Source organism: Paenibacillus sp. FSL R7-0128, from assembly GCF_038002245.1.
In the GTDB taxonomy this organism is placed as follows: Bacteria; Bacillota; Bacilli; order Paenibacillales; family Paenibacillaceae; genus Paenibacillus_AQ; species Paenibacillus_AQ silagei.
Map to the genome: position 1 here is coordinate 6,281,378 of NZ_JBBOCD010000001.1, position 57,671 is coordinate 6,339,048.

Sequence of the window (57,671 nt, forward strand, 5' to 3'; positions counted from 1 at the left end):
TTCTGTTGCGGCAATGCCGGATTCCATTTATTCAGCACAGCCTGCGGATCGCTCAGCGCCTGAATCGGCCAGACAATATGGTACCAGTCCGGTTCCGGCCCGCCGTTATCGGCTACGAAGCCGCTGTATAATCCAGCCGCCTTAGCCGTATCGAACCCGTAGCTGGTCAGATATTCTGCTGTAGGCAGCCAGTGAATGCCATAGACATACACCGGATTCCCGTTGAAAAAGGTGCCGAAGAAATTCGAGCTTCCGTAAATCTGCCCCACAGTTTTATGCGTATAGCCCGGCAGCCAGTTATCCTGGTCGTAGTTGAACCAGTATTGCTGTACCGCTCTAAGCTCCGTCGTGAAGCCCATAATGGAAGCATCGCGGAAGGCGGTGTTGCCAGTCAGTGTGCTCCACATATATTGGCCGACCCAGCCGAACAGCGATTCCCCTGCTGCTTCCTGGTTATTGCCGCTGTCATTGTCAGCATAACCCCCGGCCCATGAATGGCCTTCATACGGGTCGAAGTTGCGGAAGTACGGATACTTCGGGTCCGTCTTCGACGGATTGGCATAATCCCGGATCAGCTCATCGACCATCCCGCTGAATTTATTTCTGAAGTCGGTATCGTAGGTGGCAAGCACGGCAGATGCAAAGACATAATAGCCATACGTGAAATGATGGTCCGTGATGCCAGAGTTCGCACCGAACTCACTGTTTTTATAGATCAATGTACCCCAGTCGGAGTTGTAGTCGAAATAATAATCGGTTTCCCCCGAGGTGTACGTATACCAGTCTGTAAGCACCGTCTTCATGCGGGACAGGAACAGATTCTTGTAGCTCTCATTGCCGATCTGATCGGCGATCAGCACACCCATGGCCAGCGGGTGCAGCTTCTTGCCCTGCCAGTAAGCATCGGCCTGCATCAGATTAGTGGCGGTGTCCGTATCCAGCAACGCCAGATAATTCAGCAGATCCTGACGGGAATAGGTGGAATCGCCCGGCTCGGTGAACTGCGGCACAATGCCGTAGAATTTATCAGTAGTGGCGAACGAATTGCCCTCTGATACCTTCATCTTTCCGCGGATGGACGGGAAGGAGACAGCAGTCAACGGTGTTGTAGTAACCTTCCACTGGTGGGGAAGCTGTGCCATCAGCGTTGTATTCGGGAAGCCCGAACGCTTGAGTTCTGTCACCGCATTGAAGGTGGTCGTGACATCGGAGGTGGTCTCGTTGAAGGTATAGGCCACCTTCGTGTCCGTCACGAAGGCATAGCCGTGCTGGTAGAAATAATTCAGATTGGACGGTGCCGGAAGAGCCGACAGGGACAGGTAATTCTGGCCTCCTCCCAGCTGAATTTTGAGCTTGGCGCCCACCCGCTTGAAGGTTGTACCGGCCGGCGCATACAGCCCATAGTGTCTGGTCACCATTTCAGGCGTTGGCGCCCCGTTGGAATTGGTGACCGCAATGCCGATATGGTCTGCTGTAACGGTGGCGCCGTCTGCAGCGAGAATCGTATTATTGCTGCCGTCGAAGAAGCGGGCCCCGGCCGGCAGATACACTTCAGGACTGGACGGATCACTGAATTGCGAGTAGAGATAAGGCGAGCCTTTGACGAACGTTGTCTTCAGCTTCTCCGCAGCGCCATCGCTTAACACGGCCGTCGCCGACCAGTCGCCGTAACCGGTAATCCGGTTCGACATCCCCGAGGTATTAATATTGCCGGCCATCAGGTACAGGTCCGGGCTTCCCGCGGCTTCCTGCGCCTTGCCGTCGGCGCTTAAGTAGCCTGCACCCGGATTCAGAATGCTGAGGCCCTGCTTGGTATATTTCGATTTGAGCGGAAGCGTAATAATGCCGTTGCCGAGCTGATTAATCATGATCGACTGCCACCAGTCATTGGAAGGTAGCGGTGCAGTCAGTGCATCCGATTTATACTGCGGATATTTGGGCTGGGGCACCGAGAGGTCATTCGCAGCATGACTGCCTTGACCCACGGCCACTGTAGTCAGCTCCGGCAGGGCCGGAATGTTATAGACCGGCTTAGGATCGCCTGCCACATAATCATAGGCCTGGAATTCAAAGATCGAGTACCCGAAGGAGGTTGCTCTGCTGATCCCTTTCATCCGCAGATAGCGGCCGCTGGCATAGACGGGAAGATTAAGGGTGCCTCCGTCGCCGTGAAGCTCCCGGTAGATCGTAGTCCATGAGGTTCCGTTATTCGAGACCTGAATATCATAAATCCGGCCGGCGGCTGCCTCCCAGTTAAGGATCACCCGGCCCAGCGTACGTACGCTGCCAAAATCAACGCTCAGCCATTCATTATCGGTAGCGTTGGAGGACCAGCGTGTGTTCAGGTTGCCGTCCACCGCCAGTTCCGGCAGGGTAGAGCCGGGAGGGAGATAGTCGGCCACCTGATAGGATGAAGCCGTCGCAGGCTTGTTCAAGGCCACATTCGGCCCCAGAACCACCGGAGGAGGATTAACGCCGCCGGTGCCATATACCTCGAACTCATAGAGAGAGATACCGTATTGCGTCAGGTGCCGCTCCGTGGCAAATACCCGGACATAACGGCCGGTGCCGCTGAGCGTAAGCTCATCCACACCGCCATCTCCTGTAGTTGTGGAATAGATATCGCTCCAGTTCAATTCGTCAGCGGATACCTGGATTTTGTAGGCCTTGGCGTAAGCTCCTTCCCAGCGGAGCACCACGCGGTCTACGGCGGCAGTTGCCCCGAGGTCAACATAGATCCAGTTCGGGTCCGTCCCCCATGAGCTACTCCACCTTGAACCCGTATTGCCGTCCACCGCCAGATCCGGGGTATTATTGCCCTCTGTGCCAGAGGCATACGCCGGCCGGTCTTTGGAGAGCAGATAAGAGTCCGCAGCATGCGCCGGTCCTGGCGGAAGCGCCAGCACGAGACTCAGCAGCATGATGATGCTCAGACAAAGAGCGGTCCCATTGATCCCCTTTTTGCGTCTTACTGTTTTTGAATATCCCATTTCTTTAATCCTCCTCTTATAAGCGTTTTCATAGATTCAAGATAAGCGTACCCTTTACCGAAACCGGTTGCAATTATACAAATCAACGATTTTATGCAGAAAGTAAAGATTAACCTAATTATGCAGCAGCTCATAGTGTTCAGTCTACTATGTACATTTGGCCCGCACAGCGCCACCCAACGCAATGTAGTCGGTTTTTCGACTACATTTGATCCATGCGCCTCCACCATGCCCACTGTGGTCGGTTTTTCGACTACATTTGATCCATGCGCCTCCGTCACGCCCATTGTGATCGGTTTTTCGACTACATTTGATCCACGTGCCTCCTCCCTGCAAATGTAGTCGGTTTTTCGACTACATTTGATCCACACGCCTCCACCATGCCCACTGTGGTCGGTTTTTCGACTACATTTGATCCACACGCCTCATCCCTGCAAAATGTAGTCGGTTTTTCGATCACATTTGATCCACGTGCCCCCGTCACGCCCATCGTGTTCGGTTTTTCGACTACATTTCGCCCTCGCGCCCACGCAGCGCCCAATATGTTCGGTTTTCCGACTACATTTCGCCCACACACTCGCGCCCGCCCAATGTGTTCGGTTTTTCGACTACATTTAGCCCTCGTTGGCCTGCCATCCAGACGACTAGCGGGATGTCTGAAGATACCCTCCATTCCTAACCAGACCCAAAGAAGCCGGCCCACATGGGGCCGGCTTCTGTTCCGTTACCGTTCAAATCCATTTTAGATTGGCGGCTCCTCATCCTTCAGCGCCTCCAGAATCTGACCGGCCAGCTTCTCGCCGATGGACAGCACCTTGAAATCCTCTATGGAGGCTTCCTTGATCTTCTTAAGTGAGCCGAAATGCTTCAGCAGCAGCTTCCGGCGTTTGTCCCCGATGCCCGGAATCGAATCCAGCTTCGAGGTGACCATCGACTTGCCGCGCTGCTCCCGGTGGAACGTAATGGCGAAGCGGTGAACCTCATCCTGGATACGCTGCAGCAGGTAGAACTCCTGGCTGTCCCTGGCGAGCGAGACCGGCTCGGCGGAGTCGCCGACCAGCAGCTGGGCGGTTCTGTGCTTGTCATCCTTGACCAGACCGCAGACGGGAATGAATAACCCCAGCTCATTCTGCAGAATATCGATCGCCGAAGAGATCTGGCCCTTCCCTCCATCGACTACGATCAGATCCGGCTGCGGCAGATTCTCCTTCAGCACCCGTTCATAACGCCGCCGGATCACCTCGCGCATCGTCTCATAATCATCCGGCCCCTGTACGGTGCGGACCTTATACTTACGGTACTCCTTGCGGGCAGGCTTGCCGTCGATGAAGACCACCATGGCCGAGACCGGATTGGCCCCCTGGATATTCGAGTTATCGAACGCTTCGATCCGGTTCAGCGAGTCCAGCCCCAGGCTCTGCCCCAGACTGCTGGCCGCCCCGGAGGTGCGCTCCTCGTCCCGCTCGATCAGGCGGAACTTCTCATTCAGCGCGACCCGGCTGTTCTGGCAGGCCATGCCGATCATCTGCTTCTTCAGCCCGCGCTGCGGCACCAGCACTTTGATGCCCAGCCATTCCTGCAGGGCGGCGGCGCCTCCGGCCGCATCCACGGTTCCTTCGGCGGCTGCATCCTGCTCCGCCTGCTCCCGCGCCGCTTCCGCCGCTGCGCCCGGCCCTGCTGCCCTGGACGGATCAGCCGCAAGCACCTCACCAGCGTCCGCTCCGTGAGACACCTCTCCGGCCTCCGACTCATCCTCTGCGCCCAAGGCCGCCATCAGCGCCTGGCCGCTCGGCATTCCACCGGCTACCAGCCCGCTGCTTCCCTGGCCGGCAGCGCTGCCTGCTTCCGGCGGAACCATGCCGGCACTTGCCATATCCGGCAGCAGAATCTCCTGCGGCAGCGCGGGATTGTCGCTGTAATACTGCGTCACATAAGACATGAAGTCACTGTACGCCTCTCCGTAGAACGGGAAAGCCGACGAATGGCGCTGGATCATTTTCCCCTGCCGCATATACAGAATCTGCACACACATCCAGCCCTTGTCCACCGCATAGCCGAAGACGTCGCGGTCCTTGGTGTCGGCCGTATTGATCTTCTGCTTCTCCATCACGGCATCGATATGCTGAATCTGGTCGCGCAGCTCCTTGGCCCGCTCGAAATACAGCTCCTCCGCCGCCTCCTGCATCTTCTTCTGCAGATCCTTCTTCACCGCGTCATGCCCGCCTCCGAGGAACGAGGAGATGTTCTGGATAATCTCTTCGTAAGCGGACTTCGGCACTTCCTTCTCGCACGGCGCGAGGCACTGGCCCATGTGATAGTACAGGCAGACCTCCTTCGGCATCACCCCGCACTTGCGCAGCGGATACATCCGGTCGAGCAGCTTCTTGGTCTGCTGGGCGGCGTAGCTGTTCGGATACGGGCCGAAATATTTAGCTTTATCTTTCAACACCCGGCGGGTAACCTCCAGGCGCGGATGGGCTTCGTTCGTGATTTTTAGATAAGGAAAGGTCTTGTCATCCTTCAGCAGCACGTTGTAGCGCGGCATATGCTTCTTGATCAGATTGCACTCCAGAATGAGTGCTTCCATATTGCTCGATGTCACGATATATTCGAAATCAACAATATTGGCGACCAGCCGCTGCGTCTTCCCGTTGTGGCTGCCTGTAAAATAAGAGCGCACGCGGTTCTTCAGTACCTTGGCCTTGCCGACATAAATGATCGTACCCTCTTGATTCTTCATCAGATAGCAGCCGGGCAGATCAGGCAGCAGCGCAAGCTTGTTGCGGATATTATCCATATAATCCATAAGTTCTCCCCCACCTGTTACTACACGGTTATAAGGTAAGTTTAGAATAGAATGTACTACACATTCAAGCCTTAATATAGAACATCCGTTTCTATAGGACAGACAAAGCGCCTTCGGTAATCCGAAGGCGCTTTGTCTGAAGGGCCGCAAGGCCCAGGTTACAGCAGATTGTAACCCATTATTGATGCTTGGCTACGATATTCTTAAGGGAGTCCTTGGAGTTCAGTCCTACGACTTTGTCAACAGGCTGGCCGTCTTTGAAGAAGATCAGAGTAGGAATACTCATTACTCCAAAACGGGAAGCTGTCTCAGGATTCTCATCGACATTCAATTTAGCGATCTTCACATCGTCACCCAGCTCGGTGGACAATTCCTCGAGAATTGGGGCAAGCATTTTGCAAGGGCCGCACCAAGGTGCCCAGAAATCTACTACTACAGTACCTTGACCTTCCACTTCATTCACGAAGGATTGGTCAGACACGTTCACGATAGCCATGATATTGTTCCTCCTCAAAAAGTTTTGTTGAGCTTAAGCTGTACGAAATAACTTCCGCTTCTATAGCCTGAGCCAAGTCCGCAGAATTTACTCCGAGATCATAGCGGGATAAAATGCTTCATGTAATATGATAACCAGATTATCAATTACCGACACATCCACAGTATAACATAAATACAATGCATTTGTTATATATTTCGAGAAATTATATTGCATAAAATTAATTTGTCTTTTAACGGTTTAAACTTTGTCCCTGAGATTCAGCTTCATAGTCCACGAGGTACCGGCTGTCCCGGCATACTCGAAGCCGAGCTTGTTATATAACCGGACGGCCGCCTGATTCTCCGGATCAACACTGAGCGAAAGTGACGGGTATCCATCGGATACGGCTTGCTGTATGATGCCCTCCATTAGCCTGATTCCCAATCCCTGCTGCCTGTAGTCAGACCGAATAGCAACGCCTAATTCCGGGGTTGTGGTATCCACAAATCCGTAGCCCTGGTTCGTCTCGTCAAACAGCCTGTACCAGGCAGCACCTGCGGGCTGATTGTCCACCAGTGCGATTATCGCCCTGTCGCCTTGTCTCCCCCAATGTTCGTTGTACTTCGCAATCCCCGGGGAATTCAGCAACTCACTTCTGGGCGGCTTACCTTGTTCAATATGAATGGACTCATAATGCATATCCAGTAGAAAATCATACTCCTGCGGTTCCATAGGTCTTATATGTATCATAAAATCACCCTTCTATCTTTACATCTTCCCTGCATCTTCGTATACTTGAAGAAAGCGCATTAATTGTCAATGACTTCTCTCACATGTATAACTGTAACCCACTTCATGCAGTCATGCAACAGCAAGGAGGAAGAAGCGAATGGACGTCAATGTCAACGCACAGGTCCGTGACCCGCGGGAGCATATCAATGAGGAGCCCCGCAACGATCTCGGTGATCTGCTGGCCGGTTTCTTCGGAATGACCGGCTTCATGACCGTGGTCTTCTTTGGAATGGTAATCATCAAGTATTTGTCCGAATAGCTGCTTAGCTGCAGTGTCCGGTATTCTTTGCCCAGGTCAGGGCGGGATGCCGGATTTTTTTTGCGTTCATTTTGTGCTCCATCGAGATTCAGTAACAATAACATAAATTTACAATTTAATAAAAAGAAAACACATTTTTGTTTCACAGGAGCCATGTTACTCTGTATGCGAAAGCGCTCTTATACCCTATTTTGAGGAGGAAGGAAGAATGAAAAAGCTTGTCAGCCTTGCTGTCGCAGGCTTGTTGGCATCGGCGCTATATTCCCCGGTATCGTTCGCTGACAACCCTGTTGTACAGACCATCTACACGGCAGACCCGGCCCCGCTTGTATACAATGATACGGTCTACCTGTACACCGGACATGACGAAGACAACTCGACCTACTATACGATGAATGATTGGAGGGTCTATTCTTCCAAGGACATGGCGAACTGGACGGATCACGGGTCACCGCTATCTTATAAGGCGTTTAGCTGGTCGAGCGGAGAAGCTTGGGCCAGCCAGGTCATTGAGCGCAACGGCAAATTCTACTTTTATGTCACGGCAAAAAGCACTTCGCTCGGACGGCCCGCCATCGGCGTCGCCGTCTCCAGCAGCCCGACCGGCCCGTTCGTGGACGCTATCGGAGGGCCGCTCGTCTCCAGCAGCTGGGGCGACATCGATCCTACGGTATATGTAGACAGTGACGGCCAGGCCTATCTCTACTGGGGGAATCCGACACTGAAATATGTGAAGCTGAACCCGGATATGATCTCCTACAACCAGAGTACGGGTATTGTCCAGGTGCCTATGACCACAGACAGCTTCGGTGTGCGAAACGGCAATGCCGACAGACCGACCCTCTACGAAGAAGGACCCTGGTTCTACAAGCGCGGCAGCTTATACTACATGGTCTACGCCGCAAGCGGCATTCCAGAGAATATCGCCTATTCCACCAGCTCTTCGCCTACCGGCCCGTGGAAGTACAGAGGGGTCATTATGCCCACCCAGGGCGGGAGTTTCACGAATCACCCGGGCATCATCGACTTCAAAGGCCGCTCCTATTTCTTTTACCATAATGGTGCCTTGCCTGGAGGGGGTGGCTTCACCCGGTCAGTGGGGGTAGAGCAATTCACCTACAACGCGGACGGAAGCTTCCCGGTCATCAACATGACAACCGCCGGGCCGCAGCCCATCGCCACCCTTAACCCCTATGTCAGAACACAAGCCGAGACCAGTGCATGGGCGGCCGGGGTAGAGACCGAGACCACCTCAGATACGGACGGGGGAATGAATGTCGGCTTCATAGATCACGGCGATTATCTCAAAATCAAAAATGTGAACTTCGGCGCCGGAGCCGCAGCCTTCGAGGCCCGGGTAGCGTCAGCAGGCAGCGGCGGTAATATTGAGCTGCGGCTGGACAGTCCGGCAGGAACACTGGTCGGCACCTGTGCAGTGCAGAATACAGGGGGCTGGCAGAGCTGGGTGACCAAGACCTGCACGGTCAGTGGAGCAAGCGGGACTCATGACCTTTACCTGAAATTCACAGGCGGCAGCGGATACTTGTTCAATATCAACTGGTGGAAATTCAGCGCCAGCTAAATCTAAGCGCAGGCAAACAGGGGACCCCGGCCAGATGCTGGCGTGGTCCCCTGTTTTAAAATATAGAATTTATATGTTTCACCCGATAACTTATCCGAAGCCGTTTCCGCTTGTATTAATAAAAATTCAGTCTCTGGCCCTGCCACGCTGGTTCTCCCCATGCAGCGGAATCACCTCTACGAACGGGGCAATCCGGTCCATCAGCCGCTGACCCTTGTAGAGCTCTTCCCCGTCCTTGCTGGTGATGCTGAGATGCTTCTCCAGCCCGTCCAGCGGATAATTCGAGGTATAGAAGGTCGGCTTGCGGTTCATCCGGTAGTTCAGGATCGCTCCGAGCACATGGTCACGCGCCCAGGGATTGAGATTCTCGGCGCCGATGTCATCGAAGATGAGCAGATCACAATTCTTCATCGTATCGACCATTTCCTTCAGCTTCTGGTTGTCCATCATGATCAGCTTCAGTTCCTCGATGAAATCCGGCATATAGACAATCACGCCGCTGTAGCCCGAGATAGCCAGCTCATGGAGCAGATAGCACATCAGGAAGGTTTTGCCGGTCCCGAAGCTGCCCTGCAAATAGATCCCCCGCGAAGTCAGGCCCTCTGCCCGCACAGTTGCTATATAGTCAAATATCTTGTTCACGGCTGAGGCCCGCCGGGGGTCCTTGCCCATAATATCCATCTCATCATATCCGCCGTTCAGCACCCGCTCATCCACATAGAAGCTGCGAATCCGCTTGCGGACATTATCCTGATTATCCTGTGCAATCTTCAGCTTGCACGGTGTCTTGCGTTCGTACAGATCCGTTACACCATTAACCGTCTCTACCGTAAGCTTGCTGTAATGCCCCTGGAAATCATTCGGGCAAGCCGCCAGGCCGGGGCAGTTCTTGCAATGCCGGTCCTCTTCGACATACTGGTATAGCCGGCTCAAGTGCAGCCGCAGCCGGGACTCGTCCAGCTCGGGATGCTCCGCCTGAAGCTCCTTGACCAGGGGATGGTTCAGCAGGGTCTGCTCCAGGTCACGGGAGCGCTGGCGCAGAGCGGGGTTGTTCATCGAACGCAGCACTTCGCCCATGGACTCCATCGCTGCACCTCACTTTCTTCAGGGCGTTCTCAGAACGCCTTTTTTCTTGCTGGCCTTGATCTCGGCCGCTTTCTTCATCATCGCCGCGAATTCCTCTTCCGATACGGTTCCGGCGCTGCCGTCATCAAGCACAATCGGAATCTCCTGCTTGCCGGACCGCCCGCCGCTCTTCGTATACGAACGCTGGCGGGCTCCCGCGGTGCCTGTGCCGGAGGAGGCGGAAGCCGCCCCCTTGCCCTTCACCTTCGACTGGTCACGGATATAGCGCACGGCCTTCTCGTAAGTATTCACCTGCTTCACCAGCATATTGGAGGCAATCGCCTCCACGAAGTTGCGGTTCATCCGCTGATCGCCGCCGGAGGCCACCATCGTCATCAGATAATGGATCAGGACATTGATCACTTCGCCGCTGAGCTTATAGTTCAGATCAATCTTCTCGAAGATATCCATCAGCTGGCCCGGAACCGCCCCCGGGAAGAACGTCTGTAACAGCCGTGTATAAGGCTCGTTGCGCAGCATCATATTATATTGGTGAATGTCGCATTTGGACAGAAATTGCGGAGGCACTTCTACATAGAACTCCATTTCGACAGCCTGCTCCACCGGCACTGCGGAGGGATCACTCTCTTCCTCAGCGGCAGAGCGCAGCGACACTACCTTGGCGGCAGCAATCTCTCTTTTCTCCTGACGCTTCCTATCCTGACGGAAATGCTGGCTTGCCTTGTACTGCAGCGTATCCAGAATCACCTCTCCGTCCGGCGTGAAGACATCATCCTCATCCAGCAGACGGCATACATCCTGCGGGCCAAGCTCGTATTTGCGGGCCACATAATTAATGACACCCATCTGGTTATGGTCAAAACGCAGCTTCTCAACATGCGCACGGTTCACCGATTCACGCGGGAAGCGCAGGATAATATCGCTGTAGGCTATATTCGGCTCAACCGCCTGAGTGGTGCCGGGCTGACGCACGGAGGCTACCTCGGCCAGCGCCTGCTCCAGCTCATAGTCGATCACATGGGTATTCAGCTCAAAAATATCATAAAAGGGCAGTGAAATATTCTCTTTCCCGAGCGACCGCCCGCTCCATTCCTCCGGTTCCCGGTGCCAGAACTGCTCACGCAGCGACAGCACAGCGAACTTGCCGATCTTATCCCGGAGCAGCAGCGTCAGATGCTGGGTTGCAAAGAAATCAGCCGGCGACAGCGGCGGCATTAACTCGTATTCGTACATATAATCATCATTCTCCGCGGCATACAGCCGGCAGGTCTGCAGCAGTCCCACCGCCTCCAGCCGGGAAGCCTGGTCTACCATATATTTACGGCCCTTCTCGTTGGGTTCAACGCCCAGGGTCATAAAGAGCCTGCGCTGCTGCTCCACACCGGAGTAACCGATAGATTCAGCCGGAATATGCTCGAACAGCAATCTGTACAGGCTGATGGCGAACGCGCCTACCATTGGCTGATAGACTGAGCCCAGCATACGTCCATCCAGCTGGCTTAGACCGAATTCGCGGGACACGCAGTACCGGTGATGTTCAGTGAAATGATGCAGGTTGCTCATACGCATCTGCGGATACCTCCCCCTCTTCTATACGAATTCATATAGATTTCTATTCTATCACAAAACACCCGGCCGAAAATGTAAAATAAAGATGAATCCTTGGCTCTTCTGGAGGAAAAAGAAAAAAACGGCTCCCCCCATTACAGGAGATTAGCCGTTTCTTGTTGTACCGCACTTCAGGCAGCGCTTAGAACATCTTGTATCCGCCCAGCCGCAGCTTCTGAATGGTCCAGCCGCTCAGCACCGCTCCGGCAAGACCGGCTACCCCGGTAAGATAATCCACAATGTGGAAGGTAGAGAGGTGCTCCCATAAGGACATCGCGCTCCGGTCCCAGATGGAGTAGACCACCACCGGAAGAATGACAATGACGAACAGATAGGCAGGGAACCAGGTAGTCTTCATCAGCATGTTAAGAATGAAGCCAATGCCGAACATCATCACAAAGAATAAAACGGCCAGAACAAACACCGGAATAAAGCCCATCGTACCGCCATCCCCTCTCTCTATAAAGAACCGCACACCTAAGCTTATATAATAGTAAGTTTACTAGAAAAAATGTAGCGAAGCAATGAACATTATCGCGCTCAATACCGGAATTCGCGTGAATGGGGGCCTTGGCGTTTGCTCTCTGCCGCCCGCTGCGCTACAATGCAAATAGCACCCGACCTATGTTCATACATATTTAAGGTATGCGGACCAAGAAGATTTTACGCGAGGATATTCCACCGATAACCTATAAGGAGTGAACAACTTGAACGAAGCCGCTTTGACACTGGAAGGCTGGTATGCGCTGCATGACTTCCGCTCACTGAACTGGACAGCCTGGACGGCAGCCGATGACGAGGAACGGGCAGTGGCCCTGGAGGAGCTGCATGCCTTCATGCAGGAGTGGGGACCTGTCGAGGAAGCGAAGGAGGGCAGCACTGCTGTCTATTCCATCGTGGGCCAGAAGGCAGATTTCGTGATGATGTTTCTGAGAGAGAGTCTGGAGGCGCTGAATGCGCTGGAGACCGCTTTTAACAAAATCGCCTTTGCCCAATACACTACGAAGGCTTATTCCTATGTAAGCATCGTTGAGCTCAGCAACTACGCCGCAGGAGGAAGTGCCGGTGACGGCAGCGATCCGATGCTGAACCCGCATGTCGCTGCCCGGCTGAAGCCTGTACTGCCGCAAATGAAGCATATCTGCTTCTACCCGATGAACAAAAAGCGTGAGCTTGCCGACAACTGGTACATGCTGGATATGGAGAAACGCCGGGAGCTGATGTATTCGCACGGCCTGATCGGACGCAGCTATGCCGGCAAGGTGAAGCAGATCATCACCGGCTCTGTCGGCTTCGATGACTGGGAGTGGGGCGTGACTCTGTTCGCCGAGGATGCCCTGCAGTTCAAGAAGCTCGTCTACGAGATGCGCTTCGATGAAGTCAGCGCCCGCTACGGAGAGTTCGGCCCCTTCTATGTCGGCAACCTGCTGAACGAAGAATCGTTTGAGGAGATGCTGAAGCTGTAACAGCATAAACGCAAATAGACCGCCCTGGTCAATGGTCAAGCCCCTGTTTTATAGACACTGAAAAAAGCCCCTAGGCTATAAGCTGCTTCCGGTACTCTACCGGAGGTAGCTTATTTAGTTTTCGCTGCGGTCGATGCTCGTTGTAAAATTGAATATAGGCTTCAATTCGCCTTTGTGCCTCGTCCACATTTCGGATATCATAAGGGTAGAGCCCTTCCGTTTTGAGATGCGAGAAGAAGCTTTCCATGGAGGCATTGTCATAACAATTTCCTCGGCGAGACATGCTGATTCGGGCGCCAACCTTTGGCAGCATGTCATGGTATGCATGAGACGTGTACTGGAATCCCTGGTCGCTGTGAACGATCAGTCCGGTCACGTCTTTTGTCTGGTTAAAGGCCTTCTCAAAGGTTTGTAGAACCAGTGGATTGTCATTTCTATGACTCATATGGTAGGCTACAATTTCATTGTTAAATAAGTCTTTCACCGCAGAAAGGTAGAGCCACGATTCCCCCACCCGGTATTGAGTTACATCGGTAACCCATTTTTGGTTAGGGGCATCCGCTTTGAAATCCCGTTTCAGTAGGTTTTTAGCGACACGTCCTTCGGTCGAAGAAGCGTAGTTACAGCGATGTTTTCGCCGAATTCGTGAGCGGATCCCTAGCACCTGCATAAGCCGAAGTACCTTCTTATGATTCATCCAGACTCCATGGTCCTGCAGTAAGAACAGTTGAAGCTGCCGGTAGCCGTATACTCCGTTGTAGTGCTCGTAGACCTTCTTTACAAGCGCTTTGTCTGCTTGATTCCGATCTTGATTTTTGCGTTTAAGGTAGGCGTAGTAGCCACTTCTGGAGACACCGAAAATCTTACAGAGTTCGCTAACGGGATACTCTTTTGCAGCTCTCTCAATGCTTATATACCTTTGCGTTTCATCTCCTGCATCCAGATTTCTAAACACTTTTTTAGCATTTCGTTTTCCCGTTTCAGCCGCTGCACTTGTCTATCTTGATCCACATATTCCTCTCGTCTTCCCCGATGATCGATGAGTCCAAACTCACCGGATTCTTTATACTTCTTCATCCAATCTTTGAGACGATGTCTGTCTGTAATTTCAAACTTCTCCATTATTCTACGGTAAGTCCAACCTTCTACTACATGAAGGCGTATAGCCTCCACCTTTGTCTCGTACGGATACTCTTTAAATTTCTGTCCCTTTACCGCTGGCATAAAAAATGCACCCCCTAGAATTTCATCGGTTAAACCAGGGGTTTAATCCAATGTCTATTCTAAGGGGTGCACTTCATCAAAGGAGACGGTCTATTTCTTGACTACTTTTCCGAAAGCCGCCGCCCTTAAAAGCGGCTATTGCACCCGAGAGCCGTGTTGCAAGCACGGCTCTCTTTGCATTGTACGTCTTTTCTACCTCCACTTAGACCGAAGGTTCCTTATCGTCCTCTTCGTCTTCATCCCCGTCACGCAGACTCTCCAGATATTCAGCCGTCGCCCGGTCACGCGCGCGGCCCTTATCCTTCAGGCGTTCGATGGCCGGGAGAATGAGAATGTCGATTTCCTTCTGGATATTGTAGGCCAGATCATACCGCGTCTGATCCTCCAGATAAGAGCCTACCTCAATCAGAGCATTATAGCGGTCGAGCTCCTCGCGCGTCAGCAGTCCGCGTACTTGCACGCTGCAGTGGCGCATCTTAGAGGAATCTTCCTTTTTTGAGCACGAGCGGAATGCCGCCGATGATGAGCAGGTAGCGCATATCGACAACCTTCTTCAGTTGCGCTGCCTTCCAGCCTTTGTACGTCTTCTCGCCGACTACGGCAATTCCCTGGCCCTTACCAAGTGAAGCTACGGTACCCTTGTTGCTGAAGGCGAATTTCTTCGGCTGCTGGCTGCGGATGGCCGCTACTAGATTATGCGCACAGCATTCTCCCTGCTGCATTGCAATCTGTGCCGTCGGCGGGTAAGGACGCCCTTCCGGATTAATCATGAGGGAGCCGTCACCTATGATGAAGATGTTCTCATGTCCCGGAGCCCGCAGATATTCGTCTACCTTCACCCGTCCGCGCATCGCTTCGAAGCCGGCAGCCTCGATCAGACGGTTCCCGCGGATACCGCCGGTCCATACAATGGTGGAAGCCTTGATCTCTTCACCCGTGGCCAGAATTACGCCGCCAGGCAGGCATTCCTTGATCGCTACGCCCATCTTGAAGGTTACCCCCTTCTTGGTGAGTACGGTCATGGCATGCTCAACCAGCTCAGGCGCGAATCCCGGCAGAGCCGTAGGCGCAGCTTCTATATTATAGATGTTGACCATGCTTGGATCGACATCAAATTCTTTGCATAGTGCAGGAATCCGGTCAGCCAGCTCCGCAACAAATTCAATCCCGCTGAAGCCCGCGCCGCCAATGACGAAGTTGATATGCTCCTGTGCATTATTCTCATTCTTGTATTTGGCGAACTGGTACTGGATATGCTCCCGGATCAGCCGCACAGAGTTGATGCTGCGGATGGTCAGCGCATATTTGTCGAGTCCCGGAATCCCGAACGTTTCAGGCTCACCGCCAAGGGCAATCACTAGGTAATCATACGAGAGCGTTCCGTCCTCCAGAATAACCTTCTTCTGCTGGGTGCGGATCTCCTGCACCGAGGATTTGACAAGATCAATCTTGAACTCATCGATTAATTTGGAGATAGATACGCGTGTATGCTCGATGCTGTCCGTGCCCGCTGCAGGCATATGCAGATGGGTCGTGAAATAGTGATATTCATGGCGGTTAACCAGGGTTACATCGGCTTCATTATAATTCAAAGCTTTCTGCAGCCGCTGGGCGGTCAAAATCCCTCCATACCCCGCGCCTAGAATAACGATTTTGGGAATACTGCTCATGTTCCGGCTCCTTCCAACAGGTGAATCTGTCTATGTGTTATTTTTTGTAAAAAAATCAGGTTTCTTTTGTGAATTTATACACTTAAATTCAGAAGAATTTCCAATAAAACTTAAAGGATTTCTAAAATAACCATATCCATTGTAAACCTTAGTATCGTTTTAATCAAATATAATCATACAACAAAATGTCACACTTTTTCTTTGAAATCAGGGCCTTTGCAGGCAGGTGAGACTATGTTTATAATGAGTAGGTACGCTTGTATGGCAAATTGAAACTATCAACTCGGAGGTGTAATATTACGTGACATTAGAGCAAACCGTTCCTATGAGCGATCTGCTGATTATAGGCGGAGGACCAGCCGGTATGTTTGCCGCATTTTACGGCGGTATGCGCCAGGCTTCAGTAACCCTTATTGAGAGTATGCCCCAACTCGGAGGGCAGCTTGCTGCTCTGTATCCTGAGAAATATATTTACGATGTCGCCGGCTTCCCCAAAATTACCGCACAGGAGCTGGTGGACAACCTGTCCCGGCAGATGGAGCTGTTCCAGTCCGATATCCGTCTGGAGGAGAAGGTCGTATCGGTTGTGAAGCAGGGTGAGCGCCATTTCACCGTCACCACCGACAAGGCTGAATATCACAGCAAAGCCGTTATCATCACGGGAGGCGTAGGCGCATTTGAGCCGCGGCGTCTGGAGGTACCGGATGCACAGCGCTTCGAGAAAGCCAACCTGCATTATTTCGTAAATGATCTGAATGCTTATAAGGATAAAAAGGTGCTGATCAGCGGCGGCGGCGATTCCGCTGTGGACTGGGCGCTGATGCTGGAGCCGATCGCTGAACAGGTAACCCTGATTCACCGCCGCGATAAATTCCGTGCGCATGAGCATAGTGTAGAGAATCTGATGGCCTCTAAGGTAAATGTGATTACGCCGTCCGAGATCACTGAGCTTCACGGTGAAGAATTCATTACCAAGGTCACCTTGTCCCATATCAAGACCAAGGAAACTCAAGAAATCGAAGTAGACAGCGTTATTGTCAATTTCGGCTTTGTCTCCTCTCTGGGCCCGATTGCCGAGTGGGGAATCGACATTGAGGGCAACTCTATTGTAGTTGACTCCCGCATGGAGACCAGCATTCCAGGAATCTTCGCCGCTGGCGATATCACGACTTATCCGGGCAAGCTGAAGCTGATTGCTGTAGGATTCGGAGAAGCGCCAACAGCAGTCAATAACGCCAAGGTGTATATTGATCCGGATGCGAAGCTGTCTCCGGGACACAGCAGTAACCTTAAGCTCTAGGTTGTCTATAACCTTATAGCCATAATAAAAGGGTATCCTTTCAGGTTGATTCCACCTCAACTTGAAAAGATACCCTATTCCTTGATGCTTGCGGTTTAAAGAAGTCCAATGCTGCAGGATGTGCTCTGATCTTTAATGCAGAACCGCATGGTCTGGAGAGTGTAAGTTCCGTTTGCGAATTTCAGCGAGAAGCAGGGCGATGAAATCATGCTCCAAATGCAGCTCTATCGCTCTGTGATAAGAGTCAAGCAGCATCTCATCCGACAATTCAACCATAACGTTCACCTACCTTTCCTTTATTTGGATCTGAATCTATCATAGCAAACTATCATTTTTCGAACAAGCGTTCTCATTATCCACAAGCTGCTGTGGAAATCCTGTGTATAATATGTGAGTAAGGGTTATAATGTCAGCAATTGCGCAGTGGACTATGGGGATAACAGTTATACACAGGGCTGAAACCTGACATTTCCACACAAAAACTTTTTTAGAATGTTCATAATTGGCTGGGATATTTCTTGTTGTATTACCTCTGAATCTAAACAACTAAACGCAATATTATCCTATTACTGTATTTATCGTCAAATATAAAAATTTTATTAATTATTTTGGTCTTGTATTTACTTCCAGAATCCAAATCTTCCCCCGATGATCTACAGCATAGTCGAAGCCCAGTTCACCGATCCCCGGAAAATGACGCTCCAGCAGCTCGGTACAGATTAGGGTCAGCCTGCGCATCTCCGCCTTTTTGGATGAGGTCCCCACTCTTGGTAATGATCTTCGCAGTCCCTGGCGGCAGCTGAGCATCGTACCTCCTTTGCAGAGATTCGTAACGAACAATCCCGGCCGGGCGACTCTCCCTACCATAGATCGGAACTCCCAGTGCTCGCCGTTCTTCACTACTTTGACCCGGTAATCAATCGGACGCCCGGAGATCCGTGCAAGGGAAATTCCCTGCTGGATCAAATATTTCCGTTTCACCTTGAATCTGTCCAGTGCCTGGCGCATGGAAGTAAAGTCTCCATAGATACGTGTGCTCTGCATATACGTGAAGCCATACCCCCTATGATCCCGGAACACCTTGATGACACCATATCCTCCTCCGCCTACAACCGGCTTGATGACAACATTGCCGTATCTTCCAAGCATCGCGGACAATCCGGCAGCACTATATTCCCGCGTTCTCGGAATGTAACCGGCAACCCGTGAATCGCTAAGCAGCGCCGCCGTCTTCAGCAGCTTGCTTGCCAGTTCTCTCCCCGCCATTATTTGCCCTCTCCTTTCGCATTCCCAGCCTACCCTATAGATTACTCACGAAAGGCCGTGCCCTCCTGTATGATTGTCCGTGGTATAGCAGGCCACAGCAAAAAAGGGCATATGGCTGCGGGGCCTTATGTCCCTGATTCATTTGACTGGAAAATCATTAAAATTCGTTGTATTATTGCCTGAAAGGGAGGGTTTCCTAATGGCTGAGTTTTTTGAAATCCTGTATTGGTTTGCGATGATCGGCATGTCTGTTGTACTGGCAGGAACGACAATACTCGTCTGTGCGCTTGGCTTCAAATTCATCAAGGACCGGCGCAGAGTGCTCGGTGCCGGCTGCATCGCCTTTTCCCTGGGGGCCTCCGCCCTGATCGTGTTCATGATTAACCTGAAATTCATTATCCCCGCCTGAAGCTTGTTCCCGGCAGCAGTGGCCCAGGATGCGGATTGCGCGTTCCCCTGCCGTCATTGCTGCCTTCGGGCGGAACTCTTAAGCGTCCATTCTTACATGAATCATAGATTCGCTCCGTTACCTTATTCTATGAAAACTGCTTCAGGCTGGCCTGTGCGGACAGACTGCTTCATTCGCTGAGCAGGTTCCGGCCTATTCCCCACTTTTCCGTTCCCTCCTCTCCTGCAAGACACTCCAATCTTTGAAATTTCCGTTCAGACAACAACTTTTTCACTTTATATCCGTAATATGTATGTGCAATAAATTGGAAGACCTACTATTTTGAAAAAGGAGATTCTATCGTGTCGAAACCTGTGTACGGAAAACAGGCGGCTTCTGTCAAAGCTACGGACAAGCTTTCAGGGGCAGCTTGGATGATTTGCGCTGCGTTCCTGCTGTTTTTTGGCTGGGCCGCTTTTCAGATCGGATTGTTCAACGGAATGAGGGCGGAGTTCGAGAAGCCTATCTATGTAGCTGCATTGGTGAGCGGGCTTCTGATGCTGGCCTCTGCGATCCTGTATCTCAGAACCTTCAAGCTGGAGAGTCAGCGTGACCTGCTCACTGCAGCGGCCATTCTGCTTCCCGTAACCTATGCCCTGTCGCTATTCGGCGCAGCTTCCCGGTACTCGGCGATGAACATGCTGTTCACCCAGTTCACCTATGCCGCAGTCTTCATCATCAGCATCCTTCTGCTCCGGCACAAGCGGCTCAATTCCGCCGTCCAGCATAGCGTGCTTACCCTCGCTTACCTGATCGTAGGCTTCGGACTGCTCAACTGGCTCGGAAGCTGGAAACTGGCTGGAAGCCTGGTGGGCTGGTTCTCAGAGACCGTAATTAACGGCAGGTATAACGATGCAGTTATGACTGATTCGAACGGCCTGCGCCTGACTTCCATTTTTCAGTATGCCAATACATATGCAGCCTTCCTGATGGCGTTTCTGTTCGTGGCCGTCTTCGCGCTGATCCGCTCCCGCAAATGGGCCGGACAGCTGTTGCACGGCTTCATGCTGGTGCCAATCATTGTCTCGCTGCTGCTTACCTTATCCCGTGGCGGACTCGTGCTGCTGCCGGTAGTATTCATCCTCCTGCTGCTCTTCCTGAAGCCTGTGCAGCAGATTCTGTGGATTGTACATCTCGTCATTGCCGGCCTATGCTCCCTTCTGATCACAAGCCCGGTCACACGGCTCGGCCTGGAGCTGAATGCGGAGTTCAACTCGTCTGCTGCCCTTAAGGGCTGGGGCTATCTGCTCGGAGCCTCGGCCATTGCGGGTGCGCTGAGCCTGGTGGTCCAGCGTTACCTGGCTCCTTGGCTGAGCCGCAAGCTCGGCAGACTCGAGTCCCGCCGCATGAGCGGATTGTGGATTCCAGCCGTCTCTGTGGCTGGCGTCGCGATCATCGCCTTCCTGTTCATCGGCACCAGCGCGCGTAATATTCTCCCGGCGAATATCGGAACACGGCTGGAGAATATCAACTTCAGGCAGCACAGTGTCCTGGAGCGTTTTACCTTTTACGAGGATGCCATGAAGGTCGTCAAGGATTACCCGGTACTGGGCGCGGGCGGCGGCGGCTGGGCTACACTCTATGAGCATTATCAGAACAACCCTTATCTGAGCCGCCAGGCGCATAACTTTTTCCTGCAATATCTGATTGAAGTCGGCATTGTCGGCTTTCTGGTGTTCATGGGCTTCATCCTGTTTATCTTCTACAAATTCAGCAGACAGTACCTGAGACGGGAGACCGATGACTATAACAACGGATTCTTCTATCTCATTATCGCCTTGTCCATTCTCGTTCACAGCCTGCTGGATTTCAACCTCAGTTATGCGTTCATGGGTATGCTCGTCTTCCTCTCTCTGGGGGGAATGGCTGTGGCCATGGAGAGCAAGCCGCTCCGCTTTACGTGGAACAAGCTGTGGATCAGAGCTGGCTATTTCACAGTACTCGGAGTCGGCACAGGCTACCTGCTCTTCCTGTCTCTGGGGTACATCCGGTCAAGCTCTGAGGCTTATGCCGCCAAGAAGCTGATCCAAGTGAGCCAGTCCTATGAGGAGATCAAGGCTCCTTTGGTAAAAGCACTCAACATCCGCCCCTACCACCCCGAATCCGCTATGTACTTGTCCTTGCTGGATCAGAAGGTGTATGAGCAGACCAAGAACGAGCAGTTCCTGGACGAGGCCTATGCGGTATTGACCCGTGCGCTGAAGGATGAGCCGTCCAACAAAGAGCTGCTGACCCAGCTCGCCAGCTACTATGACCTGAAGGGCGAGAGCGATGCCGCCTATCATGTCTACCTGGACAACGCGGACAAGTTCATGTGGGATATCAACTGGTATGCCCAGTTCATCAGCCGGGCTTCACTCCTTGGACAGCAAGCTTATTCCAAGCAGGATGAAGCCGGGCAACAGACGTATTTCGCTTCCGCGCTCTCCGCGTACAGACATGTAACGGACGGCATTGCGCATTTGAAAAGCCTCCCTCCTGAGCAGCTTCAGGGCCGTGAATTCTTCGTCACACCTACAATTGGCCTAAGCGCAGGGAGAGTACAATTCCTGTCCGGGGACAAGGACGCGGCTGCCGCGGCTGTGAAGCAGGGCTTCACGGGCGGATACGAGGATCTGACCGACAGCGAAAGCCTGTGGACAACCGCCTGGTACAGCGGAGTGATTGCCCGGTCCCAGGAGCTGGGAGCCGCAGCCCTGAAGCGGTCGCAGGAAGCTGCGGCCGAGGGCAAGCTGGAGATCAAGGACCAGGAGACGCTTAACAAGCAGCGGTATTTCAAAACCGGACTGGATGCCTATACCTACGCCGCCGCAGATCGGGATGCACAACAGCAGGGCGTTACCGTCACGCCGGATATGCTGCTGAATACCGGTAAAATCCAGTATCTGTCGCAGGACATGCAGGCCGCAGAAGCCACACTGAAGCAAGGCCTCAGTGAGGACTACAGCGACCCTGTCAACCGTGAGCTTGCCCGGTGGCTGCTGGCCGTTCAACAGAGACTGCAAAGCGCCCAGGATCAGGCGGTCTATCAGAAGCTGATCGCTGCTGACCCGGAAGAAGCGGCGAGGATTAATGAAGTGGCGGGAATGCCGCTGTAACCGCCAATCAAATAACAGTAAAGAGCGCCTGCCTGAACGGCTGGGCGCTCTTTACTGTCTGCGGGGGCAGTGCCTCCATTTCATGGCTATTGCCCCCGTTTTTTTTGCTGGATTTTTTCTGTTTTTGGTTCTGTTGTATTTCCTACAATAGATACCTCTGAAATTCACCCAAAAAGACAATCTATTGGTCGAGTAGGCGGGGCCTTTCCTTCGTGGATTGTGCCCCTACCCCTCACAGATCCGTACGTGCGCAATTTACGCATACGGCTCTTCACCCCATCGTTCACAATTGGCCTTAATCGTAGATATTGACGTAGATCCGCGGCTTAGGTAGCCTGAATTCGTTTAGCACTTCGTAGAACCTCTCCCAGGTGAAACTCCTGCGCTGACTTCTGCGGTTTAGCCATGTATAGATCAAGTCGAGCGTTTGCATGTAATAGGTTTTTATTTTCTCCGAGTTATCCGTGATTCCATAGTATCGGTAGTGTCCCGACAGTTTGGACCGGATGACGCCTAGGAAATCCTCCTGCTTCATGTGGCGATTCCACCTGACCCAGCTCTTCATGGCTCTGACCTTCTGTCTGAATTTCTTCCCACTCGTTTTACGCTTTACCCGGAAGGTTCCTTTTCGGCTCTTGGCGCAGTAGTGCGTGAAGCCTAGGAAATCGAATGTTTTCGGTTTCCCTTCGCCCTTCCTCCGTGATTCTGCTTCCGCAAAACGACCGAACGCGATGATTTTCGTCTTCTCTTCCGCAATGCTTAACCCGAATTTCTCCAGCCGGAGCACAAGTGCGGTATAGAAGCGTTCTGCATCTTCTTTGTACTGGAAGCAGCATACAAAATCATCGGCGAAGCGCACCATTTCGGCTTGCCCCCCGCACTGCTTCCTCACCGTCACGGTAAACCATAGGTCAAGGACATAGTGCAGGTAGACGTTGGCTAGCAGGGGCGACACCACCGAACCTTGGGGAGTTCCTTCCTCCGTCGGTTCAAAGTGTCCATCCTCCTGAATACCTGCTTTCAGCATCCGTCTCACCAGCCGGTGGATGTTTGGATCTCCGATTCGCAGTTCGAGGAATTTCATCAGCCATTCGTGATTTACATGGTTGAAGAAGCCGGAGATGTCTGCATCGACGACATAGCTGGTTTTTCCCTGCTCGATGACCCGGTTTAGATGTTTCAGCGCACTGTGCATGTTTCGGTTCGGGCGAAATCCATACGAGAAATCCATGAAGTCTTGTTCATAAATGGCTTCCAGTACTCTTTTCAGCGCATGTTGCACCAGTTTGTCTTCATACGCAGGAATTCCTAGGGGCCGCATGTTTTTCCCGTCCTTTGGGATGTACACTCTTCTCGCGGGCTGAGGTCTGTAGCTTCTTCGCTTTAACCGGTCCACCAGGTGTGTTACATTCGCTTCCACGTTGGCTTCGTACGTCTCTTTGGTCGATCCATCGACTCCGGTTGCCTTTCCCGGTTTCATCTCTTTGTGACTTCTCTTTAATGCTTCTGTGTCAATGAGATGTCCGATGGAGTTGAACCGTAACTTCGGATCTGCTTTGGCCATTTCTGCTATTCTTGTTAATTTCGTTTCCATTTTTTTCCCACCTCTGTGTGGCCAATGTGTCCTTACCAAGATTGATGGGGTGTCGCCTGCCTTTCCTCCGCCCCCATTACAGGGGTTTCACAGGTCTTATGCGGCAATCCGACTCCCTGAACGCCGTTTGACATTCTTACGTGTTACGGCTTGTTTGCCATACTCCTGCAAAGGTTCCTAAATAGTACTTCTCTCGCAGAAGAGCGTCAGGGTCTCCCGAGTTGCTGAGTAACCATGGGTATACATGCCTGGCTCTTCGACCCCGGGGAAGCTCCTCCATCCTCGCCTTTTTTTTTTTTTTTTTTTTTTCGGCTGGAGTCATGTTGTCTTCCGGGAAAGTGAGCCCGTCGACCTTCCCGTTTGCTGCATTTCGAGGCTCCATCACTTTCAGGCCTGCATCCTAACTGTCTACGCTTAAACGGCAGGGTTACCCTTGCCGCTCCAAGACTCGCTATTGGTGGCGTGGCTTTCGCCTTTCCAAGCAGGGGTTCCACCTGCTAAGTTACTCAACCTAGGCTCGGTCGCTCCACTTTGTACAGTAGAATTTCAATAATTAGGCATTCCCAAGCAAAAATCCAGAAATCAAATGTATCAAATACAGCAGATTGCATTTTAGTGTGAACTAAAGTGAAATCTATTGTATAAAATGCAATTAGAGTTGAAGATTTCCGGTCGCATTAGTCGCCATTAGCGAAAAACAATGAATGCAGTATACTGCGCCGCTGTCAACGGTGCAGCCCCTTATAATCATCCTCCAGAATCGAATATTGGTAGGAGTCCATCCACTTCTCTTTATGATACATATGTCCTCTAAGATGCCCTTCGTATGTCATGCCAAGCTTCTGCATCACACGCGCGGAACCGATATTCCCGGGACGGCAGGTGGCATAGATCCGGTGAAGCTCCAGCTTATGAAAGCCCAAGTCCAGCAGTGCAGCGGCAGCCTCAGTAGCATAGCCCTGTCCCCAGTACAGCCTGTTGTAGCAATAGCCAATCTCTCCCTGGCCTGTTCCGGTAATATGCAGGCCGCAGCCGCCGATCAGCAGCCCGTTCTCCTTCAGAACTACCGCATACTCGAAGCCCTGGCGCGGCTCCTCCTGCTGCAATGTCAGCGTATGGCGGATATATTCGCCGGTATCCTCCAGAGAATTGGGCCCCCAGATCGAATGCGTTACTACTGCCGGATCAGATGCATACTCATGTACCTGCCCTATATCCTCTAGAGTGAACTCTCTGATGATCAGACGTCTGGTCTCAAATTCCATATCTCTGTGGCCTCCTTACGCTTCTATTTGTCGAACAACCCTCTGCCAATCAAATTAGCTGTCACCGGCGGCTTGCCGATCTCCCGCGCCCATACCGAGAGCTGGCCGATATGATGGATCTCATGGGCGATCACATGCCGCATCACTTCCCCGTAGGGATGGGGCTCGCGTTCCCCTTCATCCGTAATATCAACCATAATCCGGTCTTCCAGCTCATCCGACCAGCCATAGACAAACGGAGCCAGCTCCGCATGGCAGCGGGCGGAGAAATCCTGCACAAGCTCCAGGCTGGCGATTTCCCCGAATGCTGGAATTTCAATGACTCTCTCCTGAATGCCGCCGCAGATCCAACCGTATTCAACCGCTACAATGTGATACAACGTGGGCAGGATATAGCCTAAGCCCCCGGTGCGCGGCCTCATCAATTCGTCCCTGTCCACCCCGCTGCACCAGTTGAACCAATCCTGGCGCACTTGCCAGTTATACTCAAATAGCTTCTGCATCCGCTGCCTCCATTCTCCATATATTCCCTTACTCCATTCTTGTGTCACACTTTAACATAAAACAGGACAGGCCCGCTACCGCTAATTGCGGCAACAGCCTGTCCCCTAAGCTTGTCCTGCATTTATTCAAACACGTACTCGCCTTCGCCAACAGCCAGCGTCTGTCCCTTCAGCTGAGGGGAGTCCGTGCGGAACACGATCCGGCTGAGCCGGTTCTCCTCCCCTGGCGTGAATTCAAACGTCTGGTCTCCGGCCTTAAGGCTGTAGCTGCCATCCGAACCATCCGCAGGTGCGCTCACCGGAAGACCAAACAGTTCACTCCAGTGGCTGGCGGCAGCGGCCGGATCGCTGACCCGGAAGCCTGCACTGACGACCTCCACCTGGCCTGCAGGGTGAGGACGGTTGATTCCCGCACTGTTCAGACTAGCCAGCCGCTGCTCATCCCTCTCGTTCCACTGAATAATGAACGGATAGGGCAGTCCCTGGAAGTCACCGTCAATGGTCATCATCCGCCACTCGATCAACCGGCCCTGATCATCCAGACGGCGGCCGTCAATGACCGGCGACAATAACATACCCGCTTGCCTCAGCGTTGCCTCAACAGCTTCAATATCATCCGTGCGCAGCACCACCCGGCTAAGCACTTCATGCTCCGGCAAAAGCGTGACGGCATCCCGCACCACCACATTATGCTTGGTCGCCCGTGCCAGCTCCAGGTTCTCGATCCCGAGAAACTCCAGGTAGGTGAGCCCGAAATAACTGAGGGCGTTATACGTTCCCCAATCCTTATGCGATCCGCCCCGGAAGGCTGTTAGTCCATGCTCCGCGAAGAGCTGAACCGGCTGGTCCAGATCATTCACATAATGTACAAGGTGATCCCATTTCAGTACGGCCATTACTTCTTCACTCCCAGCTCCGTGGTCCGCTTCACCGCGGCCAGTACACTCCGCTGCAATCCGGCAGCGAAATCACTGTTGTTCAGCTCATACAAGCCGTGCATACCGACGCCGCCAGGCGAGTTGTTGATATCCAGCAGTTGTCTTGGATGCAGTCCGGTCTGTTGCAGCATAGCCACCGCTCCCAGCATATTCTCCAGCGCCACCTTCCAGGCTTGCTCCCGCGGCAGTCCGGCAAGAACTCCGGCATCTGTGAACGACTCAATGAAATAATAGATGTAGTTCGGTCCGGCTACCCCGAAGCCGGTGAAGATATCAATATAGGATTCCTCCAGAACCTGCACCTTGCCGAAGCCCAGCAGAAATGCTTCTACCTGCTCCAGAGAAGCGGCAGCATTCAGAGCTACACCGCTGTATCCATAACCGGTATCGGTCAAGGTATTCGGGATCACGCGGACAATCGGACGTTCTGCTCCGAAATAATCTCCAAGCTGGTCAATCGTTACCCCCGCTACAATCGATACAATGACCGCAGACGGTGAGGCAGATTGCTGGATCAGAGTTCCAAGTGCAGCCAAATTATCCTGCGGGCGAACAGCGATGACGATCAGTTCTGCGCCGGAGAGCGCCTCTTCCTGCGCGCTATCCGTGTCTACGTTATATTTGGTTTTTAGAAGCCCAAGCCGGGCCTCATTAATATCTGACACACTGATCTGTCCGGCAGCCAGCGTGCCGCCTGCCAGGCAGGCCCGGATGATCGCTTCCGCCATCTGCCCGCCGCCAATGAAATGAATCTTGCCTTTTGACACTCCCATTCACTCCCTGATTAGATTAGTTATTGGCCCAAGCCTCCGGCAGAATGAACCCGGCATATTTCTCCTGTCCCAGGATGTATTCCTCGAACTCCTTGGATTCATACGCAGCCTTCAGATCCTTGGCCCACTGGGTATCCTGGTCCTTCTTGTTCACCGATACGATGATTCTGTGCTGCATAGGCGTATTCTCAATCTTCAGCGCATCTGTAATCTTGCGGTCGGGAGCGTTAGCGATATAATTCCCGTTCACTACACCATAATCAACGTCCTGCAGCGAGACCAGAATCTGTGCCGGGTCCAGCACCTTCAGGTCAATCTTGAACTTGTCCGGCTCCACGCTGTTGACATTGAAGTCCGCTACCCCGGCGCCCTCTTTGATCTTGACCCAACCCAGCTCCTCTAGAATCCGCAGCGCGCGCTCCTGATTAACCGGGTCGTTCGGAATCGCGACGGTAGTGCCGTCCTTCACATCGTCAAGCGTCGTGTGGTTAACCGAGTACAGCCCCTGCGGTGCACCTGGAACATAAGCAATGCCTACCATATCGGCGCCAATTTCCTTATTGATCGCATCCATATAGGCCGTACTCTGGAAGATACTCGCGTCAATCGAGCCTTCCTTCATGGCCGGGTTGACCTGCATATTCTGCGAGAAGGTTTTGATATCTACAGTATACCCTTTTCCTTCCAGGATCGGGAGAATGGATTGCCGGAACTGCTCCTCATACGTACCTACGCCGAATCCGACTGTGATTTCCTTTTTATCCCCGGAGCTTGCCGCTTCCTTATTGTTACCGCAAGCCGCCAGCACCGCCATCGAACTAATCAGTAGAACCGCCAGTAATTTTCTCATCACTCTCATCCCCTATCCTAATACTGTGTTTTTAAAATGCACTAATGCCTCGTCTGTAACCGTCAGCGGAATGGCGCAGTTGGGCGACAGAATAAACGGCTGCCCCTTCATCTTGGCCAAGGCTTCCTTAGCCTGCTGTTCAATCTGCTCCAGATGATTTCCGGCAAACAGCCCATGATCCACTCCGCCCACCTTCGTAGCCTTGAGATCGGCGTCCAGCCCAGGATTGCCTTCGGCTACCGTATCCCAGCTGATCCCGTCAATCCGGTAATCATTGAATTTCTCAGGCTGGGCATGAGCGCCGCAGGTATGTAAAATATTCTTGCCATAGCTCGCCGCCTCCAGCACGATGGAATCATACGGTCTCGACAGCTCATCGAACATCGCTTCATCAAATAAGCCGGGGTGGGCTGTGCCTGTCACCGCATAGAACAGTCCATCTGATCCCGCCTGCCGCAGCTCCTGCACATAATCGGCCAAGGTTAAGGCAATCGCATGCAGGGCATGATGCGCAGCGGCACGGTGTTCCTTGAAGAGCGATTCCAGCGTCACCGGCTGCTCAATCCCGAATACGGTCTCCGTAACATAAGCAGAACGTCCTACTATGAACAGCAATACCGTGAGCGGTGAGAATACCGTCTGAATCAGCGGTGTATCCGGCAAGCCCTGGCGGATCTTCCTTACCGCCTCCAGATGCTCCAGCAGCGAAGGGGTTTGTGCGGCTTTTTTCACCTCAAGATCCCAGAGATTCGCGGCTGCCGGAACTGCCGTAGTCAGCTGTCTCGGAAATACCGTCCGGTAATCTGCGAAGTTATACTCATTTCCCCAGGCTTCCGCCAGATAGGTCGCTCTCGGGTTGATTTTCACCCAGTCCCAATCATATTTCTCCGTAAAAGAAATCGTAGACGACGCCAAGTCCTCAGCGTTCTGCTCCTTGTCAATAAAGTGGCGCCATCCGCTAATCATCGGCCGGTCCGCAAGTTCCCCGGATAAGATCGCCTGAAAACGCTCCTGCTTGCTCCATACACTCATCTGCCTATCCCCTTTGTCTCGTAATCTCTAGTAACGGCGAATCTTGCGCGCCAATGTGTTGCCCAGGGACTGAATACCCTGCACCAGAATGATCAGAATAATAACGGTAGCAACCATGACCACCTTGTCAAAACGCTGATATCCGTACACGATAGCCAAATCACCAACCCCACCGCCGCCTACGGTTCCGGCCATTGCGGTTGCCCCGATAAGCCCGATGGTCGCTGTGGTCAGGGAGAGGATCAGCGAGCCAATCGCTTCCGGCAGCAGGAAGTACCATATGACTTGTAACGGCGTAGCTCCCATTGCTTCCGCTGCCTCTAGAATACCCGGATTGACCTCCAGCAGAGAATTCTCCACCAGCCGTGCGATATAAGGTGCGATGTAGATAATCAGCGGAACAATCGCGGCACTGGTCCCAATCGAAGTATGAACAATTGCCCGTGTTACCGGAATGATAGCGACAAGTAAGATAATGAACGGAAGCGAACGGATAATGTTGATCAGCGGATTGAGCACCGTATAGAGCGCCTTATTCTCCAGTACCCCGCCCGGACGGGTAATGACTAGCAGGATGCCCAGCGGAATACCCAGCAGCGAGCCGATGAATAGCGACACGCCCACCATCTGAATCGTTTCAATAATCGCCTTCAGGAATTGTTCACTTGTGATCGATGTCGAGAACATAGGACTTCACCTCCTCTACCCGGACCTCATGCTGCTTCATGTAATTCAAGGCCGCTTCCAGCTGTGCCGGATCACCTTGCAGTTGAACGATAATCGTACCGAGCGTCGTCTCTTGAATCTCTGTCGTATTCGCAAACAGGATGTTAACCTTAACACTATAAGACCGGATGATCTCATACAGCACAGGCTCAGAAGCGCTCTCCCCGGCAAAATTCAGCTTATACACCCGGCTCCCCTGCTCTGTCTTCAGAGTTCTGCGGACGCTTGAGGTCATACTGTTCTGAATGACTGTTTTGACGAAATTCTGCGTCGTCTGATGCTTCGGTTCTCCGAACACATCCAGCACGCTGCCCTGCTCGATAATCCGTCCCTCTTCCATAACGGCTACCTTGTTGCAGATCTCCTGAATCACCGACATCTCATGCGTGATGATCATCACTGTGATGTTGTATTCCGCGTTGATCCGCTTGAGCAGCTGCAGGATGGACTGTGTCGTCTGCGGGTCCAGAGCGGAAGTAGCTTCATCGCACAATAGTATCGAAGGGTTCGAGGCAAGCGCCCGGGCAATCCCGACCCGCTGCTTCTGTCCCCCTGACAGCTCGCTCGGATAGCTTCCAGCCTTGTCGCTTAGCCCGACGAATTCGAGCAGCTCCTCCACCCGCTTGCGGATTTCCGCCTTGCTCTTTTTCAGCAGGACGAGTGGAATGGCCACATTGTCGAACACCTTTTTGGACTCCAGCAGATTAAAATGCTGAAAAATCATGCCGATGTTTTTCTTGGCTGCCCGCAGCTCTTTGTCGCTGTACGCGCCCAGATCGTACCCGTCTACCAGCACCTGGCCCTCAGACGGCCGTTCCAGGTAATTGACCAGGCGGATTAACGTGCTTTTTCCGGCTCCGCTGTAGCCGATGACCCCGAAGATATCGCCCTTTTCAACCTTCAGGCTAATCCCCTTCAGCGCTTCTATCTTCACCTCTTTGCGGGTGAACGTCTTGTACACATTCCGTAGTTCAATCATAGTTGTTCCCCTCAATCATCTGGTAAATTTAGGATTCAGGATTCAAGTCTGCTGCTTCAGCTTCGCAAGCGCCTCTTCTGCCAGCAGGGCGAAATACTTAGCCGCCGGCAGGATGGCCGCCTCATCGACATCGAAACGGGGATGATGCAGCGCATGGTTCGGGCCGGTACCAATATTCACAAAAGCACCCGGGATCTGCTGCAAATAATAGGCGAAATCCTCTCCGCCCATCTGCGGCGGAATATCAAGTACCTCATAGCCTGATTGTGCCGCGACATCTTTGGTGAAGTCTGTCCATGCTCCGTGATTGACCGTAGCGGGCGGGCCGGGATACCAGTGCAGCTTCGCCTCTGCTCCGGCTGCGGCTGCAATCCCTTCTATGATCCGCGTCATTTGGGCCGGGATGCTGCTGCGGATCTCTTCGTTATAGGTACGTACTGTCCCTTCCAGCTCCACCTTCTCCGGCAGGACATTCCAGGTGAAGCCCCCATTGATCCGGGTCACACTGAGCACGACCGGCTCTTGCGTGTTATTCAGACGGCTGACTACGGTTTGCAGCATCGTAATGATCTGCGCGGCGGTAACAATGGTGTCTACCCCTTTCTCCGGTGTAGCGGCGTGAGCGCCGACCCCTTGCACCGTAATCTCAAAGCGGTCCACCCCCGCCGTTAAAGCTCCCGTTCTTGTGCCGAACGCCCCGTTAGGCAGGTCCGGTGAATTATGTAATCCGAAGATGGCCTCCACCCCGCTTAGCCCGCCGGATGCCAGTACATCCTCCGCACCGTGTCCCGTCTCTTCAGCCGGCTGGAACAGGATTCTGACCTTGCCCGGCAGTTCATGCTCACGCTGCTTCAGCAGGCTGGCCGCGCCCAGGATCACAGCGGTGTGGAAGTCATGGCCGCAGGCATGCATGACTCCCGGAATCTCTGATGCGAACGGCAGGCCCGTCTGCTCCTCAATCGGCAGGGCATCGATATCACAACGGATCGCTACTATGCTGCCATCACCTTGCCCCACCTCTGCGATCAGCCCGGTCTTCAGAGGAAGGTCCAGCACACGTATCCCCGCTTCATTCAGCCATTTCCGCAGCTTCTCCGTGGTTCTGTACTCCTGATTGCTAAGCTCCGGTTCACGGTGCAGGTTCCTCCGCACTTCGGTTAGCCGGGCTGCCAGTGCTTCTTCCGTCTCATGCTGTGGTCTCATATTCCTGTTCTTCCCCCTTCATTACGTATGTTCAATTCCTCTAATCCGCTCCAGTGCAGTCGCGAGGCTGCTTAAGATATGCTCCCGCATCGCCCGCTCCGCCCCCTCCTCATCCCTGGCTACAATCCTCTGCAGAATCACAAGATGCTCCTCATCCGCCTGCGTATTCCAGTCCCCGTGCAGAGAGACATAACGGCAATACCGGAGGGAACGGTCTCTTAGCTGGTTCAGCACCTTCTCAAAAGTCTTCAGCGCGCTGATCTCCCACAAGTAATCATGGAATTCGAAGCCATAGGATACAACATCCTGCTGATCCCCCATCTGGAAGGATTGCTTCAGCTTCTCCAGAATCAGCGTTAACCGCTGAATATCCTTGATGGTAGCGTTTCTGGCAGCGCTTCTGGCGATATGGCCTTCAAGCATACTGCGGATCTGGAAGATCTCTTCGACCTCCTTAATCGTTAAAGGGGCTACCCGCAGCCTGCCGTTAGGCTGGCGCACCAGGAAATCCTCATTCTCCAGCCGCTGAATCGCTTCCCGTAACGGAGTCCGGCTGACCCCGAGAAGTGCCGCCAGGCTCTCTTCGTTAACCGCCTGATCCGGCTCCAGCTCGCTATCTATTATTTTTTGCTTAAGTGCATAGTAGGTATTATCCTTCGACAATCTTCGTGAACGCATTTCCATAGATTTCATTGCTCCTCGCCACTCATTTGCGGGTCGCCCGGTCAACTGTATAATTGTATACAATTAATAAGAGGAGAGAGATTCAAGATAAAATGAAAGTATCGGTTGAAAATCTCTCTGTGCAATCAAGCTTTTTTCATACTATAATCCTATTATTCCCACTAGTCAAGTATGTTTTATAGGGGAATTGCGAATTGACACTAATTGGACAAATAAATAACCCTCCTGCACCTAATAGGTGTCGAGGGCTATTCACCTTACTAAAGTTCAAATACTATCTCATCACTTGCCTCACCCATCTTGAACGGGTGACTGTATTCTTTGAACCTAAATTGAATTCCTGAAATCTCATCAGGTAAGGGTGGAGAGACTACATATTTATATGATGCATGATCTGATCCGCTTCCACCACTAATCATTCGGCAATCATATTGGCCGTTAATATCTAGTTCGTAATGCCTATGTTGATGAGAGTTGGATTCAACTTCCGGCTCATCGTCCCAATCTATATTTAGTGTTAATACACTTGCATTACTGTATTGTCGTAAGGACGTTAGAGTATAGAAACGCTCCCCGTTCACGACTGACTTCAGAATTGCAATGTGTTGTCTAAATCCGGCTGGTTCAATCATTGGTTTATATTGTTCTTCATTCATCATACTTCCAAATAACGACATCAAGAATCCTTCATAAAGCCCAAGTTCCTCTGACCATTTAGAAATATACTCTAACGGAGGAAATCCTGGATTATTATCCGCCACTTCCTTTCTCTTCTTGATCAAAGAGCAAATTTCTTGATCGATATCAATAATCCGTTCATCATAATGCTCTGTTGGACGTTCAAATGGCATTCTCATTCGTATCATTGTTACCCTCCTCATAGCTCCATTAATTATTTCATCACCATATTTTAACATATAATGGTTTAATTCAACATAAAAAAACCTCCCGACCGAAAGAAGCTCCTTTCTATATTACGATTAAAGTTGACAAATAATTGCCTTTTCTCCCATATTTATTTGGTGTCAGGTATAATAGATATGTTAAAGTCGATAATATTTACCACTAAATCCTGGAATGAAAAGAACCCTTCAACACAAAGTTGGGAGGAGTGTACCAATGATGGAGAAGAATTGGTTTGATTTATTGTGCAGGCCTTATAAAGAATTGGAAAAAGACCAACAGGAGAGCATCTACAAAAAATATCGCATTTTTATTTATCCCTATCTATATGCTCTACTTTCCGATCACTCACTTACTGAAGATTTGATTCATGAAAGCTTTTTAAAAATTTCATCAAGAGCACCACAGCTACAATCCATGCGGAATATTCCTGCTTGGATCAAACGTGTTGCTTATACTACCGCAATTGATTTTATAAGGAAGGCAAAAAAAGAAGCTGAGATTTTTAACGCCCTCGTTCCCCTTTATGAAACTTCTATTGGCTTTTCTGTAGAAACGGTATTAGAAAAAAAATGGCTGCATGAGGAATTGTATGATGCTATCGGAGAATTACAAAATAACCACCGTGCAATGGTGGAAATGTTTTATTTGGATGGGAAAAGTTGCAAGGAAATTGGAGCAATCGTGGACATAACGGAATCCACTACCTTAAAGAGATTGCAAAGAGCTAGAAATCATCTCCGACAGCTTATGTCACAGAATTAAGTTCAGTTATTTAAAATAGAAGAAAGTACCGGATGTTATCATTGGTGAATATATATTAGACCACAATAAACGGCAAACCCTTGTCCTAGACCTTGCATTCTCCCTTGGGAAACGATGAGCGCTTGAGTCTATTTTCATAAAATCAAGATTTCCAAAAAATATTTAGCCCATTTCCGTAGTTAAACGAATGTTCTGCACATAAAGAAAAGCGCCAATGCCCCCAAGGCGGGGCGGCGCTTTATTTACTGTGGAGAGGGCTATCGAGGACCATGAGCTTGCCTTTAGTCGCTTACCTGAATAGACTTTCGAGCCGTTTCTATTTTGAAGACCTCATTCTTTCCTCCGCCTTTAACCGAAAATTCTGCAATCGCGGAAATCTCGTAGGTGCCCGGTTTTTTAATCCGGTATTGAGATTTTTCTGAAATGACAGCCCCCTTCGGCATTGAAGTTGTAAGTCCAATATCTTTTCTTGCAATCGAATTAATCACCTTGCCGTTACTGTCCCGTACAACATAGTAAAATGCCGTGCTTCCCGTTGTAATCTCCAGATCCCGTCCAGTTTCATTTTTCAACTCAGCAGAAATAACAAATTCCTGATTTGCTTTCACCTGCTTCGGAATAGAGATCTGAACTGAAAAAGGTTCACTTTTCACGTTTTCTGAGGCAGATGGCGTGGGACTCGCCTTGGCAGCTATGGATTCATTCGGTTCCGAAGAATGATACAAAATTACGGCCATCAAAAGGAGAACAATCAGCTTGTTCAACATAAACACCTCCAACCTAATTGACGTCACGACAGATGGTTTTGTTTCGCTAAAATGGGTATGAATTCTAAAAAGAGATGTCAGGTTTCGCCTTAAACCATCGTTATATATTCAGTAGCCCCATATAGGAGAGTGAACTGCAACTTGATCTGCATCGGCTACAATCCGGGAGTTGTTGCAGAGCGCAAAATTAAAAGGAAGGGAGAATGGAGTCATTATCTACCGTCCGCTTTGCCACATTTCCCAATCACCCCATTTCAATACGAAGGGATGTTGATGAGGAATGTTTGTAAGAAAGTATATACTCCCTGTTTTCCTGGCAGCTTTACTCCTTTGCAGTTCAATCACTTCTGTACATGCAGAAGGAAGCTCTAATGCTGAAGCAAAGGCTTTTTTCGGAACAATCTCCGAAATCCAGGCTGCCACGCAAAAACAAAATGAATTGAACGAGATTCCGTATCCGATAGAATTGAGCACTCCTCCAGAACAATTAAAGAACAGCAAAGTTCTTGCCGATTATGTCGAGAAACAGCGGGTGAAAGCAGACTTACCGACCATTAAGAAACTAATTGAAAATGATCCCTCCCGTTTCTCGGGCCACTATTACGATGCGGATACCGGAATGGTAACCGTTCAGATCACGGAAGATTCGGAATCTTTGAAGGCATTAATAAGAAAAGCCTCAAAAAACGGAGATAAAATAAAATTTGAAGTAACAAAATACTCGTGGTCGGATATTACTGAAGCGAAAGAAAAAATCAAAAAAACAGTCCAACCGGGAACAGTACTTGCGCTCATACCGGATACAATGAACAATAAGCTTATTATCGCCTTAGACGAAAAATCTGGCATACAATCAAAGCAAACAGTTTCATCACTGCTTCTCGAAAAGTCAGATCTGCTTGTCTACACAACATTGCCAGCCTCAGCATTTAAAACGGAAACCGATAATACAAATTGGGGTTCCACCATTCCAATGGGTGCAAAAATCGGTGGCAATTACCGTCCAAACCCGAGTAACCCCTCACAAACGATCTATGGCGTATGCACTAACGGATATTTTGGCGTAAATGCTTCTGATCAAGCTGTAGTGGTGACTTCTGGCCATTGCCAAACAGCAGGCACCGTTAGTGCATGGTATCAGCCGACAAATGCAACGAGTTCGATAGGTGATTACACATTCAGGACTACATCCCCCGGTGACGGTTCAGCAGGGGCTTCCGATTCCGGATATATTACTTTAAATTCTGGATTTTCACCATGGGCACGAGTACCATACCCTTCTTCAACTAATATGGCTATGATAACAGGTACCTACGTAACCGATACGGTTGGGGATACCATCTACATGAGGGGCGCAAATAGTGGAGCAACGACTTCTGGCACGATCAAATATTCAAATGTTGATATTTGGTGGGGCTCAGATGGTTATGGTTATAACACTAACGAAGTCCTTGCCTCTGGCTACACCTCAGTAGGAGGGGATAGCGGCGGGCCTGTATTAACTAATTATGCTTATAACAATAATCTTTCTGGCTGGACCTTCAAACTGGCAGGAACTCATACAGGATCGCTAACAATAGACCAAGATTTGGCGAGCGGTATTAAAGCAGGCACCTATAAAGTATACGAGGCGTTGTGGTCAACATTTTCTGATTTAGGTCTTACTGGACTTTATCTCATTTCTCCATAACATCGACTTCCCGACAAAAAGCCGCAGAATCCTGTGTCTAGGATCTGCGGCTCTTTGTTGTATCTGGCCTTGTGGGTTCCTAATAAGTACAGTTTGCACCATACATAATTAAGAGGTCGCGGAAGCCGCAATCCACGCTTACTTTATCAATAATTCAGCATTCACAGGTTTAGCAAGGCTCCGCCGCCGGGTTCCCTGCTTCTTCCTTCGTACGGAACGAGGAGCCGCAGCCGCATGTAGCGCTGGCGTTGGGATTATTGATGGTGAAGCCGCCGGTCATGCCGGATTCCTCGAAGTCGATCTCCAGGCCGTTGAGGTAACGGATATCGTCTTTGCTGACGACCACCTTCAGACCTGCAACGTCCATGTAGATGTCCTGCTCAGTCTCGGTATCATCGAAGCCCATCGCGTACGAGAATCCGCTGCAGCCCCCGGCGGTTACGCCCAGACGGAGGAACATATCCGGCACTTCCTGCTCCGCAAGCATGGCCTTCAGCTGGCCTGCCGCTGTCTCACTTATGTTAATCATAATAACAACCTCCTTAGGGTTCATTGTATTGGAATCAAGCAGCCTTCAGGCTGTACGTAATGAAATCAATGCCTTGCCGGGAAAAGAATGAGTATGATGTATATCATTTTCATCGGCTCTTTCAATCAGTATACTCCACTATTCTTCTGCCCTCAAGTCGTAAACCGGGCGCAGGTAAGCCATTTATCCCGGAAGACCTGCAGTTTCTGGCGGTTGCTCACCCTACGGGAGAAGTTTATAATGAGAAAAGCGATAAATTTTCGAAAAATTGTCACGGGGGTTGCAGTTAACCTCTATTTATAATGCCGGCTGTTGCCGGATATTCTCAGGTACACGATTATGCGATGCAATTGCCTCGCCAACCTTCAGGAGGAACTTATATGTCTACCCTTATTACACCCCACACAGATGCCCGGATGGCGAACATCATTGAGAAGGTTCGCGGCGGAGAACGATTGAATTTGGAAGACGGCGTTTATTTATATGAGAGTAACGATCTCTTAACGATCGGACAGCTGGCTAATGAGGTCAATCTGCGAAAGAACGGGAATAAAGTCTATTTTATCGAGAACATGAGTCTATATTTCACCAATGTCTGCGAATCCCGCTGTGCCTTCTGCAATTTCCGCAAGGATGAAGGCGAAGAAGGGGCCTACACCCTCTCCGGCCAGGAGATGGTGGAGTATGTGCAGCAGCATATTCATCCCGGCGTGCGCGAGTTCCATATTGTAGGCGGGCATAATGATAATGTGCCCTTCCAGTACTATGTTGATTCGCTGCAGGCTCTGAACGAGCATTTCCCCGAAGTGACTCTCAAGGCCTATACAGCGGCAGAGATCGACTTCTTCACCCGCATCAGCGGACTTAGTATCCGTGAAGTGCTGGAGCAGTTGCGCGCCGCCGGACTGAAGACCCTTACCGGAGGAGGGGCAGAGATTCTGTCTGACCAGTACCGCAAAAAAATGCGCGTCGACAAAGCCAATGTCGAGGAATATCTCGAGGTGCACCGCACCGCCCATCACCTTGGCATGAAGACCCATACCACGATGCTGTACGGGTCGATTGAGTCCCGTGAAGACCGCATCCGCCATATGCTGCAAATTCGTGACTTGCAAGACGAGACCGGCGGTTTTATGGTATTCATTCCGCTGTCCATGCAGCCTAAGAACAAGAATGCAGGCATTATGCGCCGCAACTCCGCGAATGAGGATCTGAAGACCATTGCCGTCAGCCGCCTGATGCTGGACAATTTCGATCACATCAAGGCCTACTTCATTAATATCGGGCCCCAGTTGACCCAGGTTGCCCTGAACTTCGGCGCTTCCGATGTGCACGGAACGATCCTGAAGGAACGGATCAGCCACGCTGCCGGCGCGCTGACGCCGGAGGGCTTGACCCGGGATGAGCTGATCTGGCTCGTGAAGGGCGCAGGACGGATTCCTGTAGAACGGGATACCTTCTATAACGAGATCAAGGTATACGAATAAGAACAGAACAAGCTTACCTCAGCCAGTGAACGCAGAACTGCCTTGTCCATTATGTACCCGAAAGGAAGATCAGTTGGCATGAGAACCCTACTTGTCTTGGGCGGCGGCTACGGCGGTCTTGCCCTCATTCAGCAACTGCTGGATAATCATCTTCCTCCTGATGTGGAAATCATCCTGGTGGACCGGATGCCGTATCAGGGGATCAAGACCGAATATTATGCACTGGCCGCAGGCACCGCCACCGATTACCATCTGCGGATTCAATTCCCGGTACACCCCCGCCTGACCGTACGTTACGGGCAGGTGGGTTCCATTGATCTGGAGAGCAGGCTGGTCCTGCTCGATTCCGGGGAGCCGGTAGCCTATGATATCCTGGCGATTGCCCTCGGCTGTACGGATAATTACCATAACATTCCGGGTGCCGAGGAATACACCTGCAGTATTCAGAGCTTCGCCGGAACCCGGGAAACTTACCGCCGGCTGAACGATGTGAAGCCTTATGGAACCGTCAATATTGTCGGCGGGGGACTGAGCGGCGTAGAGATTGCCTCGGAGCTGCGGGAGAGCCGGCCGGATCTGAATATCTCTCTGATGGACCGGGGAGAACGTATTTTATCTTCTTTTCCGGCCAAGCTGTCCAGGTATGTCGAGGAATGGTTCAGTGAGCATCAGGTGGAGACGATTGGCGGGGTGTCGGTCTCTCATGTCGAGAAGGATGCCATCTTCAATGGCACCCAAGCTATTCCGGCGGATGTGACGGTATGGACTGCCGGTATTCAACCCGTGAAGGTCGTGCAGCAGCTGGAGCTTCCGAAGGACCGTGGAGGCAGGCTCATTGTGGGGGAATATTACAATATCGCTGAATATCCGGAGGTCTATGTGATCGGGGACTGTGCCAGCCTGCCCTTCGCGCCCAGTGCACAGGCGGCGGGTGCCCAGGGCGAGCAGGTGGGACAGATATTACAGGCGTTATGGCGGGGGGAAACCCCGAAGCTGAATAAGATTAAGCTGAAGGGAACCCTCGGTTCACTCGGTAAAAATGCCGGCTTCGGCCTGATGGGCCGCCGCTCCGTCATGGGCCGGGTTCCGCGCCTGCTGAAGAGCGGCGTCCTGTGGATGTCCAAACGCCATTTCGGCTAAAGAATCCCGGCTTGAATCCAGGCGGCTTAGTCTATCTCCAGGTTGTCCCAGGCCTCTGCCTCTCGTATAGCGGCTTCTATGGCCTCTTCCAGAGCAGCGGGGGAATCAGCCTCAATGATCTCCCCGTCAACCATGGCGAACGGCTGGAGATAACACTCTCCGCAGTTGTTCAGACAGCCGTACTCCACTACATCATATTCAGGGTTTTGCTCCAGCTTAAGCTTGAGCGGTTCAGTGCCGTGGCCGATGTTGCTGGCACAGAATTCTATAATTGGTCTCATGATAATCTCCCTATTCTGCCTTAACCATTTTATTTTTTAACTTTTTGTACTATAATAAACATACGAAAGGAGTGATTGAGAAATGAGTGAGAATGTACAAAGCGCAACCATGTACGATGAAGTACTGGAAGTCCTTGATAAACTTCGTCCGTTCCTGCAGCGCGATGGCGGTGACGTGGAACTGATTGATGTTGAAGACGGCATCGTTAAGCTGAAGCTTATGGGTGCATGCGGCAGTTGCCCAAGCTCCACGATCACGCTAAAAGCCGGGATCGAACGCGCCCTGATTGAAGAAGTAGAAGGCGTGGAAGAAGTCGTTCAGGTATTCTAATCCCGTTTCATAAACCATCCCGGCCTCCGCTAAGAGGCCGGGATTTTTTTTATTATAGAGGATTTCGTCTGTAGGATCAACCACCCGGCGATTCAAAAAGACCAGAAGCCGCTCCGCCAGCCATTTCTGGCTACGGGCTTCTTCTGGTCTCATTAGATTATTCCGCTTCCCTAGGCTTAAGCTTAGAATGCCGGGATAATTGCTCCGTCATATTGCTTTTCGATGAATTCCTTCGCTTCCGGGGAAGTCAGCGCTGCTGCCAGCTTCTGAATGGCATCGGAATCCTTATTGTCAGGACGGGCTACCAGCAGGTTAGCATACGGGGAATCTCCGCCTTCGATGAACAACGCATCCTTCGTAGGAGACAGCTTGGCATCCAGTGCGAAGTTGGTGTTGATCAGCGCCAGGTCCACTTCATCCAGCTGACGGGGCAGCATGGCTGCATCCAGCTCAATGATGTCAAGCTTCTTAGGGTTCTCGGTGATATCCGCTTTGGTGGAAGCAATATTGGTGTCATCCTTCAGCTTGATAAGACCGTTCTTCGCCAGCAGAATCAAGGCGCGGCCTCCGTTCGTTGCATCATTCGGAATCGCAACCTTCGCACCTTCTGCCAATTCATCGATCGATTTGATCTTTTTGGAATAGGCGCCAAATGGCTCTACATGAACAGCAGTTACAGATACGAGATCTGTGCCGTTCTTGGTGTTCTGATCATCCAGGTAAGGCTTGTGCTGGAAGAAGTTCGCATCGAGCTGCTTCTCGGCAAGCTGTGTATTGGGAAGAATATAATCTGTGAATTCTTTGATCTCCAGCTTAATGCCTTGGGCTTCAAGCAGTGGGGCAATCGCTTTGAGGATCTCCGCATGCGGTACAGGAGAAGCACCAATCACCAGGGTTACCGGGTCCGCAGCAGGCTCTGTAGTCGGCTCTGCAGCAGCCGCTTCTGTAGGTGCCGTTGTCGCAGCAGAATTCGTGGTGTTATTCGCCTTGTTGTTTCCGCAAGCGGCAAGCACCAATATCAAGGTCAGGCTGAAGAATGTAAGCAGTACTTTTTTCATCTGTAAATCCCCCTCTAATCCATATGGTTTATTGAATAAGGCTATATGTGGACGTACCTTATTTCCGTGTAAAATGTCTTACCAGCCGGTCACCGGCCATTTGCAGCAGCTGCACCAGAATCACCATCAGCGCTACCGAGATAAGCATGACTTCCTTCTCATAGCGGTAATATCCGTAGCGGATCGCCAGGTCACCCAGTCCGCCGCCGCCGATCATGCCGGACATTGCGGTATACGAGACAAGGGTCACAACAGTAATGGTTACACCGGCAAGCAGACCCGGACGAGCCTCCGGCAGCAGCACGCGCATAACGATCTGCCCGGTGGACGCTCCCATGCCCTGCGCCGCTTCAATAATTCCCCGGTCAACCTCCCGCAGTGCCGTCTCCACCAGTCTGGCGAAGAATGGCGCCGCGCCGATTACCAGTGCCGGAATCGTTCCAAGCACACCAATCGAAGTGCCCATAATGGCCTTGCTGAACGGAATCAGGGCAACCATCAGAATGATAAAAGGAACCGAACGCAGGATATTCACAACGAAGGATAATACCGAGTAAACCACCCTGATAATAACGTTATTTGACTTGCCCCATAAATATAACACAATTCCAAGCGGTAAACCAAGGATTATTGTGAATATTCCTGAAATAGCGATCATTTTGAGTGTAGCAATCGTAGCTTCCAGCATTTCTTCCCAATTAATTGTGCTAAAGTCCATTACAAAATCACCTCCACATCAAGACCTTGCGCTATGAGCTCAGTGAGCGTGGCTTCGACCGCACCCTCAGGTCCTTCGAACCGGACGATCAGCTGGCCGTAAGGAACATCCTTGATCGTAGAGATGGTTCCATGAAGAATGGCGAAGTGAACCCCGGTTCCCTGAACCACCTGTGAGAGCGTCGACCCGTAAGTCTTTTGTCCGAGAAAAGTGATTTTGACCGACTTCGTGTAACCTGGCTGTACAGCATCAATCGCTTGCCGGAGCGGTCCGTCCGACTGGGTCTCACTGCGGATGAATTCCTTGGTAACCTCATGCTTCGGCTTCAGAAAGACCTCGGCCACTTCACCCTGCTCCACAATACCGCCGCCATGGATCACGGCAACACGGTCGCAGATGCTCTGAATGACATGCATCTCATGGGTAATCAACACGATGGTCAGATGGAATTTGCTGTTGATATCCATCAGCAGGCGCAGAATGGAGTCTGTCGTCTGCGGATCAAGCGCCGAGGTCGCCTCATCGCATAACAGAACATCCGGATCACTTGCCAGCGCCCGGGCGATTCCGACACGCTGCTTCTGTCCGCCGGATAGCTGAGCCGGGTACTTATTCCAGTGCTCCTCCAGCCCGACCAGGGCGAGCAGTTCCTTAACCTTTTGTTCAATCTCGTTCCTTCCGGCTCCGATCAGCCGCAGCGGAAACGCGATATTATCATAGACTGTAGCCGATGAGAGCAGGTTGAAATGCTGAAAAATCATTCCGATCTTACGCCGCTGCTCCTGCAGCTGTCCCTGGCTGAGCGCTGTCAGCTCGACACCGTCCACCCACACCTCGCCCGCAGTCGGACGTTCCAGCAGATTAATGCAGCGGATCAGCGTGCTTTTGCCGGCCCCGGAGTGACCGATCACCCCGAAGATTTCCCCCTTCTTAATCGACAGGCTCAGCGCAGAGAGTGCAGTTGCCTGCTTACTGCCTTTGCCATACACCTTGGTTATATCCTTCAATTCTATCAACCGCTGCGTCCCCCTTCTGTTCTAGCTTCCATCATTGCAAAAAAGACCCCCTACGATCCATGCAGATCGCAAGAGGCCCTGTGTGTATAATGACAATGCCTTCTCATCTGCCAAAACCCCCGAATCCGGCGGCATTGTAGGAATTAGCACCATGACATTTGGATGCAGCGTAAGGCTGTATTCAAACCGGTTGCCGGGCTTCATCGGGCCTATCCCTCCGCCGCTCTCGATAAGATCATAGTATGAAGTTATAGACTCCGTATCCTGTCAGAAGTTAATGTATGCCTAAGTATAATTCAGTTTCGAGATTTTTGTCAAAGGTAAGTTTTTACGGACGGGCTTGTCCGGATTTCGGGCCTGGGGCCGCTTTGTTCTTGTGCCATTGTTCATTCCCGTAGCTGTATGCGGCGGCCAGTGATTGGCATACCATCTCCAGGCTCTGCTTCAAATCCTCCAGGTGGCTGTCGAGATCCTCCAGACGAATCTTGTCATGCAATCCCTGGTGACGCTGCCAGAGGTCGTCGGTCATCTCCGCGTTCATGTAATGGATCTCAGCGTTGCGCCGCTTGCGCAGATTCTCCACTGGCTCCCGGTAGGAATTCCTGATTCGCTCCAGCTTCTCCGCCAGCGGATGATGCGGGTGAAGCAGCTGAAATTGCCTCAGCACCGTGAAATAAGAGAAATGCGTCTTCACCTTGCCTGTATTGAGATTGTACAGATTATTCAGCACCGTGCCCAGCTTGTCCAGCAGCGAGAAGACACGGATGAAGCCATCCTTGTAGAAATACACATATCTGGCGTACTCCCCCTGCTCCGTGGACGACATATCATCCATATAACCTGCGATCACTGACTTCCGGAAAAAGGCTGCTGCGAACCAGCTCTGCTCCAGCTCATCCAGAGAGGAGATCAGGCCGCGTGTCCAAATTTCCAGCTTGCGGTATTCATGGTCATGGTCTTCATGTGCCGCCATCTCCTTGCGCAGCATGGAGGCTGCCTTCGCCATGGACTCCATAGCTTCAGCCAGCACACCGCTGTTCACGCGGGGCGGCTCTCCAAGTAACGTCCGCAGCATATTTTGACCCTCCTTAAAGTTCACTTTTACACTAGAGGAAAATAACGGTTCCAGTTGCGGTCTACCCGCTTCGCAATATCCTCGCTCGGAGCCAGTTCCTCCGGGTATCCCGGCTTCATCCGGGCATCTATAATGATCGGCAGTGTATAGCTGACGCTGCCCCGGTGTACCCCGGCCGCCGAATAGATATCATCCGCCGGATTGAAGCGGGTGAATACGGTCCACAGGAAGGAGGTCTGCGTGCTTACCGCCTCTTCTGCCTGATCCACCAGCACAATCAGCGGCCAGGCGGTCTCCCTCTCCTTGAAGGCAGCCACCAGCCGCTCCGGCAGCTCCGGGTCCTCTTCATAGGATGCACCGGAAACGGCTAAACATCCTCCGCAATAAGGCACAGCGGCGGTGATTGATGGAAGCAGACCCTCTGTATAGGTCCGTGGCAGCTCACGGACCGGGCTGCCAATGCCCGCCATCACCGCCTTACTGCCATGATTCAGCTTACGTCCGGTATAATCCAGTGTATCCATGGAGGTATTGGCAAAGATCGTCAGATCCGATTGCGGATTGAAGCGCTCAAGCACAGTTTCCAGCAGCTTGGGGAAATCCGTTAGCTCCACCTGCACATTAGTCAACAGCAGGAATTTGGTTAAAGAGAGCTGACCTTCCCCTAAGATACGAAACGCTGACACCATATACTCACGGGGATAGCTCTCCCTAACGACCGCTGAGGTCAGTGAATGCGAACCGGATTCGGAGTAGGACCACAGCGCTTTGACCGAAGGGATCAGCAGAGGATAGGCTGGAGCGAGCAGCCGCTGCAAATAATCCTTCAGATAATAATCCTCCTGGCGCGGCTTGCCGGTGATGGTCGCCGGGTAGATGGCATCCTTGCGGTGCCACATCCGCTGAACATGCATGACCGGGAAATTATGCTGCATGGAATAGTAGCCGGACTGGCTGCCGTAAGGCCCTTCCGCTCTCCGCTCCAGCGGAGACACGCGTCCCCGGATGGAGAATTCCGCCTCAGCCGGAATCCGGTGCCCGCCCAAGGGGTCCTGCACCATGGGAAGCTTGCCGCCCAGCATCAGCGAAGCCAGCATCAGCTCCGGAATCCGTTCCGGCACCGGTGCCACTGCCGCTGCAATTAGGGCCGGCGGCCCGCCGATGAAGACAGACACCGGCAGGGTCTCGCCGAGAAGCTCTGCCTGCGAGTGATGGAAGCCGCCGCCCTTGTGAATCTGCCAGTGAATACCTGTGGTGCTGTCGTCATACATCTGAATCCGGTACAGTCCGAGATTATGATCCTTGGGGTTGGTGATATTCTCCGTATAGACCAGAGGAAGCGTGATGAATGCCCCGCCGTCCTTAGGCCAGGCCGTAATCCGGGGCAGCTCCTTCAGCGGATCACTGCTGCTGCAGACGCCGAGTACCGGAGCCTCTCCTTGCGGTATATTCTTGGTTCCTGCCCTCAGCAGCTCCAGCAGCACCGTCTTCTCCCGCCATAAGCCGGCGCCTGAAGGCGGAAACAGCTGGTCCATCGCCGTTGTCAGCGACTTCAGCAGCTGCTCCGGTCTTGTCCCAAAGGCCTTGTTGACGCGCTGAACTGTACCGAACAGGTTCGTAGCGACCGGGAACGGTGTTCCTTGCACGTTCGTGAACAGCAGTGCCGGGCCTTCCTCCTCCACCACCCGGCGGTGAATTTCGGCAAGCTCCAGATAAGGATCAACAGGGGTATCTATCACTGCCAGATCCTTATCCCTGCGGAGCTGCTCAATCCATTGTCGTAAATTACCGTATCGCACTATAGCGTTCCTCCTCAAACAGGACCTTATGCTTATCCCGTCCACCGTTGCCGTTTACTTATTACTTGCTGCCCCTGCCGGCTCCGCTTAACTGCCAGACCCTTACACTCATGTAGCACAGAACCCCGAAGAGTCCGGAGATCAGCACGATATGAGACAACGCAGCAAATATGTACAATCTTTCATTATTCAATGTGTATACTACTGCGGCTCCGCTGAATACCTGCATCAGGCATAACAGAACTGCCGCTACTCCCAGAGCCCTCAGCTCCGGCAGCTCCTTATGCTTCCAGAAGGCCAGATGCCCAAGTATAGCCGTCAGCAGGAACAGAATCGCCGCCGCCATCCGGTGAATGAATACAATCCCTACTCCGCCGCTCATCTCCGGAATCCATTGTCCGTTACACAGCGGCCAGCCGGAGCACCCGCCTTGGGAGCTGGTATGGCTTACGTAGGCGCCGATGTAGACCACGATATATGAATATACTGCAGTAACCCAGGTTAAGTTGCGGAAGGCTGGGCGGACTTTGGGACTTCCTGTGCTGAATTCCGCTCCTGGAGCGAATGTCCGTCTGGTCCCAAGCGCCAGCATCAGCGAACCGGCGAAGGCAATCAGCGAGAAGCCCATATGCAGGGCCATAACCGCAGCCGACTGCGATTTCACTACTGCAAGCGCTCCCATCCCGCCTTGAACGATGACGAAGATCAGGGTCAGCAGGGCATAGGCCAGCAGATCTCTGCGGTGCCTGGCATAACGCCAGAAGGCAACCATGGAAGCCAGGGACAGCAGGCCAGCCAGGCCGCTGAACAAGCGGTGGGTATATTCAATCAGAGAGCCGATGGTATAGGCCGGAATCAGCTTCCCGTGGCACAGCGGCCACTGATTTCCGCATTCCAGTCCCGAGCCGGTCTTAGTCACCACAACCCCGCCGAACAGCGCCATGAACATAATGAGACAGGTCAGATAGCTGAGCCATTTTAATTGATGTGTCGTCAATAGTATCACCCGTATTGTATTGGAATGAGTATGAAACATATAAATGCTTATATGATTAGAAAAAAAGCACCGCTTCTGCTCGGATAGGGCGAAAGCGGTGCTGCGGAATTACTTGTGAATGCTGAGATAAACGTCCAGCGCCGTATCAAGAAACTTCTCGATTTCCTCCCGGGACTTCCGGAGCTTGTTCACAAACCGGACCAGTTCCCGTCCATCGGTGTACGCGACAAAGCTTGGAATGCCCAGAATATTCTGTTCCTGGCTGACATCGCCTACGGCATCGACATCCACTTCGACTAGGGTAAGACGCTCTGCATATTTCTGTTCCACATCCGGCATGAACGGATCAATGAATTTGCAATCCACACACCAATCTGCCTTGAAGACTGCCACCGTCAGGCGCGGAGACTGAATTGCCACCTGGAACTGGGCAGGCGAGCTGATTTTGTCCATTTATTGACCATTCCCTTCTATCAGAAAGTTACACAAGAAGCTTGCTCTTTAAGTGAAGCAAAATGTACGGAATAAGTCAAACATCATTATTCACCGGCACGAACACGGGCGGGCTGCAATTTCATTAAAGGACCCAGCAGCTTGCGCAGCGGACGGGGATAACCGGCAATCTCCTGGCTGCTGAGTACACCCAGAATAATCAGGAGAACCAGATACACAATCACGACTGCCGCTCCAACCACCAGACAGGTGATCAGGAAGGCCAGACGGGCCGGCATCAGATCAGTCATCAACAGGCCTGCTTCATTCAGACCATAGCCGATGCCTGCCGAGGCCAGAACCGCAATGGAGAAGCCTCCCCAGCGTTTGCCGAGAATGGAGAAGGGTACGATTTTTTTGAGCATCCGCAGATTCAGCAGTGTAATGACAATGAAGCACAATGCCGTAGAGCCGATAATGCCGTAGATGCCGAACCACTGGCTGAACAGGAAATTGGAGCCAAACTTCACGAGGATACCAACAAGTACATAATACATCGATATCCGCGATTTGCCCATTCCAAGCAGGATCGAGTTCGTGGTCATCATCGTAATCTGGAAAATGGTACCCAGCGTCAGCATCGCCACAATGCCGCTTCCATCGAGTGTCTTGAACAAGAGGCCATTCACAGAATAAGCAGCCACGACCAGGGAGAGCACAACCGGTGTGCCGGTCAGAATGGACACCCGCATGGCAAGTGTGACCTGACGCTGCAGGTGCTGTTCATCTTTGCGGGCGAAGGCGGCAGATATAATCGGAATCAGCGATGCACTTAGGGCGATCGACAAGACCGGAGGAATCCCGGCCACGCTCTGTGCCCGGCTGCCGAAGATCCCCAGTGTCCACGTGGCTTCCTTCAAGCCGATTTGTCCGCTAAGCAGCGGCACAATAAAGGTAGTATCAATGAAGTTCACTACAGGCACCGTAACGGAAGACAATACAATCGGTATGGACAGCTTGAAAATATCCTTGTAAATCTTCAGCAGCGGGATACGGGCCTCACTCGATTCATATAATGCAACCTTCTCCTCGCTGCGGCGCAGCTTCATGGCATAATACAGCATCACGCCAAAGGCGCCGATACTGCCGAGCACACTCCCGAAGGATGCGCCTGCTGCCATCCAGGTGTTGCTGTAGCCCTGGCGCAGCAGAATGAAGGCAAGCAGAATGGCCGTGGATACCCGGGCAATCTGCTCAACAATCTGTGAGATGCCGCCGGCCATCATATTGTTACGCCCTTGGAAATACCCGCGCATCATCGCGATCGCGGGGAATAGCAGCAGCGCCGGGGCAATCGCCCGTATGGCCAATGTACTCTCGGGAACCTTGCTGGATTCCGCATAATAAGGAGCAGCTATGTAGAGCGCCACACTCATAAGCACACCAACCACAGCCGCAAAAATCAGCGCCGCCCGGTACACCTGCTGTGCTTCCTGCGGGCGGTTCAGCGCATAGCGCTCGGACACCATTTTACTAAGTGTGCTGGGAATTCCAGCTGTCGCCAGCGGCAGCAGCAGCAGATACACGTTGTTGGCTTGTGTAAACGCAGCGTTACCGACTTCATTGAATAAATGCTCCAGCGGCACCCGCTGGGCAAGCCCGAGGACACGGGCCACCAGTGCGGCTGCCGCCAGAATAAGCGTGCCTTTGACAAAGGATTCTTTCTTGGTGGACAAGCTGTTTCGCCTTCTTCACAATAAATTTAGTAACGCCCGATCCAGATAAAGAAGAGGACGATCATAGCAATCTGCAGAATAATCTTGACGACTGTGCTGCTGAACAGCCCCAGCAGAGCGCCGAAGCTGACCTTAACCGCTTTGCCGGCCTTCTCGCCAGCAATCAGCTCGCCGATGAAGGCACCTGCGAACGGGCCAATCAGCAGGCCAAATGCCGGAATCACAAACGGACCGGCAATCAGACCGATGGTGCTGCCGATCACCGAAGCGCGGGAGCCGCCGAACTTCTTGACGCCCCAGGCCCCGACCACGTAGTCGGCAACGAACAGAACGACAACGATCAGGGTCTGGGCAATCCAGAACCAGGGACCGAAGGAGTCGAAGGAAAAGAACCAGCCATATACAAAGAAAGCCAGGTAAATCGCAAGCGCCCCCGGCAGGATCGGATATACCGCCCCCGCCAGCCCGATTGCGAACAAAGCAATGATCAGAATCCAGCCCAGAATTGTCAATTCCCTCAACTCCTTAAGTTTAGATAGCTATCAATGGTGCGGGTCGTAACTGCGGTGAATGTTTGGCTTCCGGCCGCTGTTGTCACCAGATTTCTTGATTCAAACCGCTGTTAGCGGTGGAAATCCGGTGACTGCTGATGCTTCCGAAGCTAGCTTTCCTACGGAAAGCTTTCAGGCGGTCGCTACCGCTCCTACAGCTCAAACTTCCCCTCCGTTACTCCCACCTATATTGTTGTCTCTCAGTAATCTTAAGCTCGTTTCGACACTCTACCGGCCGAGGTTCCGGCCTCTGTCAGGATGTACTTCTGGATCACTTCCGCGATCCCGTCTTCATTATTCGTAGCTACTACCGCATCCGCTTCCTGCTTAACAGTTTCCTGCGCATTGCCCATAGCCACTCCGAAGCCGGACTGCTGGATCGCTGCCAGGTCGTTGAGGCTGTCGCCTACGGCAACAACCTGGGACATGTTAATGCCGAGCAGCTTGCATACTTCAAGTATGCCTGAAGCCTTATTGACGCCAAGCGGATTAATCTCCAGGTTGAACGGCGAGGAGTTGGTGATCTCCAGCCCGCCCAGCTCCTGCAGGCGCATCAGCAGCTTATGACGGATATCGTTATCCTCGGTGGAATAGCCGAATTTCAACCATTCCCTGCTGTCAATCTCCCCGTCCCAGCTATCCCGGTTGTACACTTCATCTACGGAGTAGGCCCAGAACCAGATATCGAATTCTTCAGCGATCTTGTGCATCTCCCGGACCAGTTCAACATCCATCAGGGACCGGCGATACAGCTCATGAGGCGCACGCCAGACTTCACTTCCGTTGACCATAATCATCGGAGTGTTCAAGCCAAGCTGTTCAGCATACGGCATCGCACTGCGCGAGGAGCGTCCGGTAGACAGGCAGACATGTACGCCGGCTTCCATCGCTTTTTTGATCCATTCCACCGTAAGCGGGGTAATCTTCTGTTCGTCGTTCAGTAGGGTTCCATCCATATCCAATGCTAGCAGGCGGTATTTGGCAGTCATTTGCCACCCCTCCATTCTTGGTTGCTCTTTCGTTTGAAGGCAACCGTATATTTGGTATTACGCAGATCCATCTCCTACTCGATTATAATATCATCAGTTTGTTGCAGGAGTATTATCGGCACTGTCACCGGAAGCAGCGCCGTCATTTGAGTTCGCTGTTTTCAGGCTTTTCTTAGGCACACCGTCCAGTCCGTACTCCCAATCATAAGCATCGAAAATTTTACGCGCAACCGGAGCGGCACTGTTGGAGCCGAAGCCGCCTTCCGGAATGACCACAGCCACCGCTAACTTAGGATTATTACGCGGGGCGAAGGCAATAAATACCCCGTTATCGCGTAATTGCCCTTTTCCCAGCTGCTGTGAGGTCCCTGTCTTACGGGCAAAATCATAAGGGAAATCTGCGAATGCGGAGACCTTACTGTTCATGCCCTTTTTAATCTCTCTCCAATAGGACTTGTCAAAGGTCGTCACTTCATCCAGCACCTCGCGCTCAAACTTCTTGACCACCTTGCCCGCTGAATCCGTAATCTTGCTGACAAGCTGCGGCTTAATCCGCACCCCTTCATTCGCAAGCGTCGAGGCATACTGGGCTAGCTGCAGCACCGTATAACGGCCCTGCTGTCCGAAGGAGGCATAGACCAGCGCGGCTTGCGCACTGCCCGCTGCCTTAGTATCTGTGTAGTTGATCTGTCCCAGGTATTCATTAGGCAGACCGCTCTGCGTAGATACGCCCAGGCCGAATTCTTTCATATACTTATCCCAGATATTAATGCCCTCACCCTTGTAATGCTCATAAAGCTTCTTACCGACCATATCCACCATGAACACGTTGGAGGAATCCTCAATCGCCTTAGCCGGACCCATCCGGCCGTATACGTGACCCGAGGAATTTCGGACAGAGGATTTATCATCCTTACCGAAATAAGCAATCCCTTTGTCAGTGTACGTAGAGGAGGTACTGAAGAAGCCTTCATTCAGACCAATCAGCACCGTCAGAGGCTTAATGGTGGAACCGAGCAGCACTGTGGAGCCGAATCCATGACCGGACAGGCCGGAAGAATACGGGGTGATCGTCCCGTTCTGGTAATTGCCCATGATCTTGTTCCAGGTATCTGAATCCAGCTTCTCCGCTGTCCAGACATTGGTATCGTAATCCGGCATACTGGCCATGGCCACAATATTGCCGGTATCGACCTCCATCGCCACGGCGTAGCCTGTCTTGGCGTCAGGATGAGTCTTACCCTGTACAGAGTTGCGGTGCAGCCAATTAATCTGTTCGGTGATGGCCTGCTCCGTCTTAAGCTGAACATTCTTGTCAATCGTCATCCAGATATCATTACCCTTGACAGGCGGCACTACCTCTTCCACCTTCTCGGCCATGTTCTGCGGATTCACCGAGATGACCTGATAGCCGTTCTTGCCGCGCAGCTCCCGCTGGTATTGCAGCTCCAGACCGTCGAAGCCGACGAATTCATCGTCTTTATAATTCAGGCCGGGATCTGCGCCGATCTTCTTCATCGCGCTCTGAATATTCTTGTAGATGTTGAGCGTGTTGGAGGATTTGAAGGGCTTGATATAGCCGACCGTCTGCACGGCAACGGTATCCTTGTCGTAATGACGCACGCCTTCTTCTACGATCTCCAGACCGGGGAACTCGCTTTTGTGCTCCATGAAATAGGCGATTTCCTTGGTGGTCAGACCGGATTTGATCTTGCGGGCCATATAGCCCGAATATTTCTTGAAATATAAATCCAGAGAATTAATCACTTCATTAACGGTCAGCTTCTCGCCGTTCGGGTCGCCATATTCGTCAAATTTCGCAACCAGATTATTCGCCAGCGCATACGCATTGGCTCTTGCCTCCGGCTTCAGCGAGCTGATCCCCGTCTCCTTGTCCACCGCCTTGGCTGTATATTCTTTCGTAAGCGTAACATACAGCGTTTGAACGGAGGTGGAGTAGGCAATTTGCTCGCCTGCAGCTGCGCGGATGCCTCCGCGGATGGAGGCGAGCGGGACACTTTTGGTATCCCGGCTGGTCTCTACCTCGGTCAGCGTCGGTCCTTCCACAAATTGAATAACTGCGAGGCGAATAATAATGACACAAAAAATAACAAACGTGCTGAAGAAAAACACGTTAAGCCGCAGGCCAAGCGAGCTCTTGCTGTCCTTCTCTTCCGGGGGGGAGGCCTGCTTTCGGAAAACACCCACAGTTTTTCACTCCTCTACATCAAAATAAACCGTTTAATCCACCCTTGACTCTGGCACATTCTTCTTAGGGACTCCATCCAGTCCATACTCCTGGTCATAGGCTTCAAAAATCCGGCGGGCTACCGGTGCGGCACTGTTCGCTCCAAAGCCGCCTTCCGGAATAATCACGGCCACCGCAAGCTTAGGATGCTCACGCGGAGCATAAGCAATGAACACCCCGTTGTCACGGATGGCCCCGAAGGCTTCCATCTCAGAGGTTCCTGTCTTGCGGGCGAAGTCATACGGGAATCCGTCAAACGCCTTAACCTTAGTATTCATCCCGCGCTTGATCTCCTTCCAGTAAGAAGGGTGAAACGAGATGCTGTCCAGGACTTCCCGTCCAAATTGCTTAACCGTCTTCCCATCGGGATCTGTAATCTTACTGACGAGCTGGGGCTTAATCCGCACGCCTTCATTCGCAAGTGTTGCCGTATACTGGGCAAGCTGCAGTGCGGTGTATTTCCCCTTCTGGCCGAAGGAGGCATAGACCAGCGCCGCTTGGGCAGAGCCTGCCTTCTTGGGATCAAGATAATCGGCAACCCCGGGACTTTCACCCGGAAGCCCGCTTTGCGTAGATACCCCAAGCCCGAATGCCTTCATATATTTATCCCATATGGCAATGCCTTCTCCCGGATACTTCTTGTACAGGGCATTACCGACCCACTCTACCATAAAAGCATTCGAGGATTCCTGAATCGCCTTCGCCGGACTAAGCGGGCCCAGGACATGGCCGGAGGAATTCCTCACGGAGGAGCTGTTATCTTTACCGAAATAACCAATTCCTTTATCCATGTAAGTATCACCGGTAGTGAATAAGCCTTCTTCCAGACCGATCAGGACGCTTAACGGCTTAATCGTGGAACCCAGGTAGATCAATGACTTCAGTCCGTTGCCGGAGATACCGGAGGAAATATCGGTAATCGTCCCGTTCTGATAATAGTCCTCAATTTTGGCCCACTCTTCTGGCGGTAGCCTCTCGGCATTCCAGACATTCGTATCATAGTCCGGCATATTCGCCATTGCCACTACATTGCCTGTATCGACTTCCATCGCAACGGCATAGCCGGTGAGCGCATCCTTATGAAGCTTCCCCTGTACAGGGTTGCGGTGCAGCCAGTTGAGCTGATCCATAATCGCCTGTTCTGTGCTCATCTGCACCTGCTTGTTAATCGTCATCCAGATATCGTTGCCCTTGACGGGCGGGACCAACGCAATAACCTCTTCGGCCATATTCTGGGCATTGACTGAGATCGTCTGATACCCGTTCTTCCCTCTAAGCTCGCGCTGGTATTGCTGTTCAAGACCATAGATGCCGACGAACTCATCTTCCCTGTAGCTAAGTCCCGGGTCCGCACCCGTTTGTTTCATGGCGCTGCGGATATTTTTGTATAAATTATATCCTGTTTCTGTAGAACGGAATTGCTTCATATAACCAACCGTTTGGACAGCCACCGTGTCCTTGTCATAATGGCGGATACTCTCCTCCACCACTGACACCCCGGGATAACGCTGCCTGTTCTCCATCAGATGGGCGACTTCCTTCATCGTAAGACCGGCCTTGATCTTGCGCGGTACATACCCCAGTGACTTCTTGTAATCAAGGTCCAGCAGTTGCAGGATATCCTCCTTGAGCAGCTTCTTCGCAGAGGGATCCCCATACTGTTCAAAAACGGATGACAGCCCCGCCACCAGCGCCTTCGTATTCTCCTTGGCTTCAGCGGTGGGTTCATATAAGCCGGTGTTCTTATTCTTGACCTTCGCGGTGTATTCTTGGGTTAACGTAACGAATAGCGACTGAATCGGTGTGGAATGGGCGATGTCTTCCCCGCCCGCCGCGTGAATAGTCCCCCGGATCGCCGCAAGCGGAACATCCTTGGTCTCCCGGCTGGCCTCCACCTCGCTAAGCTCGGGACTCTCTACAAACTGCAGTCCCGCAAGCCGGATCATAATGATCACAAAAATAAAAAAAGTGCCGAAGAAAAACAGATTTATGCGTAAGCTCAGGTAGTTGCGGGTCTCTCCATCACCCGGGCCGGAGCCCGGCTTACCGAACCATCTCACAGCAAGTCCTCTCCTTGTATGGTTTGCAGTACTGCTTATCCGTCAGATCACGGGCAAGAGCTAACAGTACCGTCCTTTGAAAAGACGGCACAGCCGTTTCCACTTGCCCGCTGTTATTGTACCATAGATACAAGAGCGTCCGCTTCCTTCTCAGAGGACGTTTTCCTTGATATGCGTGGAGTCGAAATCCCCCGGATTGAACCAGTTGCCGCTGCTGGCCCAGGTGGAATCGAGCGGAATCCAGGCTGCGCTGCTGCTGATATAGACCTCATTCCAGGCATGCGGGCCATAACCGCCTTGACCGTCATAGCCCTTGCCGGTGACGACACGCACCTGAAGACCTTGCGAGCGGGCCATCATGGCATAGAGCCGCGCGTAATCAATGCATACCCCAAGCCGTGTATCCATCGTATCCTGCGGGGTCTGCTCGTGCCAGATCCGTCTCTCTTCATAATTCTTCGCCTTGTTATAGTCGTAGGCAATACGCGAGCCTACCCAGTCATAGAGCAGCCTGGCCTTCTCTTCATCGCCGCTTGCTTGTCCGGCGATCTCTGCGGCTGCACCGGCAATATCCGCCGAAATATCATGGTCAATCACCTCATATTTACGACGGAGAATGTCACTCATCTCGGCGGCTACCGCCTTGGTCAGTACCGGAAGCTTGCCTCTGACCTGTTCACCGGCCAGCGGCTCAAATACCGCTTCCGCACTCTGGCTGTAGACCGGTGATGATTGCACATAGCGGCTGAAGCCGCTGTCCGGGTTCAGGGCGACACTGATGAACAGGACAAAGACCAGCACCATGGCCCGGGTAAGCCCTGCGGCGGTGCCAAGCACTGCCCCGACCAGCCGGCTGGCGCCTGTGATCCGCCCCGAACCCCTCCCGGACTGGCGCGGCAGGCGAAACGGCAGCAGCAGGAACAGCAGACCCAGCAGCAGACGAATCAAGGTATAGCACAGCAAGAGCAGCAACAGAAACCGCACTACCGGTGAATTCGCCAGTACAGAGGCACCGGTATAATATAGCTGCTGCCATTGGCTTAGCTTGTCCTCCGGCGGAGTAATGCCGGAAGCCCAGTTCCCGGCAGCAGGCGAGAGGTATACGGCTGCGGGAATCGCCATCACCAGCGAAGCTGCCGCAAGCACTCCTGATCCGAGCATGCCGAACAGCCCTCCGGCTGCTCTGCGGAAGCCCCGGCCCCAGCCCTGCAGTGCAGAGAAGAGGACGATCAGCAGCAGAACAATGGAGATGATATTGGCTTCACGAAGACTTTCTATCCAGGTATTCAATGAATCACTCCTCCTTCTGCTGCTGCAGGTAACCCTGAGCCCGCTGCACTATTACTTGCCCGCCTGCTTCCGGGCTTCGTCGATGAAGGTCTTGGTTGTATCCGTAACGCTCCACTTCCCGAGGCTGACTCCGCGGAAGACCACTTCCACCTTGTCCTCTGCAGCAGAGCCCTTCACCTCCAAATTAGGAGTAGTGATGGTGAAGGTGCCGTCACCGCCAGAGGTATAGACCGCCTCCTGCGCTTCTTTGAGCATAACCTCCTGCGCCTCATTCTTCAGCGTGCTGACTGTCCCGTCCGCCACTTTGTTAACGGCATTACCGATCTGATCCATGGTCACCCCGCTATAAATGAATAACCCCACCACAATAACGACGACGATAGCCCATTTCAGCATAGTCTTAACGATGTTAACGACTGCGAACAGCAGGACAAGCGCAATAACGATAACAAGCCAATTCTCTCTGATAAACTGTGACCACACTTCCGGATTCATCAATTTCACAACACCCCAATCGCAAATTTCGCCACTCCGGGACGCTGTCCCGTCAGACATTTCATTAATATTAATTATTATACATGAATGACCTTTATAATTCATGGTTGCCGGAATGCAGAACTGCATACAGAGGCTGGCCAAGAAAATGGTATAAGCCCCCGCTGCCGCACGTAAAGTACAAGTAGGCTGTTCCCTCTGCTGGAATCCGTTCCGTCATCAGCGGCTGGCCGCTAATCTGGAGGTGTTATCCGTGAAAACTGCAATGTGGCTGTACCTCTTCATGTTCCTGGCGTTCTTCGATTTACATGCCCAGTACCCTATCCTGACACCCTTTGCCATGTCCCTGGGAGCGGGCCCGGCCTTCATCGGCTGGATGATGGGGATGTATTCCCTGACCCACCTCCCGGGCAATCTGCTGGCCGGTGTACTTGTAGACCGCAACGGCAGCCGCCGCTATATCGTATTCGCCCTTACTGTAGCAGGTCTGATCCTGCTTCTGCAGGCGCATGCCCAGCTGCCCTGGCATCTACTCCTGCTGCGGGCAGCGAGCGGGTTCGCTCTGGCGTTCCTCTCCCCTGCCTGTATGACCCTCTTGGCCTCGCTCTCGTCTGACCCTGCGACCCAGGGTAAATACATGTCAGGCAACGGAATTATTCACACGCTAGCTTCGGTTGTCTCCCCTGCCGCCGGA

Annotated in this window: 54 protein-coding genes and 1 riboswitch (2 of these 55 running past the window's edge); of the genes, 12 read left to right on the forward strand and 42 right to left on the reverse strand. The window is 52.2% G+C overall.

What is annotated here, in order from left to right; translation table 11 throughout:
• The 4 genes from NST26_RS26540 to NST26_RS26555 all read right to left on the reverse strand — a co-directional run.
• Positions 1-2,990: the 5' portion of a galactose-binding domain-containing protein gene (locus NST26_RS26540; RefSeq protein ID WP_340950438.1), read on the reverse strand. Its footprint begins 1,585 nt before the window's first position; only the first 2,990 of its 4,575 coding nucleotides appear in the window; its start codon is at positions 2,988-2,990; its stop codon lies off the left edge, out of view.
• 742 nt (positions 2,991-3,732) lie between these two features.
• Complete coding sequence (gene uvrC / locus NST26_RS26545) at positions 3,733-5,796, reverse strand: excinuclease ABC subunit UvrC (RefSeq protein WP_340950437.1); 2,064 nt, start codon at positions 5,794-5,796, stop codon at positions 3,733-3,735.
• A gap of 178 nt (positions 5,797-5,974) precedes the next feature.
• Positions 5,975-6,292, reverse strand: a complete 318-nt coding sequence (gene trxA, locus NST26_RS26550; protein WP_036701616.1) for a thioredoxin — start codon at positions 6,290-6,292, stop codon at positions 5,975-5,977.
• 240 nt (positions 6,293-6,532) lie between these two features.
• Positions 6,533-7,024: a GNAT family N-acetyltransferase gene (locus tag NST26_RS26555; RefSeq protein ID WP_340950435.1), complete on the reverse strand. Its 492-nt coding sequence runs from the start codon at positions 7,022-7,024 to the stop codon at positions 6,533-6,535.
• 139 nt (positions 7,025-7,163) lie between these two features.
• On the opposite strand from NST26_RS26555, the gene NST26_RS26560 reads away from it, so the two are divergent.
• Positions 7,164-7,325 carry a YqzM family protein gene (locus NST26_RS26560; RefSeq protein ID WP_155991192.1) on the forward strand — a complete coding sequence of 54 codons (162 nt, stop codon included), beginning with the start codon at positions 7,164-7,166 and terminating at the stop codon, positions 7,323-7,325.
• 208 nt (positions 7,326-7,533) lie between these two features.
• Complete coding sequence (locus tag NST26_RS26565; RefSeq protein ID WP_036721951.1) at positions 7,534-8,907, forward strand: glycoside hydrolase family 43 protein; 1,374 nt, start codon at positions 7,534-7,536, stop codon at positions 8,905-8,907.
• Between the two features lie 126 nt (positions 8,908-9,033).
• On the opposite strand, the gene dnaI is transcribed toward NST26_RS26565, so the two are convergent.
• From dnaI to NST26_RS26580, 3 genes are all read right to left on the reverse strand, one after another.
• Positions 9,034-9,993, reverse strand: coding sequence for a primosomal protein DnaI (gene dnaI / locus NST26_RS26570; protein WP_340950433.1), 960 nt, complete (start codon positions 9,991-9,993; stop codon positions 9,034-9,036).
• Between the two features lie 18 nt (positions 9,994-10,011).
• Complete coding sequence (locus NST26_RS26575) at positions 10,012-11,562, reverse strand: DnaD domain protein (RefSeq protein ID WP_076081645.1); 1,551 nt, start codon at positions 11,560-11,562, stop codon at positions 10,012-10,014.
• A 181-nt stretch (positions 11,563-11,743) separates the two neighbouring features.
• Positions 11,744-12,040 (reverse strand): YuiB family protein, encoded by a 297-nt coding sequence (locus tag NST26_RS26580; protein ID WP_036721959.1) that lies wholly within the window; start codon positions 12,038-12,040, stop codon positions 11,744-11,746.
• A gap of 268 nt (positions 12,041-12,308) precedes the next feature.
• On the opposite strand from NST26_RS26580, the gene hemQ reads away from it, so the two are divergent.
• Entirely contained in the window at positions 12,309-13,067 is a 759-nt protein-coding gene (gene hemQ, locus NST26_RS26585; protein ID WP_036721960.1) for a hydrogen peroxide-dependent heme synthase, read from the forward strand.
• Between the two features lie 70 nt (positions 13,068-13,137).
• Here hemQ and NST26_RS26590 read toward each other — a convergent pair whose 3' ends face one another.
• The 4 genes from NST26_RS26590 to NST26_RS26605 form a co-directional block, all read right to left on the reverse strand.
• Positions 13,138-14,022 carry an IS3 family transposase gene (locus tag NST26_RS26590; RefSeq protein WP_340980240.1) on the reverse strand — a complete coding sequence of 295 codons (885 nt, stop codon included), beginning with the start codon at positions 14,020-14,022 and terminating at the stop codon, positions 13,138-13,140.
• Positions 13,977-14,291, reverse strand: a complete 315-nt coding sequence (locus NST26_RS26595; RefSeq protein WP_340980241.1) for a transposase — start codon at positions 14,289-14,291, stop codon at positions 13,977-13,979. Before NST26_RS26595 ends, NST26_RS26590 begins: the two co-directional genes overlap by 46 nt.
• Positions 14,292-14,493: 202 nt before the next feature.
• Positions 14,494-14,766 carry a hypothetical protein gene (locus NST26_RS26600; RefSeq protein WP_340980243.1) on the reverse strand — a complete coding sequence of 91 codons (273 nt, stop codon included), beginning with the start codon at positions 14,764-14,766 and terminating at the stop codon, positions 14,494-14,496.
• A gap of 1 nt (position 14,767) precedes the next feature.
• Positions 14,768-15,961, reverse strand: coding sequence for an NAD(P)/FAD-dependent oxidoreductase (locus tag NST26_RS26605; RefSeq protein WP_036701637.1), 1,194 nt, complete (start codon positions 15,959-15,961; stop codon positions 14,768-14,770).
• A 325-nt stretch (positions 15,962-16,286) separates the two neighbouring features.
• Between NST26_RS26605 and NST26_RS26610 the strand changes: the two genes are divergently transcribed.
• Positions 16,287-17,261, forward strand: a complete 975-nt coding sequence (locus NST26_RS26610) for an NAD(P)/FAD-dependent oxidoreductase (protein ID WP_036721965.1) — start codon at positions 16,287-16,289, stop codon at positions 17,259-17,261.
• Between the two features lie 132 nt (positions 17,262-17,393).
• On the opposite strand, the gene NST26_RS26615 is transcribed toward NST26_RS26610, so the two are convergent.
• Both NST26_RS26615 and NST26_RS26620 read right to left on the reverse strand, forming a co-directional pair.
• The gene (locus tag NST26_RS26615) at positions 17,394-17,537 is read right to left on the reverse strand and encodes a sporulation histidine kinase inhibitor Sda (RefSeq protein WP_036721967.1); all 144 of its coding nucleotides are present in this window, start codon (positions 17,535-17,537) and stop codon (positions 17,394-17,396) included.
• A gap of 327 nt (positions 17,538-17,864) precedes the next feature.
• On the reverse strand, positions 17,865-18,527 hold the full coding sequence (locus NST26_RS26620; RefSeq protein ID WP_036721970.1) for a YheC/YheD family protein: 663 nt from the start codon (positions 18,525-18,527) through the stop codon (positions 17,865-17,867).
• Between the two features lie 199 nt (positions 18,528-18,726).
• Here NST26_RS26620 and NST26_RS26625 point away from each other — a divergent pair, with 199 nt between their 5' ends.
• On the forward strand, positions 18,727-18,936 hold the full coding sequence (locus NST26_RS26625; RefSeq protein ID WP_036701644.1) for a hypothetical protein: 210 nt from the start codon (positions 18,727-18,729) through the stop codon (positions 18,934-18,936).
• A gap of 341 nt (positions 18,937-19,277) precedes the next feature.
• A complete protein-coding gene (locus NST26_RS26630) occupies positions 19,278-22,073 on the forward strand; it encodes an O-antigen ligase family protein (RefSeq protein WP_340980244.1) in 2,796 nt (931 codons plus the stop codon).
• Between the two features lie 295 nt (positions 22,074-22,368).
• On the opposite strand, the gene ltrA is transcribed toward NST26_RS26630, so the two are convergent.
• The 12 genes from ltrA to NST26_RS26690 form a co-directional block, all read right to left on the reverse strand.
• Positions 22,369-23,667 carry a group II intron reverse transcriptase/maturase gene (gene ltrA, locus NST26_RS26635; RefSeq protein WP_340950427.1) on the reverse strand — a complete coding sequence of 433 codons (1,299 nt, stop codon included), beginning with the start codon at positions 23,665-23,667 and terminating at the stop codon, positions 22,369-22,371.
• Positions 23,668-24,392: 725 nt separating this feature from the next.
• The gene (locus NST26_RS26640; RefSeq protein WP_340950425.1) at positions 24,393-24,932 is read right to left on the reverse strand and encodes a GNAT family N-acetyltransferase; all 540 of its coding nucleotides are present in this window, start codon (positions 24,930-24,932) and stop codon (positions 24,393-24,395) included.
• A 23-nt stretch (positions 24,933-24,955) separates the two neighbouring features.
• A complete protein-coding gene (locus NST26_RS26645; RefSeq protein WP_340950423.1) occupies positions 24,956-25,435 on the reverse strand; it encodes a DinB family protein in 480 nt (159 codons plus the stop codon).
• 122 nt (positions 25,436-25,557) lie between these two features.
• Positions 25,558-26,331, reverse strand: a complete 774-nt coding sequence (locus NST26_RS26650) for a VOC family protein (protein WP_340950422.1) — start codon at positions 26,329-26,331, stop codon at positions 25,558-25,560.
• Positions 26,331-27,140: a pyrroline-5-carboxylate reductase gene (gene proC, locus NST26_RS26655; protein WP_445323345.1), complete on the reverse strand. Its 810-nt coding sequence runs from the start codon at positions 27,138-27,140 to the stop codon at positions 26,331-26,333. The genes NST26_RS26650 and proC overlap by 1 nt, the downstream gene beginning before the upstream one ends.
• A gap of 22 nt (positions 27,141-27,162) precedes the next feature.
• Positions 27,163-27,996, reverse strand: a complete 834-nt coding sequence (locus tag NST26_RS26660) for a MetQ/NlpA family ABC transporter substrate-binding protein (RefSeq protein ID WP_036721985.1) — start codon at positions 27,994-27,996, stop codon at positions 27,163-27,165.
• Positions 27,997-28,008: 12 nt separating this feature from the next.
• Complete coding sequence (locus tag NST26_RS26665; protein WP_340950418.1) at positions 28,009-29,028, reverse strand: uroporphyrinogen decarboxylase family protein; 1,020 nt, start codon at positions 29,026-29,028, stop codon at positions 28,009-28,011.
• A gap of 27 nt (positions 29,029-29,055) precedes the next feature.
• Positions 29,056-29,715: a methionine ABC transporter permease gene (locus tag NST26_RS26670; RefSeq protein ID WP_209875913.1), complete on the reverse strand. Its 660-nt coding sequence runs from the start codon at positions 29,713-29,715 to the stop codon at positions 29,056-29,058.
• Entirely contained in the window at positions 29,690-30,733 is a 1,044-nt protein-coding gene (locus NST26_RS26675) for a methionine ABC transporter ATP-binding protein (RefSeq protein ID WP_340950416.1), read from the reverse strand. Before NST26_RS26675 ends, NST26_RS26670 begins: the two co-directional genes overlap by 26 nt.
• A gap of 42 nt (positions 30,734-30,775) precedes the next feature.
• The gene (locus NST26_RS26680; RefSeq protein WP_340950414.1) at positions 30,776-31,936 is read right to left on the reverse strand and encodes an amidohydrolase; all 1,161 of its coding nucleotides are present in this window, start codon (positions 31,934-31,936) and stop codon (positions 30,776-30,778) included.
• A 21-nt stretch (positions 31,937-31,957) separates the two neighbouring features.
• Positions 31,958-32,620, reverse strand: a complete 663-nt coding sequence (locus NST26_RS26685; protein ID WP_036722000.1) for a GntR family transcriptional regulator — start codon at positions 32,618-32,620, stop codon at positions 31,958-31,960.
• A gap of 260 nt (positions 32,621-32,880) precedes the next feature.
• Positions 32,881-33,486, reverse strand: coding sequence for a hypothetical protein (locus tag NST26_RS26690; RefSeq protein ID WP_340980246.1), 606 nt, complete (start codon positions 33,484-33,486; stop codon positions 32,881-32,883).
• Positions 33,487-33,739: 253 nt separating this feature from the next.
• Between NST26_RS26690 and NST26_RS26695 the strand changes: the two genes are divergently transcribed.
• Positions 33,740-34,288 carry an RNA polymerase sigma factor gene (locus NST26_RS26695; RefSeq protein ID WP_051477763.1) on the forward strand — a complete coding sequence of 183 codons (549 nt, stop codon included), beginning with the start codon at positions 33,740-33,742 and terminating at the stop codon, positions 34,286-34,288.
• Between the two features lie 281 nt (positions 34,289-34,569).
• Here the strand turns inward: NST26_RS26695 and NST26_RS26700 are convergent, their stop codons facing one another.
• On the reverse strand, positions 34,570-35,055 hold the full coding sequence (locus NST26_RS26700) for a hypothetical protein (protein WP_036722003.1): 486 nt from the start codon (positions 35,053-35,055) through the stop codon (positions 34,570-34,572).
• 280 nt (positions 35,056-35,335) lie between these two features.
• Here NST26_RS26700 and NST26_RS26705 point away from each other — a divergent pair, with 280 nt between their 5' ends.
• Positions 35,336-36,745 carry a hypothetical protein gene (locus NST26_RS26705; RefSeq protein WP_036722004.1) on the forward strand — a complete coding sequence of 470 codons (1,410 nt, stop codon included), beginning with the start codon at positions 35,336-35,338 and terminating at the stop codon, positions 36,743-36,745.
• Between the two features lie 169 nt (positions 36,746-36,914).
• Here the strand turns inward: NST26_RS26705 and NST26_RS26710 are convergent, their stop codons facing one another.
• Positions 36,915-37,274 (reverse strand): HesB/IscA family protein, encoded by a 360-nt coding sequence (locus NST26_RS26710; protein ID WP_036722005.1) that lies wholly within the window; start codon positions 37,272-37,274, stop codon positions 36,915-36,917.
• Between the two features lie 380 nt (positions 37,275-37,654).
• On the opposite strand from NST26_RS26710, the gene mqnE reads away from it, so the two are divergent.
• Both mqnE and NST26_RS26720 read left to right on the forward strand, forming a co-directional pair.
• Positions 37,655-38,761, forward strand: coding sequence for an aminofutalosine synthase MqnE (gene mqnE / locus NST26_RS26715; protein WP_036722008.1), 1,107 nt, complete (start codon positions 37,655-37,657; stop codon positions 38,759-38,761).
• A 78-nt stretch (positions 38,762-38,839) separates the two neighbouring features.
• A complete protein-coding gene (locus tag NST26_RS26720; protein WP_036722010.1) occupies positions 38,840-39,901 on the forward strand; it encodes an NAD(P)/FAD-dependent oxidoreductase in 1,062 nt (353 codons plus the stop codon).
• 26 nt (positions 39,902-39,927) lie between these two features.
• On the opposite strand, the gene NST26_RS26725 is transcribed toward NST26_RS26720, so the two are convergent.
• Complete coding sequence (locus tag NST26_RS26725; RefSeq protein ID WP_063829082.1) at positions 39,928-40,182, reverse strand: YuzB family protein; 255 nt, start codon at positions 40,180-40,182, stop codon at positions 39,928-39,930.
• Between the two features lie 82 nt (positions 40,183-40,264).
• On the opposite strand from NST26_RS26725, the gene NST26_RS26730 reads away from it, so the two are divergent.
• Complete coding sequence (locus NST26_RS26730; RefSeq protein ID WP_036701687.1) at positions 40,265-40,513, forward strand: NifU family protein; 249 nt, start codon at positions 40,265-40,267, stop codon at positions 40,511-40,513.
• A gap of 182 nt (positions 40,514-40,695) precedes the next feature.
• Here the strand turns inward: NST26_RS26730 and NST26_RS26735 are convergent, their stop codons facing one another.
• The 14 genes from NST26_RS26735 to NST26_RS26800 all read right to left on the reverse strand — a co-directional run bounded on the left by NST26_RS26735 (position 40,696) and on the right by NST26_RS26800 (position 56,977).
• The gene (locus NST26_RS26735; protein ID WP_036722014.1) at positions 40,696-41,571 is read right to left on the reverse strand and encodes a MetQ/NlpA family ABC transporter substrate-binding protein; all 876 of its coding nucleotides are present in this window, start codon (positions 41,569-41,571) and stop codon (positions 40,696-40,698) included.
• Between the two features lie 58 nt (positions 41,572-41,629).
• Positions 41,630-42,289, reverse strand: a complete 660-nt coding sequence (locus NST26_RS26740) for a methionine ABC transporter permease (protein ID WP_036722016.1) — start codon at positions 42,287-42,289, stop codon at positions 41,630-41,632.
• Complete coding sequence (locus tag NST26_RS26745) at positions 42,289-43,305, reverse strand: methionine ABC transporter ATP-binding protein (protein WP_209875902.1); 1,017 nt, start codon at positions 43,303-43,305, stop codon at positions 42,289-42,291. The genes NST26_RS26740 and NST26_RS26745 overlap by 1 nt, the downstream gene beginning before the upstream one ends.
• A 100-nt stretch (positions 43,306-43,405) precedes the next feature.
• Positions 43,406-43,541, reverse strand: a riboswitch (SAM riboswitch).
• Between the two features lie 92 nt (positions 43,542-43,633).
• Entirely contained in the window at positions 43,634-44,380 is a 747-nt protein-coding gene (locus tag NST26_RS26750) for a Cthe_2314 family HEPN domain-containing protein (protein WP_036722024.1), read from the reverse strand.
• 26 nt (positions 44,381-44,406) lie between these two features.
• Entirely contained in the window at positions 44,407-46,179 is a 1,773-nt protein-coding gene (locus NST26_RS26755; RefSeq protein WP_340950408.1) for a UbiD family decarboxylase, read from the reverse strand.
• A gap of 61 nt (positions 46,180-46,240) precedes the next feature.
• Positions 46,241-47,176 carry a COX15/CtaA family protein gene (locus NST26_RS26760; protein WP_340950407.1) on the reverse strand — a complete coding sequence of 312 codons (936 nt, stop codon included), beginning with the start codon at positions 47,174-47,176 and terminating at the stop codon, positions 46,241-46,243.
• Positions 47,177-47,284: 108 nt separating this feature from the next.
• Positions 47,285-47,629, reverse strand: a complete 345-nt coding sequence (locus tag NST26_RS26765; RefSeq protein WP_036722030.1) for a thioredoxin family protein — start codon at positions 47,627-47,629, stop codon at positions 47,285-47,287.
• An 86-nt stretch (positions 47,630-47,715) separates the two neighbouring features.
• Entirely contained in the window at positions 47,716-49,344 is a 1,629-nt protein-coding gene (locus NST26_RS26770) for a putative polysaccharide biosynthesis protein (RefSeq protein ID WP_209875896.1), read from the reverse strand.
• A gap of 26 nt (positions 49,345-49,370) precedes the next feature.
• The gene (locus NST26_RS26775) at positions 49,371-49,856 is read right to left on the reverse strand and encodes a DUF456 domain-containing protein (RefSeq protein ID WP_340950406.1); all 486 of its coding nucleotides are present in this window, start codon (positions 49,854-49,856) and stop codon (positions 49,371-49,373) included.
• A 248-nt stretch (positions 49,857-50,104) separates the two neighbouring features.
• Positions 50,105-50,884: a Cof-type HAD-IIB family hydrolase gene (locus NST26_RS26780; protein WP_036722039.1), complete on the reverse strand. Its 780-nt coding sequence runs from the start codon at positions 50,882-50,884 to the stop codon at positions 50,105-50,107.
• A 93-nt stretch (positions 50,885-50,977) separates the two neighbouring features.
• A complete protein-coding gene (locus NST26_RS26785; RefSeq protein ID WP_340950403.1) occupies positions 50,978-53,092 on the reverse strand; it encodes a peptidoglycan D,D-transpeptidase FtsI family protein in 2,115 nt (704 codons plus the stop codon).
• Positions 53,093-53,125: 33 nt separating this feature from the next.
• The gene (locus tag NST26_RS26790) at positions 53,126-55,192 is read right to left on the reverse strand and encodes a peptidoglycan D,D-transpeptidase FtsI family protein (protein WP_340950401.1); all 2,067 of its coding nucleotides are present in this window, start codon (positions 55,190-55,192) and stop codon (positions 53,126-53,128) included.
• Between the two features lie 150 nt (positions 55,193-55,342).
• On the reverse strand, positions 55,343-56,482 hold the full coding sequence (locus NST26_RS26795; RefSeq protein ID WP_340950399.1) for a transglutaminase domain-containing protein: 1,140 nt from the start codon (positions 56,480-56,482) through the stop codon (positions 55,343-55,345).
• A 51-nt stretch (positions 56,483-56,533) separates the two neighbouring features.
• Positions 56,534-56,977, reverse strand: a complete 444-nt coding sequence (locus NST26_RS26800; protein WP_036722049.1) for a hypothetical protein — start codon at positions 56,975-56,977, stop codon at positions 56,534-56,536.
• Between the two features lie 253 nt (positions 56,978-57,230).
• Between NST26_RS26800 and NST26_RS26805 the strand changes: the two genes are divergently transcribed.
• Positions 57,231-57,671 carry the beginning of an MFS transporter gene (locus NST26_RS26805; protein ID WP_340950397.1) on the forward strand. The gene runs 738 nt beyond the window's last position, so only the first 441 of its 1,179 coding nucleotides appear in the window; the start codon lies at positions 57,231-57,233; its stop codon lies off the right edge, out of view.

Excerpts from the sequence above, each read along its gene's own strand:
- uvrC (WP_340950437.1), bottom strand. The coding sequence starts at position 5,796 with ATGGATTATATGGATAATATCCGCAACAAGCTTGCGCTGCTGCCTGAT.
- trxA (WP_036701616.1), bottom strand. The coding sequence starts at position 6,292 with ATGGCTATCGTGAACGTGTCTGACCAATCCTTCGTGAATGAAGTGGAA.
- NST26_RS26555 (WP_340950435.1), bottom strand. The coding sequence starts at position 7,024 with ATGATACATATAAGACCTATGGAACCGCAGGAGTATGATTTTCTACTG.
- NST26_RS26560 (WP_155991192.1), top strand. The coding sequence starts at position 7,164 with ATGGACGTCAATGTCAACGCACAGGTCCGTGACCCGCGGGAGCATATC.
- NST26_RS26565 (WP_036721951.1), top strand. The coding sequence starts at position 7,534 with ATGAAAAAGCTTGTCAGCCTTGCTGTCGCAGGCTTGTTGGCATCGGCG.
- dnaI (WP_340950433.1), bottom strand. The coding sequence starts at position 9,993 with ATGGAGTCCATGGGCGAAGTGCTGCGTTCGATGAACAACCCCGCTCTG.
- NST26_RS26575 (WP_076081645.1), bottom strand. The coding sequence starts at position 11,562 with ATGCGTATGAGCAACCTGCATCATTTCACTGAACATCACCGGTACTGC.
- NST26_RS26580 (WP_036721959.1), bottom strand. The coding sequence starts at position 12,040 with ATGGGCTTTATTCCGGTGTTTGTTCTGGCCGTTTTATTCTTTGTGATG.
- NST26_RS26595 (WP_340980241.1), bottom strand. The coding sequence starts at position 14,291 with ATGCCAGCGGTAAAGGGACAGAAATTTAAAGAGTATCCGTACGAGACA.
- NST26_RS26600 (WP_340980243.1), bottom strand. The coding sequence starts at position 14,766 with ATGCGCCACTGCAGCGTGCAAGTACGCGGACTGCTGACGCGCGAGGAG.
- NST26_RS26605 (WP_036701637.1), bottom strand. The coding sequence starts at position 15,961 with ATGAGCAGTATTCCCAAAATCGTTATTCTAGGCGCGGGGTATGGAGGG.
- NST26_RS26610 (WP_036721965.1), top strand. The coding sequence starts at position 16,287 with ATGAGCGATCTGCTGATTATAGGCGGAGGACCAGCCGGTATGTTTGCC.
- NST26_RS26615 (WP_036721967.1), bottom strand. The coding sequence starts at position 17,537 with ATGGTTGAATTGTCGGATGAGATGCTGCTTGACTCTTATCACAGAGCG.
- NST26_RS26620 (WP_036721970.1), bottom strand. The coding sequence starts at position 18,527 with ATGGCGGGGAGAGAACTGGCAAGCAAGCTGCTGAAGACGGCGGCGCTG.
- NST26_RS26625 (WP_036701644.1), top strand. The coding sequence starts at position 18,727 with ATGGCTGAGTTTTTTGAAATCCTGTATTGGTTTGCGATGATCGGCATG.
- ltrA (WP_340950427.1), bottom strand. The coding sequence starts at position 23,667 with ATGGAAACGAAATTAACAAGAATAGCAGAAATGGCCAAAGCAGATCCG.
- NST26_RS26640 (WP_340950425.1), bottom strand. The coding sequence starts at position 24,932 with ATGGAATTTGAGACCAGACGTCTGATCATCAGAGAGTTCACTCTAGAG.
- NST26_RS26645 (WP_340950423.1), bottom strand. The coding sequence starts at position 25,435 with ATGCAGAAGCTATTTGAGTATAACTGGCAAGTGCGCCAGGATTGGTTC.
- NST26_RS26650 (WP_340950422.1), bottom strand. The coding sequence starts at position 26,331 with ATGGCCGTACTGAAATGGGATCACCTTGTACATTATGTGAATGATCTG.
- NST26_RS26660 (WP_036721985.1), bottom strand. The coding sequence starts at position 27,996 with ATGAGAAAATTACTGGCGGTTCTACTGATTAGTTCGATGGCGGTGCTG.
- NST26_RS26665 (WP_340950418.1), bottom strand. The coding sequence starts at position 29,028 with ATGAGTGTATGGAGCAAGCAGGAGCGTTTTCAGGCGATCTTATCCGGG.
- NST26_RS26670 (WP_209875913.1), bottom strand. The coding sequence starts at position 29,715 with ATGTTCTCGACATCGATCACAAGTGAACAATTCCTGAAGGCGATTATT.
- NST26_RS26675 (WP_340950416.1), bottom strand. The coding sequence starts at position 30,733 with ATGATTGAACTACGGAATGTGTACAAGACGTTCACCCGCAAAGAGGTG.
- NST26_RS26680 (WP_340950414.1), bottom strand. The coding sequence starts at position 31,936 with ATGAGACCACAGCATGAGACGGAAGAAGCACTGGCAGCCCGGCTAACC.
- NST26_RS26685 (WP_036722000.1), bottom strand. The coding sequence starts at position 32,620 with ATGGAAATGCGTTCACGAAGATTGTCGAAGGATAATACCTACTATGCA.
- NST26_RS26690 (WP_340980246.1), bottom strand. The coding sequence starts at position 33,486 with ATGATACGAATGAGAATGCCATTTGAACGTCCAACAGAGCATTATGAT.
- NST26_RS26695 (WP_051477763.1), top strand. The coding sequence starts at position 33,740 with ATGATGGAGAAGAATTGGTTTGATTTATTGTGCAGGCCTTATAAAGAA.
- NST26_RS26700 (WP_036722003.1), bottom strand. The coding sequence starts at position 35,055 with ATGTTGAACAAGCTGATTGTTCTCCTTTTGATGGCCGTAATTTTGTAT.
- NST26_RS26705 (WP_036722004.1), top strand. The coding sequence starts at position 35,336 with ATGTTTGTAAGAAAGTATATACTCCCTGTTTTCCTGGCAGCTTTACTC.
- NST26_RS26710 (WP_036722005.1), bottom strand. The coding sequence starts at position 37,274 with ATGATTAACATAAGTGAGACAGCGGCAGGCCAGCTGAAGGCCATGCTT.
- mqnE (WP_036722008.1), top strand. The coding sequence starts at position 37,655 with ATGTCTACCCTTATTACACCCCACACAGATGCCCGGATGGCGAACATC.
- NST26_RS26720 (WP_036722010.1), top strand. The coding sequence starts at position 38,840 with ATGAGAACCCTACTTGTCTTGGGCGGCGGCTACGGCGGTCTTGCCCTC.
- NST26_RS26725 (WP_063829082.1), bottom strand. The coding sequence starts at position 40,182 with ATGAGACCAATTATAGAATTCTGTGCCAGCAACATCGGCCACGGCACT.
- NST26_RS26730 (WP_036701687.1), top strand. The coding sequence starts at position 40,265 with ATGAGTGAGAATGTACAAAGCGCAACCATGTACGATGAAGTACTGGAA.
- NST26_RS26735 (WP_036722014.1), bottom strand. The coding sequence starts at position 41,571 with ATGAAAAAAGTACTGCTTACATTCTTCAGCCTGACCTTGATATTGGTG.
- NST26_RS26740 (WP_036722016.1), bottom strand. The coding sequence starts at position 42,289 with ATGGACTTTAGCACAATTAATTGGGAAGAAATGCTGGAAGCTACGATT.
- NST26_RS26750 (WP_036722024.1), bottom strand. The coding sequence starts at position 44,380 with ATGCTGCGGACGTTACTTGGAGAGCCGCCCCGCGTGAACAGCGGTGTG.
- NST26_RS26765 (WP_036722030.1), bottom strand. The coding sequence starts at position 47,629 with ATGGACAAAATCAGCTCGCCTGCCCAGTTCCAGGTGGCAATTCAGTCT.
- NST26_RS26780 (WP_036722039.1), bottom strand. The coding sequence starts at position 50,884 with ATGACTGCCAAATACCGCCTGCTAGCATTGGATATGGATGGAACCCTA.
- NST26_RS26800 (WP_036722049.1), bottom strand. The coding sequence starts at position 56,977 with ATGAATCCGGAAGTGTGGTCACAGTTTATCAGAGAGAATTGGCTTGTT.